The organism is Paraherbaspirillum soli (genome assembly GCF_042654985.1).
GTDB lineage: Bacteria > Pseudomonadota > Gammaproteobacteria > Burkholderiales > Burkholderiaceae_D > Paraherbaspirillum > Paraherbaspirillum soli.
Genome location: NZ_JBHSMT010000021.1, coordinates 1 through 56,309 on the forward strand (window position 1 = coordinate 1; position 56,309 = coordinate 56,309).

57 protein-coding genes and 1 pseudogene (1 of these 58 running past the window's edge) are annotated in these 56,309 nt (G+C 54.3%); 20 read left to right on the forward strand and 38 right to left on the reverse strand.

Features of this window, described 5'->3' with window-relative positions:
* On the forward strand, nt 1–274 hold a 274-nt coding region (locus ACFPM8_RS11665; protein ID WP_378997721.1), incomplete at its 5' end, for a hypothetical protein.
* A gap of 182 nt (nt 275–456) precedes the next feature.
* On the opposite strand, the gene ACFPM8_RS11670 is transcribed toward ACFPM8_RS11665, so the two are convergent.
* Complete coding sequence (locus tag ACFPM8_RS11670) at nt 457–1,161, reverse strand: MgtC/SapB family protein (protein WP_378997722.1); 705 nt, start codon at nt 1,159–1,161, stop codon at nt 457–459.
* 321 nt (nt 1,162–1,482) lie between these two features.
* Nucleotides 1,483–2,322 carry a tRNA cyclic N6-threonylcarbamoyladenosine(37) synthase TcdA gene (gene tcdA / locus ACFPM8_RS11675; protein ID WP_378997723.1) on the reverse strand — a complete coding sequence of 280 codons (840 nt, stop codon included), beginning with the start codon at nt 2,320–2,322 and terminating at the stop codon, nt 1,483–1,485.
* 113 nt (nt 2,323–2,435) lie between these two features.
* Between tcdA and ACFPM8_RS11680 the strand changes: the two genes are divergently transcribed.
* The 3 genes from ACFPM8_RS11680 to ACFPM8_RS11690 all read left to right on the forward strand — a co-directional run bounded on the left by ACFPM8_RS11680 (nt 2,436) and on the right by ACFPM8_RS11690 (nt 5,056).
* Entirely contained in the window at nt 2,436–3,125 is a 690-nt protein-coding gene (locus ACFPM8_RS11680) for a hemerythrin domain-containing protein (RefSeq protein ID WP_378997724.1), read from the forward strand.
* Nucleotides 3,122–3,775 (forward strand): pyridoxamine 5'-phosphate oxidase, encoded by a 654-nt coding sequence (pdxH, locus tag ACFPM8_RS11685; RefSeq protein WP_378997725.1) that lies wholly within the window; start codon nt 3,122–3,124, stop codon nt 3,773–3,775. Before ACFPM8_RS11680 ends, pdxH begins: the two co-directional genes overlap by 4 nt.
* A 69-nt stretch (nt 3,776–3,844) precedes the next feature.
* On the forward strand, nt 3,845–5,056 hold the full coding sequence (locus ACFPM8_RS11690; RefSeq protein ID WP_378997726.1) for a class I SAM-dependent methyltransferase: 1,212 nt from the start codon (nt 3,845–3,847) through the stop codon (nt 5,054–5,056).
* A 68-nt stretch (nt 5,057–5,124) separates the two neighbouring features.
* Here ACFPM8_RS11690 and msrA read toward each other — a convergent pair whose 3' ends face one another.
* The 9 genes from msrA to ACFPM8_RS11735 form a co-directional block, all read right to left on the reverse strand.
* On the reverse strand, nt 5,125–5,655 hold the full coding sequence (gene msrA, locus ACFPM8_RS11695; RefSeq protein WP_378997727.1) for a peptide-methionine (S)-S-oxide reductase MsrA: 531 nt from the start codon (nt 5,653–5,655) through the stop codon (nt 5,125–5,127).
* A 185-nt stretch (nt 5,656–5,840) separates the two neighbouring features.
* A complete protein-coding gene (locus tag ACFPM8_RS11700) occupies nt 5,841–6,569 on the reverse strand; it encodes an OmpW/AlkL family protein (protein ID WP_378997728.1) in 729 nt (242 codons plus the stop codon).
* 272 nt (nt 6,570–6,841) lie between these two features.
* Entirely contained in the window at nt 6,842–7,870 is a 1,029-nt protein-coding gene (locus ACFPM8_RS11705) for an L-threonylcarbamoyladenylate synthase (protein WP_378997729.1), read from the reverse strand.
* Nucleotides 7,870–9,087 carry a 5-(carboxyamino)imidazole ribonucleotide synthase gene (locus ACFPM8_RS11710; protein ID WP_378997730.1) on the reverse strand — a complete coding sequence of 406 codons (1,218 nt, stop codon included), beginning with the start codon at nt 9,085–9,087 and terminating at the stop codon, nt 7,870–7,872. Before ACFPM8_RS11710 ends, ACFPM8_RS11705 begins: the two co-directional genes overlap by 1 nt.
* Nucleotides 9,084–9,593 (reverse strand): 5-(carboxyamino)imidazole ribonucleotide mutase, encoded by a 510-nt coding sequence (purE, locus tag ACFPM8_RS11715; protein ID WP_378997731.1) that lies wholly within the window; start codon nt 9,591–9,593, stop codon nt 9,084–9,086. The genes ACFPM8_RS11710 and purE overlap by 4 nt, the downstream gene beginning before the upstream one ends.
* Nucleotides 9,594–9,595: 2 nt before the next feature.
* A complete protein-coding gene (locus ACFPM8_RS11720) occupies nt 9,596–10,507 on the reverse strand; it encodes a phosphoribosylaminoimidazolesuccinocarboxamide synthase (protein ID WP_378997732.1) in 912 nt (303 codons plus the stop codon).
* A 97-nt stretch (nt 10,508–10,604) separates the two neighbouring features.
* A complete protein-coding gene (fba, locus tag ACFPM8_RS11725) occupies nt 10,605–11,669 on the reverse strand; it encodes a class II fructose-bisphosphate aldolase (RefSeq protein ID WP_378997733.1) in 1,065 nt (354 codons plus the stop codon).
* 95 nt (nt 11,670–11,764) lie between these two features.
* Nucleotides 11,765–13,198 (reverse strand): pyruvate kinase, encoded by a 1,434-nt coding sequence (gene pyk, locus ACFPM8_RS11730; protein WP_378997734.1) that lies wholly within the window; start codon nt 13,196–13,198, stop codon nt 11,765–11,767.
* Between the two features lie 45 nt (nt 13,199–13,243).
* A complete protein-coding gene (locus ACFPM8_RS11735) occupies nt 13,244–14,434 on the reverse strand; it encodes a phosphoglycerate kinase (RefSeq protein WP_378997735.1) in 1,191 nt (396 codons plus the stop codon).
* Between the two features lie 321 nt (nt 14,435–14,755).
* Here ACFPM8_RS11735 and ACFPM8_RS11740 point away from each other — a divergent pair, with 321 nt between their 5' ends.
* From ACFPM8_RS11740 to ACFPM8_RS11765, 6 genes are all read left to right on the forward strand, one after another.
* A complete protein-coding gene (locus ACFPM8_RS11740; RefSeq protein ID WP_378997736.1) occupies nt 14,756–15,676 on the forward strand; it encodes a branched-chain amino acid transaminase in 921 nt (306 codons plus the stop codon).
* A 59-nt stretch (nt 15,677–15,735) separates the two neighbouring features.
* Complete coding sequence (locus ACFPM8_RS11745) at nt 15,736–15,933, forward strand: zinc-finger domain-containing protein (RefSeq protein WP_378997737.1); 198 nt, start codon at nt 15,736–15,738, stop codon at nt 15,931–15,933.
* A gap of 81 nt (nt 15,934–16,014) precedes the next feature.
* On the forward strand, nt 16,015–16,446 hold the full coding sequence (locus ACFPM8_RS11750) for a YybH family protein (RefSeq protein ID WP_378997738.1): 432 nt from the start codon (nt 16,015–16,017) through the stop codon (nt 16,444–16,446).
* 202 nt (nt 16,447–16,648) lie between these two features.
* Entirely contained in the window at nt 16,649–17,149 is a 501-nt protein-coding gene (locus tag ACFPM8_RS11755; RefSeq protein WP_378997739.1) for a cupin domain-containing protein, read from the forward strand.
* A gap of 67 nt (nt 17,150–17,216) precedes the next feature.
* Nucleotides 17,217–18,191: a YheT family hydrolase gene (locus ACFPM8_RS11760; protein WP_378997740.1), complete on the forward strand. Its 975-nt coding sequence runs from the start codon at nt 17,217–17,219 to the stop codon at nt 18,189–18,191.
* A gap of 20 nt (nt 18,192–18,211) precedes the next feature.
* Nucleotides 18,212–18,808 (forward strand): DUF2946 family protein, encoded by a 597-nt coding sequence (locus tag ACFPM8_RS11765; RefSeq protein WP_378997741.1) that lies wholly within the window; start codon nt 18,212–18,214, stop codon nt 18,806–18,808.
* Between the two features lie 121 nt (nt 18,809–18,929).
* On the opposite strand, the gene ACFPM8_RS11770 is transcribed toward ACFPM8_RS11765, so the two are convergent.
* Nucleotides 18,930–20,441 (reverse strand): M48 family metalloprotease, encoded by a 1,512-nt coding sequence (locus ACFPM8_RS11770; protein ID WP_378997742.1) that lies wholly within the window; start codon nt 20,439–20,441, stop codon nt 18,930–18,932.
* Nucleotides 20,442–20,549: 108 nt separating this feature from the next.
* On the opposite strand from ACFPM8_RS11770, the gene moaC reads away from it, so the two are divergent.
* The 3 genes from moaC (at nt 20,550) to ACFPM8_RS11785 (ending at nt 23,300) form a co-directional block, all read left to right on the forward strand.
* Nucleotides 20,550–21,050: a cyclic pyranopterin monophosphate synthase MoaC gene (gene moaC / locus ACFPM8_RS11775; protein WP_378997743.1), complete on the forward strand. Its 501-nt coding sequence runs from the start codon at nt 20,550–20,552 to the stop codon at nt 21,048–21,050.
* 135 nt (nt 21,051–21,185) lie between these two features.
* Nucleotides 21,186–22,169 carry a site-specific integrase gene (locus ACFPM8_RS11780; RefSeq protein ID WP_378997744.1) on the forward strand — a complete coding sequence of 328 codons (984 nt, stop codon included), beginning with the start codon at nt 21,186–21,188 and terminating at the stop codon, nt 22,167–22,169.
* Between the two features lie 90 nt (nt 22,170–22,259).
* The gene (locus ACFPM8_RS11785; RefSeq protein ID WP_378997745.1) at nt 22,260–23,300 is read left to right on the forward strand and encodes a site-specific integrase; all 1,041 of its coding nucleotides are present in this window, start codon (nt 22,260–22,262) and stop codon (nt 23,298–23,300) included.
* Between the two features lie 75 nt (nt 23,301–23,375).
* On the opposite strand, the gene ACFPM8_RS11790 is transcribed toward ACFPM8_RS11785, so the two are convergent.
* From ACFPM8_RS11790 to ACFPM8_RS11820, 7 genes are all read right to left on the reverse strand, one after another.
* Nucleotides 23,376–23,675, reverse strand: a complete 300-nt coding sequence (locus ACFPM8_RS11790) for a hypothetical protein (RefSeq protein WP_378997746.1) — start codon at nt 23,673–23,675, stop codon at nt 23,376–23,378.
* A 102-nt stretch (nt 23,676–23,777) separates the two neighbouring features.
* Nucleotides 23,778–24,524: a BRO family protein gene (locus ACFPM8_RS11795; protein ID WP_378997747.1), complete on the reverse strand. Its 747-nt coding sequence runs from the start codon at nt 24,522–24,524 to the stop codon at nt 23,778–23,780.
* Nucleotides 24,525–24,549: 25 nt separating this feature from the next.
* Nucleotides 24,550–24,795 (reverse strand): hypothetical protein, encoded by a 246-nt coding sequence (locus tag ACFPM8_RS11800; RefSeq protein WP_378997796.1) that lies wholly within the window; start codon nt 24,793–24,795, stop codon nt 24,550–24,552.
* 50 nt (nt 24,796–24,845) lie between these two features.
* Nucleotides 24,846–27,752: a lysozyme family protein gene (locus tag ACFPM8_RS11805; RefSeq protein WP_378997748.1), complete on the reverse strand. Its 2,907-nt coding sequence runs from the start codon at nt 27,750–27,752 to the stop codon at nt 24,846–24,848.
* 2 nt (nt 27,753–27,754) lie between these two features.
* Nucleotides 27,755–27,988 carry a hypothetical protein gene (locus ACFPM8_RS11810; protein ID WP_378997749.1) on the reverse strand — a complete coding sequence of 78 codons (234 nt, stop codon included), beginning with the start codon at nt 27,986–27,988 and terminating at the stop codon, nt 27,755–27,757.
* Between the two features lie 353 nt (nt 27,989–28,341).
* Nucleotides 28,342–29,358 (reverse strand): hypothetical protein, encoded by a 1,017-nt coding sequence (locus tag ACFPM8_RS11815; RefSeq protein WP_378997750.1) that lies wholly within the window; start codon nt 29,356–29,358, stop codon nt 28,342–28,344.
* 304 nt (nt 29,359–29,662) lie between these two features.
* Nucleotides 29,663–30,166 carry a hypothetical protein gene (locus tag ACFPM8_RS11820; RefSeq protein WP_378997751.1) on the reverse strand — a complete coding sequence of 168 codons (504 nt, stop codon included), beginning with the start codon at nt 30,164–30,166 and terminating at the stop codon, nt 29,663–29,665.
* Nucleotides 30,167–31,832: 1,666 nt separating this feature from the next.
* On the opposite strand from ACFPM8_RS11820, the gene ACFPM8_RS11825 reads away from it, so the two are divergent.
* Complete coding sequence (locus ACFPM8_RS11825; protein WP_378997797.1) at nt 31,833–32,579, forward strand: RES domain-containing protein; 747 nt, start codon at nt 31,833–31,835, stop codon at nt 32,577–32,579.
* A gap of 35 nt (nt 32,580–32,614) precedes the next feature.
* Here the strand turns inward: ACFPM8_RS11825 and ACFPM8_RS11830 are convergent, their stop codons facing one another.
* The 3 genes from ACFPM8_RS11830 to ACFPM8_RS11840 form a co-directional block, all read right to left on the reverse strand.
* Nucleotides 32,615–33,193 carry a recombinase family protein gene (locus tag ACFPM8_RS11830; RefSeq protein ID WP_378997752.1) on the reverse strand — a complete coding sequence of 193 codons (579 nt, stop codon included), beginning with the start codon at nt 33,191–33,193 and terminating at the stop codon, nt 32,615–32,617.
* 401 nt (nt 33,194–33,594) lie between these two features.
* Complete coding sequence (locus tag ACFPM8_RS11835) at nt 33,595–34,383, reverse strand: PDZ domain-containing protein (protein WP_378997753.1); 789 nt, start codon at nt 34,381–34,383, stop codon at nt 33,595–33,597.
* A 496-nt stretch (nt 34,384–34,879) separates the two neighbouring features.
* Complete coding sequence (locus ACFPM8_RS11840) at nt 34,880–35,407, reverse strand: hypothetical protein (RefSeq protein WP_378997754.1); 528 nt, start codon at nt 35,405–35,407, stop codon at nt 34,880–34,882.
* A 568-nt stretch (nt 35,408–35,975) separates the two neighbouring features.
* Here ACFPM8_RS11840 and ACFPM8_RS11845 point away from each other — a divergent pair.
* The 5 genes and pseudogenes from ACFPM8_RS11845 to ACFPM8_RS11865 form a co-directional block, all read left to right on the forward strand.
* Entirely contained in the window at nt 35,976–36,509 is a 534-nt protein-coding gene (locus tag ACFPM8_RS11845; RefSeq protein ID WP_378997755.1) for a PAAR domain-containing protein, read from the forward strand.
* Nucleotides 36,509–37,405, forward strand: coding sequence for a glycine zipper family protein (locus ACFPM8_RS11850; protein WP_378997756.1), 897 nt, complete (start codon nt 36,509–36,511; stop codon nt 37,403–37,405). The genes ACFPM8_RS11845 and ACFPM8_RS11850 overlap by 1 nt, the downstream gene beginning before the upstream one ends.
* Before the next feature lie 26 nt (nt 37,406–37,431).
* The gene (locus tag ACFPM8_RS11855; RefSeq protein ID WP_378997757.1) at nt 37,432–37,791 is read left to right on the forward strand and encodes a hypothetical protein; all 360 of its coding nucleotides are present in this window, start codon (nt 37,432–37,434) and stop codon (nt 37,789–37,791) included.
* A gap of 73 nt (nt 37,792–37,864) precedes the next feature.
* Nucleotides 37,865–38,269 carry a hypothetical protein gene (locus tag ACFPM8_RS11860; protein WP_378997758.1) on the forward strand — a complete coding sequence of 135 codons (405 nt, stop codon included), beginning with the start codon at nt 37,865–37,867 and terminating at the stop codon, nt 38,267–38,269.
* A 337-nt stretch (nt 38,270–38,606) separates the two neighbouring features.
* Nucleotides 38,607–38,747, forward strand: a pseudogene (locus ACFPM8_RS11865) (cyclic pyranopterin monophosphate synthase MoaC); the annotation flags it as partial.
* Between the two features lie 153 nt (nt 38,748–38,900).
* On the opposite strand, the gene ACFPM8_RS11870 reads toward ACFPM8_RS11865, so the two are convergent.
* From ACFPM8_RS11870 to bluB, 15 genes are all read right to left on the reverse strand, one after another.
* Nucleotides 38,901–40,403: an O-antigen ligase family protein gene (locus ACFPM8_RS11870; protein ID WP_378997759.1), complete on the reverse strand. Its 1,503-nt coding sequence runs from the start codon at nt 40,401–40,403 to the stop codon at nt 38,901–38,903.
* Nucleotides 40,404–40,434: 31 nt separating this feature from the next.
* Entirely contained in the window at nt 40,435–42,180 is a 1,746-nt protein-coding gene (locus ACFPM8_RS11875) for a PglL family O-oligosaccharyltransferase (RefSeq protein WP_378997760.1), read from the reverse strand.
* Nucleotides 42,181–42,438: 258 nt separating this feature from the next.
* Entirely contained in the window at nt 42,439–42,924 is a 486-nt protein-coding gene (locus tag ACFPM8_RS11880; RefSeq protein WP_378997761.1) for a pilin, read from the reverse strand.
* A gap of 296 nt (nt 42,925–43,220) precedes the next feature.
* Entirely contained in the window at nt 43,221–43,823 is a 603-nt protein-coding gene (locus tag ACFPM8_RS11885; RefSeq protein WP_378997762.1) for an FHA domain-containing protein, read from the reverse strand.
* A 188-nt stretch (nt 43,824–44,011) separates the two neighbouring features.
* Nucleotides 44,012–44,788: a Stp1/IreP family PP2C-type Ser/Thr phosphatase gene (locus ACFPM8_RS11890; protein ID WP_378997763.1), complete on the reverse strand. Its 777-nt coding sequence runs from the start codon at nt 44,786–44,788 to the stop codon at nt 44,012–44,014.
* 211 nt (nt 44,789–44,999) lie between these two features.
* The gene (sucD, locus tag ACFPM8_RS11895) at nt 45,000–45,881 is read right to left on the reverse strand and encodes a succinate--CoA ligase subunit alpha (protein WP_378997764.1); all 882 of its coding nucleotides are present in this window, start codon (nt 45,879–45,881) and stop codon (nt 45,000–45,002) included.
* Between the two features lie 17 nt (nt 45,882–45,898).
* Nucleotides 45,899–47,065 carry an ADP-forming succinate--CoA ligase subunit beta gene (sucC, locus tag ACFPM8_RS11900; RefSeq protein WP_378997765.1) on the reverse strand — a complete coding sequence of 389 codons (1,167 nt, stop codon included), beginning with the start codon at nt 47,063–47,065 and terminating at the stop codon, nt 45,899–45,901.
* A complete protein-coding gene (locus ACFPM8_RS11905; RefSeq protein WP_378997766.1) occupies nt 47,062–47,700 on the reverse strand; it encodes a DUF2889 domain-containing protein in 639 nt (212 codons plus the stop codon). Before ACFPM8_RS11905 ends, sucC begins: the two co-directional genes overlap by 4 nt.
* Before the next feature lie 143 nt (nt 47,701–47,843).
* On the reverse strand, nt 47,844–48,308 hold the full coding sequence (gene recX, locus ACFPM8_RS11910) for a recombination regulator RecX (protein WP_378997767.1): 465 nt from the start codon (nt 48,306–48,308) through the stop codon (nt 47,844–47,846).
* A 259-nt stretch (nt 48,309–48,567) separates the two neighbouring features.
* Entirely contained in the window at nt 48,568–49,695 is a 1,128-nt protein-coding gene (gene recA, locus ACFPM8_RS11915; protein ID WP_378997768.1) for a recombinase RecA, read from the reverse strand.
* Between the two features lie 157 nt (nt 49,696–49,852).
* Nucleotides 49,853–50,737, reverse strand: coding sequence for a cobalamin-binding protein (locus ACFPM8_RS11920; RefSeq protein WP_378997798.1), 885 nt, complete (start codon nt 50,735–50,737; stop codon nt 49,853–49,855).
* A gap of 11 nt (nt 50,738–50,748) precedes the next feature.
* Entirely contained in the window at nt 50,749–51,297 is a 549-nt protein-coding gene (gene cobU, locus ACFPM8_RS11925; RefSeq protein ID WP_378997769.1) for a bifunctional adenosylcobinamide kinase/adenosylcobinamide-phosphate guanylyltransferase, read from the reverse strand.
* A 7-nt stretch (nt 51,298–51,304) separates the two neighbouring features.
* Nucleotides 51,305–52,081: an ABC transporter ATP-binding protein gene (locus tag ACFPM8_RS11930; protein ID WP_378997770.1), complete on the reverse strand. Its 777-nt coding sequence runs from the start codon at nt 52,079–52,081 to the stop codon at nt 51,305–51,307.
* A gap of 1 nt (nt 52,082) precedes the next feature.
* A complete protein-coding gene (locus ACFPM8_RS11935; RefSeq protein ID WP_378997771.1) occupies nt 52,083–53,162 on the reverse strand; it encodes a FecCD family ABC transporter permease in 1,080 nt (359 codons plus the stop codon).
* Between the two features lie 68 nt (nt 53,163–53,230).
* On the reverse strand, nt 53,231–53,896 hold the full coding sequence (gene bluB / locus ACFPM8_RS11940) for a 5,6-dimethylbenzimidazole synthase (protein ID WP_378997772.1): 666 nt from the start codon (nt 53,894–53,896) through the stop codon (nt 53,231–53,233).
* Nucleotides 53,897–54,061: 165 nt separating this feature from the next.
* Between bluB and ACFPM8_RS11945 the strand changes: the two genes are divergently transcribed.
* The gene (locus tag ACFPM8_RS11945; RefSeq protein ID WP_378997773.1) at nt 54,062–55,723 is read left to right on the forward strand and encodes a M4 family metallopeptidase; all 1,662 of its coding nucleotides are present in this window, start codon (nt 54,062–54,064) and stop codon (nt 55,721–55,723) included.
* A gap of 66 nt (nt 55,724–55,789) precedes the next feature.
* Here the strand turns inward: ACFPM8_RS11945 and ACFPM8_RS11950 are convergent, their stop codons facing one another.
* Nucleotides 55,790–56,309 carry the 3' portion of a histidine phosphatase family protein gene (locus ACFPM8_RS11950; RefSeq protein WP_378997774.1) on the reverse strand. Its footprint extends 35 nt past the window's final position, so 520 of the gene's 555 nt are visible here — the last part of the coding sequence; its start codon lies off the right edge, out of view — the gene reads right to left on this strand; it ends in the stop codon at nt 55,790–55,792.

Consider the following 56,309-nt stretch of genomic DNA (forward strand, 5'->3'; position numbering starts at 1 on the left):
CACTTATCGACTGTTAATTGTTAAAGAACCTGGTCCGCTGTCGCGCCGACTTGCGTCGTTCGCGTCACCAACAAAGCGTTTTGTTTGTCAGCAGCAGAGAAATGAGATTATGTGGCGCTTCCAGTTTTTCGTCAACTACTTTTTGTTACTCTTCCGAAAAACTTCTTTACTCAACCACCGTTTCTTCACCTGCTTCCCATCTCGAATTGAGCGCTCAAAACAGCCTTCGCTGCCTCTTTATTTCGCGTCGTTCTCAACGGGAGGCGAACTATAGCAAACCTTTTTCAACACTGGCAAGCAATTTTGAAAAGAATTTTTATTGCCGTCATTTTGACTATGGCGCATGCAGAATTCGCTCGGCCTTTCAATCGACATATCACTACTAAGCTAGAGGGCGATCACCCAGCAAATCTTCAACTCAGTGGTGATCAGGTAGAGATATGCCTCGCTACTCTTCTACACCTCAGCCACATTCAAAACAGCCCAGCGGGCGGCACTCACGCCTTTTTCCAAACTAACTCGGCTGACTATCTGTTCCAGCTGTAGATGATTACTGGGTGAGGTGATCAGATCCGCCCGCACTTCGAGCTGTGTTCCTAATGGCAAATCTTCGCTATGAAGCGATTGCACCACTAGATGCGGCATGCCATTGAGCATATGCAGCATCAACGTGCGAACCTGTACCTCGTCGTCCGGCCGACAGACAATTGATAGTCGATAGACCTGCTCCACTTCAGTAGCTTTATGCAGGTCCTGCTGATTGATCATATGTGAGACGCCGCGCAGCAACACGTTTGCGCCAAGAATCGCCGTCGCACCGATGGCGGCTTCTAGCGCGTGCCCAAGACCGCACAACACACCAACTGCGGCCGAACACCACAGCGTCGCTGCCGTATTGAGTCCCCGCACGTTAATCCCTTCGCGCATGATGACACCAGCCCCAAGGAAACCGATGCCGGACACAACGTAAGACGCAATCCGAGTCGCACCTTGCGGGTCTGATTCGAATGCCGACACCATGACGAACAGCGAAGAGCCAATCGCCACTAAAGCATTAGTGCGCAAGCCCGCCATACGCTGTCGCATTTGTCGTTCAGCTCCGATCAATGAGCCAAGCGTCAGTGCCAGCAATATTCGCAACGTAAAAATTTGCCAATCCATCGTCAACTACCTTTCAAGCGCACGCACACCATTTTCCAATCCTGGATCAATGGCTGGCGGAACAAAAATAAAACGGAAGGGGTGTATGCGGCGGTGACTTGCTATCACCGAGATACTACAGCGCGTCAATGCGCAAACTGTAGCGGAGGAAGGTCTACTAAGTTATGCGCATGGCGGCGAGCTGAATGCCCATCCACGGGTACTGGTACAACTGTCCAAAATCGGTTCTCCAGGAAATAGTGTTACAGGATTCTATTGAGGCGGTCCTGGCATGTCAAACATGCGTCGCCGGCGTCATCGACTCACCTGCAGACGATGCGGCTAGTTCGCAGCCAACTTGCGCAACACGTGGCCCGCCGCAACCAGTCCGAAGGTCGCCGTTACCACTACAGCCGAGCCGTAACCGGCGCAATTCAGCCCGGTGACGCCAGGTGCAGCTTCAGCATCGACGGCGCAGACTTCCTCATTCACAGGCACCCGCAAAGGTTCAGTCGAAAATACCGCATCAATGCCGAAACGACTCTTGTCGCCGCGCGGGAAACGATGTTGCGAACGTAAACACTTACGCACTTTCGCCAACAACGGCTCTTGCTCGGTCCGGGCAAGGTCGCGGATTTCGATGCGGGTTGGATCGACCTGCCCGCCGGCGCCGCCAATAGTGATCAGGCGAACGCCTTTTTCACGACAATATGCAATCAGTGCGGTCTTGGCACGAACATTGTCGATGGCGTCGATTACATAGTCATAACGGTCGTTACCGATCATTTCCTCGATATTATCGGCGTTGATAAAATCCTCCACCTCGGTCACGCGGCAGTAAGGATTGATCTGTGCGATACGCTCCGCCAATGCGGTCACTTTGGCCTGACCGAGGGTATCCGTCAGTGCATGGATTTGACGGTTGACATTGGACTCAGCCAAATTATCGAGATCAATCATCGTCAGATTGCCGATGGCACTACGCGCCAGTGCTTCGACGGCCCACGAGCCAACACCGCCGACACCGATCACGCACACATGCGCTTGCCGAAAACGCGCCAGCGCCGGCGCGCCATATAAGCGCGCGATACCGCCGAAACGACGGTCAAAATCTATATCGTCCAGATTGATATCAAGAGGAACGGAACTCGCAGGTGCGCAGGATACAGCGGATGAAGGCATGTTTTAACGGGAAAGTAAAAATGGCAGAACGATAAGTTCGACAAGAAAACCGTAGGCAGTAGCAGCTCGGTCGAACTCGATTATCGATATTGGCGCTATTTTACCGGCTCCTCATGACGGATTTATTTTGTAGTGCTTTAATAGAGCTTGTGCAACATTCCAGAACATTATCAGATGAGCATCATCGCCAAGCGTGCCTGATATTTGCGACCAGCGGATTACTCGACAAACCCACCGTCACACCTCTAAACATCATGCTCAATTCATTAATCGATACGGCGCCAGATTTCGACCAGCCGATCGCCGTGCTTAAACATTGTCACGAACGGATTCGCAAGCAACTGACGACGCTGCAAAAGTTACTTAACCATTTGCAGCAACACGGTGTTGATGCCGGGGCCCGGCAAGCAGCCGCGAGCATCATGCGATATTTCAACCAGGCCGCACCTCATCATCACGCCGACGAAGAAGTCGATTTATTGCCGATGTTGGTCGCAACCGCACAAGATGACGATGCCCGCCTGCTAGACCAGTTGATGCCGGAAATTCTGAGCGAACATGCGCAGATGGATAAACTCTGGCAAACCCTTAACAAGCAATTGGTGCAGATTGCCGGCGGCGAAATAACTGACAAGACAGCGGCACTATCAGCCCAGGACGTCAACCAGTTTTCCAGCATGTACTCGGCCCATATGGAAAAAGAAGAAGCGTGGATTGCGCCGATGGCAAAACGGATTTTCAGCGAGGAACAAATGAAACAACTAGGAGCGGCGATGCAGCAGCGCCGGGGTATTCAAGTATGAACGAACAAAACAGCAAGTCCTTAGCCGACCGCAGAATCGACTACAGCCAGGCCAGCCTGTCGGAAGCAGACACTGCCGCCGATCCGATGACGCAATTCAAAAGATGGTTTGATGATGCCATCAATGCCGAAGTCCCTGAGGCCAATGCCATGAGCCTGGCGACCGTCAGTAAAGATGGGCGGCCATCGTCGCGGATCGTCTTGATCAAGCACTTCGATCAGAATGGCTTCACCTGGTTCACCAACTATGCGAGCCGCAAAGGACATGAGCTATCGGAGAATCCGTACGGCGCGCTGCTATTTCACTGGATCGAACTGGAACGTCAGGTACGGATCGAAGGCCGCGTCGAACGCGTCTCCGATGCTGAAAGCGATGCTTATTTTCAGAGCCGCCCACTGCGCAGTCGCCTCAGTGCGGTTGCATCGTCGCAAAGCCAGCCGATCACGACCCGCGATGCGCTTGAAGCCCGGTACGCACAAGCAGAGCAGCAGTTTGGCGATCATCCGCCGCGGCCAGAGAATTGGGGCGGCTACAGACTTTTTCCGGATACGGTAGAATTTTGGCAGGGTCGCAGGTCGAGGTTACATGACCGTATTTTGTACACTCTTGATGCAGATGGTCACTGGCTGCGACAACGCCTTCAGCCATAAATCCCACTGCATAGTCCGCGGTCGCTGACGACCGCTCGGTACAAGTATGAATTCGCCGGAGGAGAAATCGTGTTCTGGGAAAAGAAGCTTGAAAACTGGGTCAATAACATTCGCCATCGGGCTGCGCTGCCATTGCGGCTTGAATTATGGAACGGCCAACAATTTGACTTCGGCAGCAATACCGCACCTCAGGTGACTGTCCGCGTGCCGCATGTATCAGCCCTCACTTACCTGCTGACGCCTTCGCTTTCGAATCTCGGCGAAGCCTACGTCGAGGGAAAGATCGAGGTCGAAGGCAAAGTAAAGGAAGTCATCGCTGTCGCCAATGCCTTGGCTGCCAACTCGCTTAAGCCGCATGGGAAATTTTCCCGCATTAGTCGCACTTCCCGGCACAACAAGGCCAAGGACGCGGAAGCAATCCGCTATCACTACGATGTCTCGAATGATTTCTACAAACTTTGGCTGGACCAGAACATGGTCTATTCATGTGCCTATTTTGAAAATGGCGATGAAGATCTCGACACAGCGCAGCTGAAAAAAATCGATCACATCTTAAAAAAAATCCAGGTTCAACCAGGCCACACCCTGCTCGATATAGGCTGTGGCTGGGGTGCGCTGGTATTGCGTGCAGCACAGAAATTCGGTGCCAAATGTGTCGGCGTCACGCTCTCCGAAAATCAATATGCGCTGGCCAAAGAACGCGTCGCCCAAGCCGGCCTCAGCGACCAAATCGAGATTCGCCTGCAAGACTATCGCGATGTTACGGGTACCTTTGATCGCATCACCAGCGTCGGCATGTTCGAGCATGTCGGGCTGAACAATCTGCCCCTGTACTTCTCGCACATCCGCTCCTTGTTAGCCGACGATGGAGTAGCCATGAATCATGGCATCACCTCGACCGATATCGACAACGGCGAATCGCCTTACGGCGGCGGTGAATTTATTGACAAGTATGTATTTCCACACGGTGAATTGCCGCACATCGGCCTGGTGTTAAAAACCATGCAGGAAGGCGGCCTGGAAGTACTGGATTTGGAAAATCTACGCCGCCACTACGCCAGGACTTGCGGTATTTGGGCGGACAACCTGGAAGCACGGGCAGATGAAGTCAGGAAAACTGTCGATGATCGACGCTTCCGCATCTGGCGTCTTTATCTGGCCGGTAGTTCATACGGCTTTGAGCGCGACTGGATTTCGCTGTATCAAGTCATTTGCCGCAAAGCCGGGCGTAGCGCGACGACGTTGCCCTGGTCTCGCCGCTATATATACGATCAAACCTGACTACGATGGCCGCTGATCACTGATTTGAAACTTGTTCGAAAACAGTAATCAGCGGACGTCCGCGATTGTCAGGCTTTGACCTTATCGATAAACATTTTCCGCAATTTCGCCACTTTCGGCGCCACCACAAATGCGCAATAGCCTTGCAGCGGATGCTGGCGGAAGTAGTTCTGGTGATAATCCTCGGCTTTGTAATAAGTTTCGGCCGGCTTCAACTCAGTCACAATTGGCGCGTCCCATACATTGGCCATTTCCGCAATGACGTGAGCAGCGACCTGTTTCTGTTGTGGTGATTGGTAAAAAATCGCTGACCGGTATTGCGTACCGACGTCATTCCCCTGGCGATTCAATGTGGTCGGATCGTGAATCGTGAAAAAAATCTCCAACAGCTCACGAAAACTAATTTGATCGGGATCGAATGTTACAGCCACCACTTCGGCGTGACCGGTAGTTCCTTCGCATACCTGCTCATAAGTGGGATTGACGACCTGCCCACCGGTATAACCGGACTCCACATGCTGCACCCCTTTGATTTCCTGATAGATCGCTTCCAGACACCAGAAGCAACCGCCTCCTAATACTGCAACTTCGTTCGTCATTGTCGTATCCTCCGGTTTATCTTGTCGTTACGATTGAACTGTAACGCAATCCATCAACGCTTGTCGACGCAGTTTCCAATTGCTGCACGCTCAGATAAACCCCCGTCTGCGGCACCAGCAAAGGGCAATAAAAAAGCCCCGATTAATAAATCGGGGCTTTGTAAATCAGGCTCTGCGACAGCGACTTAGAAGCGATAACCGACCGACAGGAAGGTGACAACCGGATTCAAAGTCAGCTTGGTAGTGCTGTGGACCGGACCGACCGGTGTTTGAGTGGTCAGGTCAGCCTTGGTCTTCAAAGGCACATAGGACAATGAGAAATTGGCGGACCAATTTTTGTCGAAGTTATAGACCACACCCACATTCGCTATCGGCGCCCAAGAGCTGCTCAGGTCTGCGCTGGTCTTAAGCCCTCTGGAAGTGCCGCGACTGATAATGCCGCTCAACGACTGTTGGAAGCTGTCATTCAGTTTGATATCGGAGTACCAGACATAGGTAACACCGGCACCCAGATATGGGCGGAACTGACTGGTAGGCTCGCCAAAGTAATACTTCGCGACCACGGCTGGGCTCCATTGCTTAGCCGTACCGATCTGACCGACTCCGCTCAGGGTGCCTTCGCCGTTCAGTTTGAATTTTGGTGGAAGACCCAAATCTGTCGACAGCGCGATATTGTCGGTAAAGAAGTGAGTGAGTTGGACGCCCAACGTATCGGTATCCTTAACGCCGGCACCAGAACCAGGAACCGGATTACCGTTGATGCGCAATGTTTCGCTGGAATCCTGCAGTTTCAGATGGAACCAGCCGACGTTGACCAGGTTATCGCCAGCCTGTTGCGCCATGACAGGGGCTGCAAATGCTGCTAGTACGGACAACGCAGCGAGTTTTGGCAATACGGAAAATTGTTTTTTCATGTGTGTCTTCTCCAAAGATGGACTTCATTTTTAGTGCGGGATCTTGGCCTGCTTGAATACAGTACAAACCCATTTTGCGGCGCCTGATGGATCTGGATGGGCCAGATAACGCTCTCTTATTGCTTTACTTTTGTAGAACTGAAGATATTCGTGATTCCACGAATACCTCCCTCATGTTTGCCGCTTACGAAAAGAACGCGCGTGCTATTCTTTTTTTATACTATGCCAGCTTTAGCATGGTTTGACTATAGTTGTGGCTTTCTTACAGCAAACTATTTTTGAAAACGTGCAAGGATGGCCGCTGAATCGTGGGCTGCACGCCGCAGGCGGTCGTTGATTCCCTGCCAGGCCAGATCAGATGGCGGCGCCTCGACCACGATCAAATCGGCAGCCGCATGATCCATATTGCGCAATGCCGCGTACAGATCGTGTGCATAGGCCTGCGGATCGGCCGCCATCGGGAACTGTGCGCACAACGATGTTGCCGCCAAGGTCGAATAAGCGATCAATGCACAGCGCTGCCCATCCTGCTGCAGTTGCTGCAAGGTCGCCGCCAGTCGGTCCGAAGCCACCAGCAGCACAGGAGTGCGCGGCGCATAGTGCGATTCGAGCGTGCCGGATGCGCGTGGCGCTGCCGCATCTGCCGCCTGCACTGCAACGCCCAGCACAGCGCCGATTTGGGCGGCGCTGATATGACCGGGACGCAATAGCACCGGGCCGTGCGTGGCAAGGCGCGACAAGTCGATAATGGTGGACTCGATGCCGACTTCGCTTTGGCCGCCGTCCAGCACGCAGGCGATCGGACTGTCGGCGTCAGCGCCAAATTCGTCGCGCACATGTTGGGCGGTGGTCGGGCTGACATGGCCAAACTTGTTGGCCGATGGGCCGGCGATGCCGCCCTTGCCGCCTTTGAAGGCACGCAACAAAGCCTGCGCTACCGGATGCGACGGACAACGCAGGCCAATCGAGCTCTGACCGCCTGAAACCGCATCCGATATGTGTGCCGCACGCGGCAAAATCAGCGTCAGCGGTCCCGGCCAGAAGGCATCCATCAGCAGTTGCGCCTGCGGCGGAATCGCTTGTACCCAGTAGCCGATATCCGCTTCCGGCGCGACATGGACAATCACCGGGTGGTTGGACGGGCGTCCTTTGGCGGCATAAATGCTGGCCACCGCAGCTGGATTTTCGGCATCGGCACCCAGGCCGTACACCGTTTCGGTAGGAAACGCGACCAGCTCGCCGGCTTCCAGCTTGCACGCAGCAAACTGGATCGCTTGCAGATCAATAGTCGAGCCGTTCATTACAGCGAAATACCAAGAATATTGCAGGCGGCGGCCAGCTGTTGCTGCGCTTGCGCCAGGGTAGTCGCGACAAAGGTGATGTGTCCCATCTTGCGGCCGCGCCGCGCATGCGCTTTGCCGTACAGATGCAGATAAGCGCCCGGCAGTGCCATGATTTGATCCCAAGCCGGTTCACGCACGTGATCGCCGCTGCCGTCAAACCAGACATCGCCCAGGATATTCAACATCACCGCCGGCGAATGCTGGCGCGTATCGCCCAGCGGCATGCGCGCCATCGCCCGCACTTGCTGCGCGAACTGGCTGGTGACGCAGGCGTCGATCGTGTAATGGCCGCTGTTATGCGGACGCGGCGCCATTTCATTGACCACCAGCGAGCCGTCCTGCAGCACAAAAAATTCAATGCACAACACGCCGACATAACCGAGTTGGCCGATGATCTCCAGCGCAGCCTGTTGCGCACGCCGGGCGCAATCGTCGGAGACGTTCGGCCCCGGGACGGTGGTAGTAAACAGGATGCCGTCGCGATGCACGTTTTCGGCGATCGGATACACCACCGCCGCACCGTCGGTGCCACGAGCCACCAATACCGATACCTCGTACGCCAGCGGCAGCATTTTTTCCAGCACGCAGGCGACGCCATGCATCTCGGCAAATGCAGCGCGCACCTCATCCAGCGTGCGCACCCGCACCTGGCCCTTGCCGTCGTAACCGAGCCGCACCGTTTTTAAAATCCCCGGCAACAATGTCGCTGGAATGCGGTCGATGTCCGCCGCAGACGCAATCACTTGATGCGGCGCCGGATGCACTCCCGAAGCAGCACTGCATTGCGTAAAGAAACGCTTCTCTTCGATCCGATCCTGCGCAATCGAGACACAGGCCGCCGCAGGGGCGACGAAGGTATGTTCAGCCAACCACGCCAGGCTCTGCGCCGCGACGTTTTCAAATTCGGTGGTGACCGCGGCGCACAGCTCAGCCATCTCGGTCAATCCGACTTGATCGGTGTAATCCTCCAGGAAATGGCGGTCGGCGACCTGTCCCGCCGGGCAATCCTGTTCCGGCTCCAGCACCGCAACCTTGTAGCCCATGGCCTGGGCCGCGTGCGTGAACATGCGGCCCAATTGACCGCCGCCCATCACGCCCAGCCAGGTGGCGGGCGCAGTGCTTGGGATTAGCGGGGATGCCGGGACCGGCGTCAATGGTTGTTGCTTACTGCTCATACGGGAGGCAATTTCATATCAAGTGCAAGTTGCGTCTGCTTGGCACGGAAAGCCAGCAATTTGTTGGCGAGTGCGTCGTCGGTCGTGGCCAGCATCGCTATCGCCGACAATGCGGCGTTCGCGGCACCGGCCTCGCCGATCGCATAGGTCGCGACCGGAATGCCTTTCGGCATCTGCACGATGGACAGCAATGAATCTTCACCGCGCAAATATTTTGACGGCACCGGCACGCCCAACACCGGCACGATGGTTTTGGCGGCGATCATGCCCGGCAAATGGGCCGCGCCGCCGGCGCCGGCGATAATCGCGCGCAAGCCGCGTGTGCGCGCGCTTTCCGCATAGGCGAACATCTGATCCGGCATGCGATGCGCGGAAATCACCTGCGCTTCATGCGCAACCCCGAACTCCTGCAGGATCGCGACCGCATGCTGCATCACGTCCCAATCGGAGGACGACCCCATGACGATGCCGACTACTGGTTGATTGACCGCTGCTGCGTTGCTCATCATCAGTCCTTCAAGGTTTCGCCGGTGAGGCTTTGCAGCGCTTCACGATATTTGGCGCCGGTTTTTTCAATCACATCGGCAGGCAGGGCCGGCGCCGGTGCGGTCTTGTTCCAGCTGGTGATCGTTTCCAGGTAATCGCGCACAAATTGTTTGTCGAACGATGGCGGCGAGATGCCGACCCGATAGCTGGATGCAGGCCAGAAACGCGACGAATCGGCGGTCAGCACCTCATCCATCAAATGCAATACGCCGTCTTGATCCAGACCGAATTCAAACTTGGTGTCGGCAATAATGATGCCGCGCGTTGCCGCATAGTCGGCTGCGGTTTTGTACAGCTCGATACTGACGGCTCTGATCTTCTCGGCCAGCTCTTTACCGATGCGGCTTTCCATCTCGGCAAAGCTGATGTTCTCATCGTGTTCGCCCATTTCGGCTTTGGCGGCCGGCGTGAAAATCGGCTCTTCCAGCTTGGCCGCCTGTTGCAAGCCGGCCGGTAAAGTGATGCCGCAAATCGCGCCGGTGGCTTGATAGTCCTTCCAGCCGGAGCCGATGATATAACCGCGCACCACCGCCTCAACCATGATCGGCTGCAAACGTTTGGCCACCACCGCACGACCGCGCACCTGCTCCACCTCATCCGCTGCCACCACCGATTCCGGCGCAATCCCGGTCAAATGATTCGGCACGATGTTCGCCAGTTTGGCAAACCAGAAGTCGGACATCTGATTCAATACCCTGCCCTTGCCCGGGATCGGTTCATTCATGATGACGTCGAAAGCCGACAGGCGGTCGGAGGTGACGATCAGGATCTTGTCGTCGCCGACGGCGTAGTTTTCGCGCACCTTGCCGCGGCCGAGCAGCGGCAGGGAGGTGATGGTGGATTGAAACAGGGAGGATAGATACGGGCTTGTCATGGTGATTCCATAAGTCAGAACCAGGCTGCCGATTTCTGATCAGCAACCTGGCGGGTTAGCGCGCTTGCAGGATGTCGGAAAATTACTGCACGGTCGCTTACTGAACGATTTGTGCGAGTTCGCCCTTTTTGTATTTCTCGGCGATTTTTTCCAGGGACATCGGTTTGATCTTGGCGGCCTGGCCTTCGCAGCCGAACGCCAGGAAGCGTGCTTTGACCACGGCCTTGGCGGCCTCGCGTGCCGGCTTCAGGTAATCGCGCGGATCGAACTTGCTTGGGTTTTCCATCAGATAACGACGAATCGCGCCGGTCATTGCCAGGCGAATATCGGTATCGATATTAATCTTGCGCACGCCGTGGCGAATGCCTTCCTGGATTTCTTCGACCGGCACGCCGTAGGTTTCTTTCATGTCGCCGCCGAATTCGCGGATCTCTGCCAGCAACTCTTGCGGCACCGACGATGAACCGTGCATCACCAGATGGGTGTTCGGAATGCGGGTGTGGATTTCCTTGATGCGCTCGATCGCCAGAATATCGCCGGTCGGCTTGCGCGAGAACTTGTACGCGCCGTGCGAAGTACCGATGGCGATGGCCAGCGCGTCGCATTGGGTCAGCTTGACGAAGTCGGCTGCTTGCGACACATCGGTCAGCAGTTGTTCGCGGGTCATCTTGCCGTCCGCGCCGTGACCGTCTTCCTTGTCGCCCATCATGGTTTCGAGCGAGCCGAGCACACCCAGTTCCGCTTCGACCGTAACACCGATCGCGTGCGAGAACTCGACCACTTTGCGCGACACTTCCACGTTGTATTCGTAGCTGGCGACGGATTTGCCGTCTTCCTGCAACGAACCGTCCATCATCACCGAGGTGAAGCCGGATTTGATCGCTGCCATGCAAACCGCTGGCGACTGGCCGTGATCCTGGTGCATCACCACCGGAATATGCGGGAAGGCTTCAACCGCGGCTTCGATCAAGTGGCGCAAGAATGCTTCGCCGGCATATTTACGGGCACCGGCCGACGCCTGCATGATGACCGGCGCGCCGACTTCATCGGCCGCCTGCATGATGGCGGTGACTTGTTCCAGGTTGTTGACGTTGAAGGCTGGCAGACCGTAGCTGTTTTCAGCAGCGTGGTCCAGCAATTGACGCATGGATACGAGAGGCATGTTGATACTCCAATAAAAAAAATTTCATCATCGCGGGACCGAGTTCAAGAGCCGCCAAGGCTGACCCTGCAGCGAATTACTCTGTCCCCAACTAATCAGTGTTCGCCGATCGTCATGATCTTGAGCGCATTGGTACCGCCGATTTGTCCCATCGGCTCTCCCCATGTAACGACCACCAGATCGCCGGCTTGCACCACGCCTTTGGCCAGCAACAGCGTCTGCGCCGCTTTCAACACCGCTTCGCGGTCGTCGGACTTGGCCAGTTCGAAAGTACGTACATTGCGATACAGGGCTGCCTTGCGTTGCGTGGTCACGCTCGGCGTAATGGCAAAAATCGGGATGTCGATGTTGTGACGGCTCATCCACAATGCGGTCGAACCGGATTCGGTCAGCGCGGCAATCGCCTTGACTCGCAGGTGATGCGCGGTAAACAGCGCGCCGTACGCGATCGACTGATCGACGCGGGTAAACCTGACATTCAGGAAATCGGCATCGAGCTTGCAGTCTTCCGATTTCTCGGCTTCCAGGCAGATCGCCGACATCGCTTCGACCGTTTCCACCGGATATTTGCCGGAGGCGGTTTCAGCCGACGTCATCACCGCATCGGTGCCGTCCAGCACGGCATTGGCGACGTCGGATACTTCGGCCCGGGTCGGCACCGCATTGACGATCATCGACTCCATCATCTGGGTCGCCGTGATCGCCAGTTTGTTGGAGGCGCGCGCCATCTTGATCATGCGCTTTTGCAGCGCCGGCACGGCGGCATTGCCCACTTCCACGGCCAGATCGCCGCGCGCCACCATGATGCCGTCGGACGCGTCGAGGATTTCCTGCAACACCGGGATCGCCTCGGCCCGTTCGATCTTGGCGATCATCATCGGCTTGTGATCGTAGGCTTCACCGGCGACATTGGCCAGTTGCCGCGCCATTTCCATATCGGTCGCGTTCTTCGGGAACGACACCGCGACATAATCCGCCTTGAAACTCATCGCGGTCTTGATGTCGTCCATATCCTTGGCGGTCAGCGCCGGGGCAGACAAGCCGCCGCCCTGACGATTGATGCCCTTGTTGTTGGATAGCTCGCCGCCGCATTTGACGACGGTATGGATTTCGTTGCCGACGATTTTTTCGACCACCAGCACGATCAGGCCGTCGTTCAGCAGCAGCACATCGGCTGGCCTCAGGTCGCGCGGCAAGGCCTTGTAATCGAGGCCGACGCGCTGTTGATCACCCATCGCGCAATCGGCGTCAAGGATGAACTTCTCTCCGTTTTGCAGCTCGATCTTGCCCTGCTCGAATTTACCGACGCGGATCTTGGGGCCTTGCAAATCGGCCATGATCGCCACTTGCTTGCCGCATGCAGCCGCCACTTCGCGCACCAGGTTGGCGCGGTCGATATGATCCTGCGCTTTGCCATGCGAAAAATTCAGGCGTACCACATCGACCCCGGCGGTAAACATCCGCTTGAGGGTGTCGGCGTCGCTTGACGCTGGTCCGATGGTGGCGACGATCTTGGTGGCTCTTTGCATGGATAACCTTTCAGCACAACATGGACAGATAGCGGGAATTGGGAATTAGCTAGCGCGTTGCAACAGAATATCGACCGCCGGCAGGGTCTTGCCTTCTAAAAATTCCAGGAAGGCGCCGCCGCCGGTCGAGATGTAACCGATCTTGTCGGCAATTTTGTATTTGGCGATGGCAGCCAGCGTATCACCGCCGCCGGCAATCGAGAATGCTTTGGAATCGGCGATCGCCAGCGCCAGGGTCTTGGTGCCTTCGCCGAACTGATCGAACTCGAACACGCCGACCGGGCCGTTCCAGACCACTGTGCCGGCTTGCGCGATTTGCGCCGCCAGCATCGCTGCCGTCTTCGGACCGATGTCCAGAATCATGTCGTCGTCGGCCACATCCTTGACGTCCTTGATCATCGCTTGCGCGGTGGCCGAGAATTCCTTGGCGCACACCACGTCGACCGGGATCGGCACCGAAGCGCCGCGCTTGGCCATCATGTCGATGATGGCTTTGGCCTCATCCACCAGATCGGCTTCAGCCAGCGATTTGCCTATCTTCAAACCGGCCGCCAGCAAAAATGTATTGGCGATGCCGCCGCCGACGATCAAGTTATCGACCTTGTCGGCCAGCGCTTTCAAAATGGTCAGTTTGCTCGATACCTTAGAGCCGGCAACGATCGCCACCAGCGGCTGCGCCGGCTGGTTCAGGGCCTTGCCCAAGGCATCCAGTTCAGCCGCTAGCAATGGACCGGCGCAGGCGACCGGAGCGAATTTGGCAATTCCGTGGGTGGTGGCTTCGGCTCGATGGGCGGTGCCGAACGCGTCGTTGACGTAGACATCGCACAGCTTGGCGATCTTTTGCGCCAGCTCGTCGCTATTCTTTTTCTCGCCTTTATTGACCCGGCAATTTTCCAGCAGCACCACCTGCCCCGGCGCCACGGCAACGCCGTCAACCCAGTCCTGACGTAATTCAACCGGTTGCCCCAACAACTCCGACAAGCGTTTTGCAATCGGCGCCAGCGAGTCTTCCGGCTTGAATTCGCCTTCGACCGGACGTCCCAGATGGGAAGTGACCATCACCGCCGCGCCCGCATCCAGCGCCTGACGAATGGCCGGCACCGAGGCCCGGATACGTGTATCTTCGGAAATATTGCCCGTGGCATCTTGCGGCACATTGAGGTCGGCACGGATAAAAACGCGCTTGCCTTGCAGTTGGTGTTGCGCGATCAAGTCGCTTAGTCGATTGAATTTCATGTCGATCAGACAATATGGATGAGGAAAAGGCGCTATTTTACTCCACCAGCACCCATCAAAACACCGTTTTGAACAAGCCCGCCCTGCCATCAGCAAAGCCAGACCGTAAGCGTTGTACAACATCTAAGCGTAGTACGATATTCGGGAATCTGCCAGTCGGCGCCGAAGGCCGGAAAACCGACCGGACAAGCGCAATATTCCGAGGAGTTCGGCCCCGCCGAATCCGTTAAAATGACGCCTTAATCTGCATATCGGCGCAACAGATAAACAACCCCAGCCCCCCCCCCATAAAACACATCAAAACTTACTGGAGATTTCGATATGTCCATGGCTGATCGCGACGGCAAAATCTGGAAAGACGGCGAGCTGATCGACTGGCGCGACGCCAACATCCACGTTTTGACGCACTCGCTGCATTACGGCATGGCCGTATTCGAAGGTCTGCGGGCGTACAAGACGGCACAGGGGACAGCGATTTTCCGCTTGCAGGAACACACCCAGCGCTTGCTGAACTCGGCCAAGATCTTCCAGATGCATGTCCCGTTCGATAAGCAAACCCTGATCGATGCGCAAATCCAGGTAGTCCGTGAAAACAAGCTGGAATCCTGCTACATGCGGCCGCTGATCTGGATCGGCTCGGAAATGCTCGGCATCGCCGCCAAGGGCAATACCATCCACGTCGCCATCGCCGCCTGGCCCTGGGGCGCATATCTGGGTGAAGAAGGCATGGCGAAAGGGATAAGAGTCAAGACCTCGTCATTCAGCCGCCACCATGTCAACGTCTCGCTGGTGCGCGCCAAAGCCAGCGGCTATTACATCAACTCGATCCTGGCCAACCAGGAAGCGCTGGCCGACGGCTACGACGAAGCCTTGCTGCTGGACACCGACGGCTATGTATCGGAAGGCTCCGGCGAAAACGTGTTCATCGTCAAGAACGGCAAGATCTACACCCCCGACCTGGCCTCCTGCCTGGAAGGCATCACCCGCGACGCCGTGCTGAGCATGGCGCGCGACAGCGGCATCGAAGTGATCGAAAAACGCATCACACGCGACGAAGTGTATTGCAGCGACGAAGCTTTCTTTACCGGCACCGCGGCAGAAATCACGCCGATCCGCGAACTCGACAACCGCGTCATCGGCGAAGGCAAGCGCGGACCGATCACAGAAAAAATACAAACCATGTTCTTTGACGTTGTGGCCGGCAAGTCCCCCAAATATCAGCATTGGTTAACTCTGGTTTAAAAATGGAAAGCCGGGCACAATTCGGCTTTCGGAAATTCAGCAGAAATACGGAGAATCAAATGACAGCAGCAAACATCCAGACCCCAGTCGAACTTGACGGCAAAGACTTGCCGCTCCATTGCCCCAACCCGCTGATGCCGATCTGGTCATCGCATCCACGAGTGTTCCTGGACGTCACCAGCACCGGCAGCGCCAAATGCCCATACTGCGGCACGCAATACCGGCTCAAGCCGGGTGCCGTGGTCAAGGGGCATTGAGCGTTGTTTGCATGAATAAAAAAAAAGGGAGCGATGCTCCCTTTTTCGCTTTTTAAGGCCATTTTGGAAAAAGGATTCAACATGCCACGCGCAAAATTGATGCACGGCTCAGCCGAAGAAACCGAAGCAGCCTTTTATGACGCCCTGGGCCGCGCCGACATCGAAGCCATGATGGCGCTGTGGGCCGACGATGAAGACATCGTCTGCGTACATCCGAATTCGCCAAGACTGGTAGGCCATGCCGCGATCCGTGCCGCATTCGAAACCCTGTTCGAGCGCGGCGGCGTGCATATCCGCACCCGCCAGTTGCACGCCACACACAATATGTCGACCAGCATTCACAACCTGATTGAGGAAATACATCAGGCCGGCGATCCGCCGCAGGAAATGCATATCCTGACCACCAATGTTTACCTGAAAACCCCGCGCGGCTGGTGCCTGGTACTGCATCACGCGTCGGTGGCGCCCGGTGCGGCGCCGGATGAGCCGATGTCGACCGCCATGCTGCATTAGGACACCTCTAAAACCTACTGCGCGTCCCAATCTCGGGGCTGCGATGCTCGCCGTACTCTCGTACGACTGCGCTTCTTACCCCGACCTTGGACCGCTCGCTACGGTTTTAGAGGCGTCCGTATCCAATCCCGCTCACGCCATTTTCAACACCCTGTCGGAAATCACGGCACAATAGCCGACCAACCATTTCACGGAGTTCCTGATGGAAAACAATCCCTCGTCTGTCAATGCCGACGGCGTGTTCGAACCGTTCCGGGTTGAAGATGTACCGGTAGAAACGTGGTCAGAAGGCGATCGCTTCGGCAGCCGCTTTCGAAGACTCGGGAAATTCGGCGGCGGCTCCCATGTCGGCGTGGCGATCGAAGAGCTCGATCCGGGCAAACAATCATGTCCTCTGCACTATCACATGCTGGAAGAAGAGCATCTGCTGATACTGGAGGGTGAAGTCACGCTGCTGCTCGGGGACAAGTCATACCTGATGTCGGCTGGCGATTATGCTTGCTTTCCTGCCGGTCAAAAGGCCGGTCACGCGCTGTTAAATCATGGTGAAACGCTGTGCCGCTATTTGGTGTTGGGAGAAAGCAACCCCAATGATGTGATCGTTTATCCGAAATCGGGACGAGTCAGCGTGCGCCTGACCGGCGAAGGATATCGCCAGTCGGCAACAATGGAGTACTGGGATGGAGAAGATACAAAAAAATAAAGATAATCCTTGATCTTCGACCGTAGCCGGCCTATCTATTAATTACACGACAACAAGAAGCATTTGTATGAGTTCCTCCGCATCTCCCGCCCCTTACAGCGCCCCGCTGTGGTTACCTGGCGGCCACTTGCAAACCATTTATCCGGCCACTTGCATCAGCAAACCTGAAGTTGTTTACCGGCGCGAGCGCTGGGATACTCCGGATGACGATTTCATTGATATTGATTTCGTCGACGGCCAGCCGGGGCGGCCGCTGGCCGTCTTGTTTCACGGATTGGAAGGTTCATCCAATAGCCACTACAGCCGGGCATTGATGGCGCAGGTCGCGGCGCTCGGCTGGTCCGGCGCGGTACCTCATTTTCGCGGCTGTTCCGGTGAAATCAATCAGGCGCCGCGCTTCTATCATTCCGGTGATGCGCAAGAGATCGACTGGATACTGCGTCGCCTGGCCGCCGGCCGCGACCACAAACAATTCGGAAAATTCTATGCGACCGGCGTCTCGCTGGGCGGCAACGCGCTATTGCGCTGGCTCGGCGAATCACAGTATCAAGCGAAAATCGTGGATGGCGCTTGCGCGATTTCTGCGCCGCTCGACTTGGCCGGCGGCGGCGCTGCCTTGGCGCACGGCTTCAACCGGATTTACACGCGTGCTTTTTTACGCACGATGAAAACCAAATCGCTGGAAAAACTCAACCAATTCCCCAGCCTGTTCGACCGCGAGCGCATGCTGCAGGCGCGCAACCTGTACGACTTCGACAATATCGTCACGGCGCCGCTGCATGGCTATCGCAACACGGAAGATTACTGGGACCGAGCCAGCGCCAAACACGTATTGCATGACATCACCGTGCCGACGCTGGTGCTCAACGCCAGGAACGATCCGTTCCTGCCGCCGCAACATTTGCCGCGCAGCGCCGCGGCCAGCGTCACGCTGGAATATCCGGAGCAAGGCGGCCATGTCGGCTTCGCCAGCGGCAACCCGCCCGGACGCCTGGACTGGCTGCCGCAACGCATGATCGGGTTTCTGCAATCCGTATCCTGACCAATTAGAAAAATCATTACATGGATCACATCGTCAAACAGGCCATGGCCAAATGGCCCGAGGTGCCGCATTGCTACGGCTGGCTGGCGCTGGATGCGCGCGGCGCCTGGCGCATGCGCGATGAGCAGGCGCAACGACAAAACCTGCCGGGCGACAAAATCGTGCATGCGGCACTGCTCGGCTTTATTCATCGCAATTACGGAGTCGACGCTGAAGGCCGCTGGTATTTCCAGAATGGTCCGCAGCGCGTGTATATCGACTTGGCACTGACGCCGTACATTGCGCACACCGATCCAACACTGGGTTTTGTGCTGCAGACCGGTGAAGCAATGAGCGCGATTGATGCCGCCATGCTGACGGAACAAGGACGGCTGCTACTGATAGGCAACGGTAAAGTCGCGGCGCTGGACGATCGCGACCTCGCACAATGTCTGGCCGGCTTGCGGATGGATGACAATATCGTCGCGGATGAACGCTTGCTCGGATGGCTGACGGATCCGGCGGACGATGGCGTTTTGACTTGGCAATACGCCGGAACGGATTTGCCGGTACAGCGAATTGCACAAGAGAATATCGCTGCGCATTTCGGCTTTGTACTACAGCCGCGGCAGGCTTAAGGGCACCTCCAAAAACCGTAGCGAGCGGCCCAAGGTCTGGGCGAGAAGCACAGCCGTACGGAGGTACGGCGAGCATCGCAGCCCGGAGATTGGGCCGCGCAGTAGGTTTTTAGAGGTGCCCTTAGCGCTCCTTGGATTCCTTCAGCTCTTCTTTCCAGCGCGCCTGCAATTCCCGCTCGCGCGCATCGATGATCGACTGCTCATAAAACCCCGCATCCGGCGCATTGCGCGCGATGCGCAACTGGTCCAGCGCCGCCGGCACGCTGCCGGTCAGCGCATACGATTCAGCCAATGCCATATGCTGCAATGCCTGCTTGCCCTGCGCCGAATAGGCCTGCGCCAGCAGGTTCTGGACATCAGCATCCTGCCGGTACAACTGTGCCTGCTCGCGCAAGTAACGGCCGGCCTCATCCAGCCGCTTACCGGCGATCAGCGCCTTGGCATATTGATGAGCAACACCGCGCGACAACGGAAATTCCTGGCGCGCCCGCTCTACCAGTTGCAAAGCCTCGGCCGGCTGATGCGCCGCCAGCTTGATGTCGATGCCCAGATCGGTCAGCACCACGCTAGGCTTGACCGGTGATGCTGCGGCCACCGCCTGCTGCAATAAAGCTTCCGCCTTGTCATAGGCCTCCCGCTTGAGGGCGATGAAAGCCAAACCGTAGTTGGCGGCGATGATTTGCGGTTTGGGATTTTGGGTCAATTGAACTTCGAAGAATGCTTGCGCCTCGCGCAAACCTTTTTCCGAATCGTCCTGCAACACCCGCGTACGGGCTCGAATCAACTGGAAATCCAGGCTATCGGCACGCTGCCGGTAACGCTGCTCGCGAATCCGCGCCTCGATATCAGCGATCCGTTCACTGGTCAGCGGGTGGGTCAGCAAATAAGGTGGGATCACGTCCGAATAATTACGCGAAGCGCTCTGCAGGCGACCGAAAAACGCCACCATGCCGGAAGTATCAAAGCCGCCATCGCCCAGAATCGACAAGCCGATCCGATCCGCCTCACGTTCCGCATCGCGGCTGAAATTCAACTGCCGCTGCATCGCCAGGCCGGTACCGCCCATCATCACCGCCGAACCGACATCGCCACTACCGCGCATCGCCAGTGCCCCCAACAACATCGACGCCAGCGCGATCATAGAATCCTGTTTTTGCTTGCCCAGCATGCGGGCGATATGGCGCTGCGCGACGTGGCCGATTTCATGCGCCAGCACCGACGCCAGCTCCGATTCGCTCTGCGCCGCCAGCAGCAAGCCGGAATGCACCGCGATGAAACCGCCCGGCAACGCAAACGCATTCAAGACTGGATCGCGCACCGCAAAAAAGAAGAAATCGAACCCAGCCTCGCCCCGCACCTCCGGCCGGGCTGCAACCAGCGACAAGCCGAAATTATTCAGGTATTCGAGCAGCGGCGCATCGTTCAGATAATCGGGATCGCGCCGGATATCGTGCATGACTTCCTCGCCCAGCTTGCGCTCCATCAATGGCGACAACGATTCGCGCGAAGTATCCCCCAGCGTCGGCAGATTTTGCGTTGCGAATGCGGGAGCAAGCGTCGGCGGCAATGTGCAAAAGACACTGAGCAGCGCAACAAATAACAGGCGCCGCCGTGACGGCAATGGTCGATTCATGGAATTGGAAAGAGTGAAAATCACGGTGCTATGATACCCGCAGTCGATTATTGTTCCGAGAAAAGCTCTTTCCCTGTTTCACTACCATAGCCATAGAAAACCGCAGTCATGACCAACAAAACCTCACCCAACCTGACCCACTTCGACCAATCCGGTCAGGCACACATGGTCGATGTCGGCGCCAAAAACGACACTCATAGAATCGCGATTGCCAGCGGCACCATTCGCATGAAAGCTGAAACACTGGCCCTGATCCAGTCCGGCACGACAAAAAAAGGCGACGTGCTAGGCATCGCCCGTATCGCCGCCATCATGGCCACCAAACGCACCAGCGACTTGATTCCGCTATGCCATCCGCTTGCACTGACGCGGGTTGCGGTTGATTTCGCCGTCGATGCTGCGCAGTCGAGTATCAGTTGTACCGCACAGGCGGAAACTGTTGGCAAGACAGGGGTGGAGATGGAAGTGCTAACTGCAGTCCAGGTCGGCTTGCTGACTATCTATGACATGTGCAAGGCGGTGGATCGGGGGATGGTGATTACTGATGTGCGGGTGCTGGAAAAGCATGGGGGGAAATCGGGGGATTGGATGGTGGAATCTTATAAGTAATTGATTCGTATAAATAATATTTCTTCGATCAATCTCTCTTACCCGCGCGCACTAGTCCGATTCTAGGCAGATTTCCGGGAGTATTTTTAGCTAAAAATCAGTTCTTGTCCCACGCTTGTCCCAATTGGAAGGCGTATGGCATCAATCAGACAACGTTCGGGCGTATGGCAGGCCCGAGTACGACGTAAGGGATTTCCCGACGAAGTAAATTCATTTGCCACCAAAGCAGAAGCCCAGATGTGGGCCAGATGTATCGAATCCTTAATTGATAAGGGGACACACTTCTCCCTCAATCAGTCCAAGGATTGGTTGCTCACTGATGTGCTTGAACGCTACATGCAGGAGGTCACCCCGTCAAAGCGGGGAGCCAAGCGGGAGGCTGAAGGCATCCGGTTCATGCAGCGTCAAAAGATGGCAGCTTACAGCATGGAGAGGCTGACGCCATCGGTCATAGCGAACTATAGGGACGAACGCCTTAAATCCGTATCCGCTGGCACAATCATCCGAGAACTCAGCATACTATCCGGCATCATCACGCATGCCCGGAAGGAATGGAGCCTCTCCGTAGCAAATCCTTGTGCGCTGGTTCGCAAGCCGCCCACACCGCAGGGAAGATGCCGCCTGTTAAATACTAATGAAGAGTCAAGACTTCTGGCCGAGCTTCGGCCCATAGGAAGGCGCAACCGATGGATGACCCCGCTGGTGATACTGGCTCTCGAAACGGCAATGCGCCGTGGGGAACTACTGGCCTTGCGCTGGGAAAATGTCCACCTTCAGCACCAGACCGCGTTTCTGCCTATGACCAAGAACGGTACAGGCAGAACAGTGCCGCTATCCAAGAAAGCAGTAGCAGTCTTGGCCGAACTACCCCGCGCTTCCGATGCCCGTGTATTTCCGCTTACAGACATGGCAATGCATGCCGCATTCCGGAAAGCCTGCGCTCGCGCCCACATTGTCGATTTGCATTTTCACGATCTGCGGCACACTGCCACCAGCCGCCTTGCTGAGAAGCTACCGAATGTGATTGAGTTAGCGGCGGTCACCGGACACCAAACCATCCAAATGCTGAAGCGCTACTACCATCCCAAGGCCGAAGTTCTCGCACAAAAATTGGGATAACACACGCTCGTCATCCTGTCGGATAGAGAACGCTTCGCCGTATTTCACGATGAGGCGTCAATCGTCTATCTAGAATCAGGAGATTTTGACATGGCGCAAATTAGAAAAGGCGGCCCCCGCCAATATCAAGCTCGGGGCCGCATCAAGGGTTACCCCGAAGTGGTCCGCACATTCAGTTCAAGATCAGAGGCAGTCCAGTGGGCAGCGCAACGGGAACGGCTAATGCTTCAGGGGCTAGGCGACACATTGCAGGAGGCAGACAAATTAACGTTGGGCAACGCACTTATCCGCTATTCCCAAGAAATTACACCTTTCAAGAAAAGTGCATCTAGTGAACGCAACCGCATCAACGTTTGGTTGCACAATTCTTTAGCATCCCTTCCCCTATCCGCCATCCGTGGCAAGCATCTAGCGGAATACAGGGACAGCCGCATCTTAGCCTCAATTGGCGGCAACACCATACGACTGGAACTTGCCGTCATCTCGCACCTGTACGAAGTGGCCCGTAAAGATTGGGGTTTAGAACACTTAGTAAATCCTACGAAGAACATACGCAAACCAAAGCTCCCCAGGGGGCGCACAAGACGCCTATATGGCGGCGAAGAAACCGCCCTTTTACGATGGTGCGTACAGAACGGGAACCTGCGCCTACGGAGTATCATTATTATTGCCATTGAGACTGCGATGCGTCGAGGTGAGCTGGTGGGTCTTAAATGGGGTGACGTGAATCTACCAAGCCGAATGGTCTATTTAGATGACACTAAGAACGGAGAGTCTCGCACCGTTCCCTTATCGTCCCGCGCTGTGGATGCATTAGAATCCATAACCAGCATCAACGACATCCTAACCATTGCCTCCACTTCGGGCACGTTCAAACCGGCAAGAAATAAGGAAGAGTCTGTGTTTTCTATGCATGCTGATACCATTTCAGCGAACTTCTCTAAAGCTCGCAAAGGATGCGGCATTGAGGGGTTGACGTTCCATGACCTCCGCCACGAAGCCACTTCCAGGCTCTTCGAGAAGGGCTTCAACATGATAGAAGTAGCGACCATAACGGGCCATAAATCCATGCAGATGTTGAAGCGCTACACCCACCTTCGGCCTTCTGACCTACTGGAAAGACTTGGGTAGCGTAATTATTGGGGCACGGTTAATTGGCTTAATTTGCTCACTACCGTCCATTGGTGGCGAGCAAATCGACCTCCGTTAAGATTTCGCATCCAGTTTAATACCTCCACCCAATACCAACGCACCAACAGCTATTGCGTATATCGGGTTGGCACCTTGCAGGGAACCCGGAAAGAAAAGACCGACGATACCAATAAAGATTACCCCGATGCCGCCCAAAGCTATCCAGTTCTGGGTAGCGAGGGCACGTAGCACGAGCAGCAAAAAGAAATGAGCAAAACCAACGACTGCTGCCACACCTTGGCTAACACCCAGAAGCTGAGACAGAACGCACCAAGCTACGAGCGACCAGCACATCCACGGCAGATACTTGTTCATATAATTTTTCACGGCGTTCCTTGTTGGGCAACTTCTTATGAATAGACGGAAATCAATTTAGCATAGCGAATTACTTACTGGCAACAATTAGTTGCCATCTACTTAATGCCGGCGTCCCATGTACCCATAGCATTCTGAAAGCCATACGTAGCCTGCCGGAGTAACTCGCGTTTGAGGCTTGGAGAATCCTGAGTTGCTGATATCCTGCTTGATTTCGAAGTATCCGCGCTTTGCATGCACAGATTTAGGCAGTAACGGTGTGCGCTTGCTGCGTCTGTACAAAACGCCATCGCTCTGAAGAAAATCAAAGAACATCTTCGAAGGAATGCCCAGCGCCTTAGCGACTTCCGTGAGCGTTTGCGTTCCGGCTGAATTTATATAGCTTTCATGGAATTCCACGGCAGGTTGTGCCGCTTTCAGTTCTTGCATCAGGCGCTCCGCTTTTGCCTTGAGAGCAGTGAATCCCTTAAAGATCAATTCATCTTCGGACATCTCACCCGTTGCAACTTTCTCCTCGCCCATCACGTATGCACCGTCCTTGCGGATTGCAGGGAGGACTATGGATGTGACCCACGTTCTGAACTCCTGAGCTATGGGTTTACGACTACGGAGAACTAAGGCGTAAAGTCCGGCTTCGCTGACCATCGCCAGTCTGCGTTTCCCGCCACTTGTCTCAGTTAAACTGAGACAGCGCTGTTCATCAGTAAGCCGCGTTAATGCCTCTGACGGGTTCTTTATGCCAAGCACGGCAGCAATGTCTGTAGCCGCGAACCACGGATTGTTATCGGTTCCGGTAGCCACGCGTAATGTCAATCCAGGGACGAAAGTGAAAGTTGCTTGGGTGCTCATGCTCTTGATTCCTTGTCGGTGTGAGTTACTTAATTTTTTGTGTCTCCTTCAGCCACGCGTCCGGGATGCTCTTGTCCGCATACTGGAACCCGTACTTCAAACACCAGTCGCCATAAGTGGTATTGCTGGTCTTGGAGATGGTGGTTTTGGAGCGGGAGAATACGAACCGAATATCCAGGTCTGGATGCTGTTGCTTGATGAGTAGATGCTTCTGCCGGTCAGCCGTGAGGAAGCGGCTAAAATGCCTCGATAGATTTACTGAGGATGCTATTGGTTAGGTCTGCTGCTTCCTGCTGGATGTCAGCCATGTATTTCCTTGTGTTAGTTATTCATAGTCACCGCGTTGAACTTGGCCGTCCCTGCCAGCATGTTTGCCCGTAGGTTGTTTCTGCGGGTGTCTTCTTTCTGGATACCGTTGCGGTCTGTGTAGACAACCTTGAACGCCTTGTTGATGCGCTCTTGGTCGCCTGAGAACACTGCGTCAATGGACGGGCCGAACTTGTTGAAGTCGCGGACCTGATAGGCCACGTCTGTGATGACTGCTTGCTGTTGCGGGGTGAGGCGGTTCCACATGCCTGGATACTTGGCTTCAACGGTCGTCTTCGCCTTGTCAACGTAGCGTGGGAGTGTGGCTATCAGCAGCCGTTCTGCTTGCTCCTGGGTGATGCTCTTGCGTCCCGCTATGATTTCGTCGGTAGCCTCAGGTGGAATGCCTGCTTTCCTGAAGTCCTCTTTGATGGTCCCGGCGTTGGCCTTGAGGTTGTACCCCATGCCGATGTTGTTGCCCGCCCCACCTGCCGGGTCGGGGGATGCTTTCAATACGACACCTTCGCCCTGAGTGGTCAGTGCTGCCGTGAGGTCGAGAGTGCCTGTCCTGCCGCTGACGTTCTGCATGAAGCGGAACGTACTGGATTTCTGCGCCTGTGCATCGTTGGCAGACTGCGGCGTAGGTGCAAGGACGCTTGAAGCAGCCCCCAGAGTTAGTTTAGGAATATTAGCAACCGCAGCGCGGAACGCTTTATCTTGAACATCGTTGATCGCTTTCGTAGGGATGAGATTGTCTTGGCCGATCGTGCGCAACTTGGTCATCAGCGGAGCCATCCGGTTGATGTCATCGGTGGACAGGTTGCCGCCCTTGGCCTTGCCGTTGAGTTCCGCTAGTGCCCTGCGGTCGTCATCGGTGATAGTTGTGGCTGAACGGAAGGAGTTGTTGAGCTGGTCGAACGTAGTCTTGCCGAGGACCTCTAAATACTTCTCTGATCGAATATCGTACTGACCATTACCCATATGAACCAACGTTGGCTGCTTGTCCTTCCCGTATTGCTTAATAAGCTCCGCCTGCTGCCATGCAATCATCTTGTCGGTAGCTTGACCTCCCGCACCGGGTGGGATGCCAATGAGAAGATTGGCCTCGGTGTCATGGACAAAGTTAGTAGTCGTCCATTTCTCTAAATGAGCCTTGAGCACGTCTTCGCTGGCATTCGGATGTGTACGCATGAATCGCTGTGCTTCCAGCGTCCCACCGTGTGTGACCACACCCAGATTAACCGGCAAATTGTCGCGCCCAGGTATGAAGTCCTTAGTTACCTGCCAATGCATCTCATCCACTGCCTTAGTGATGAGCTTGTTTGTTTTTGCTCGCCACTCTGGATTACTTGACCGTTCCTTCTCTTGCGCCTTGGCCTCAGGAGAAATAGATCGGTATGCAGTTTGATAGGCCGACTCAGGTGTAACACCGCTGTCCGTTTCAGCTACAAACCCATCCATCAATCCGGCTGTGTCTTCATCGAAATACAAGTTACGGATATTGTCAGGGAAGCTCTTGTAGAGTGCGGCAGCCACAAGGAAACGTTGAGAAGGCTTGCCGCTGGCATCTGGCGGAACAGCAGACAGCCCATTGATTAAGCGCTTCAATCCTTCATTTGGTATCGTCGCTTGACCTGTCGCGTGGATTCTAGCCAGTTGATTGGCCGCGTCCTTCAGGTTGGCTAGCTGCGCAGGGTCATTCATCGCACCAGCAATACTTTTAACAATGCCGTCCGTCTTCTGCTCAGATACCCATTTCTGCAAATCAGGAGCCAATGCCCATCCCTCGCCGTTGTCCCATCTTCGCAGAGCTTCGGCTCGGTCCATCATGCCTGCTACTTTCTCCCGCTGCTGTCTATCGAACGCAGCAGCCGCCTCATGCGAGGAGAACTGCTTACCTACCCCGATGCTGTTAGCCAGGACTTCCACCGGGATGAGATTGCCAGCCTCTACGGAAACATCCCAATCCACACGCTGCTTTGTAAGAAATGGTTGTGAATCGCGTTCGATACGCTTTTCCTGTTCGGCTTCGGCGTGCTTTCTGGCCTGCGCAATGTGGACGCCAAGTTCTGCGTTGGTATCCGCAATGGTCATCCCAGTTTTTGGGTCTTTGATCTTGTCCAACGCATCGAACAACGCAGGCGAACCCTTGTCATTGATGGACTGCGCTGCAACCTTGGTGACTAACTGCTGGACCAACTCGGGCCGCGTCAGATACTGCTGCCACGCCTTGTTGTCACTGGATAGCCCTTGGTAGAACTCGAAGAGTTTATGCGGGTCGTTACCGGCCTGCTCGATTCCGTTGCCCATTACGGCATTTACACTTTGCAAGGTGGAGTCTTTAAGCTGTCCTAGCTTGATCTTGTTGTCCTGCTCGCGGATGCCTCGGGACATCTGAATAGCCTGCTTCGCCACTTCATCTCGCACGGTCGGGTCAGAGATGCCAGCGGTGTGCTGCTGCAACTGCTCGGACAGGAAGCCGTCAACGTTGAAACCGTCTGTCATCTTCTGCTTGTCGTACTCGGCAGAGATGGCAGCGGTGGCCTCGATGCCCAGGCGCTGGCCGGTGATCTTCCGATAGGAGGAATCGAAGTGTTCTCGAAATGCCGGGTTGACACCTTCCGGCATCGACTCGGGAACACGGCTGGCGTTGACCGGATCGAGAGAAGCGGTCAGTGCCTGGGATTCGCCGGTAAGTGCGGCTTCCTTCGCATTGAACTCGTTCTCTTGTTTGACGTATGTCTGAAGGTGCGGGTTGAATGAAGCAAGGCCGCTTATCAGACCATCGAGTTCCGAGTTGCTACTGGAGCCGTGGACTGTGGTGTCCACCGGACGTGCCACAATCTGGGTAACTTCGCGTTGACGCTGCGGGGTTGCGTCTTGCGGGCGCGCAGTGATTTGCTGCTGTGCTTGTCGTGGCATGGTTAGACCTTTGCTGCGTGTTTGATCTTGGCTTTATTCGAATACTCTTTGCGACCACCATTGGCAGCCACAGATGCGACCCACTCTTGGGATGCTGAATAGGTGGCGGCTTCCGTAATAATTCGGTAAATACTGTCTCTGGCTTTTGAATCCGCGCTATTCACGAATTGGGAAAATGCATCTAGTGCTACGGGCGAATTCGCCACTGCGCACATGTCATGCTTAGTAAAGTTCATCTGTATTACTCCTATGTATAAATTGATGAATGTCCGCTGATGGGCAAACACCTACGAGTTAAGAAACGCAAAGGCGCAGGAGTAGACCTCCCGTTGAACAGGAAAGGCTAGGCGTGGGTCTCTGGGTGATGCGTGGGATTTGCTACGGGTTTTGGCGTGATGCGGACGACTGTGGAAGTTCTTACGGCCCCCTCTATAGGTGAGCAGGCTGTGTATCTATAGTGTATGGAGATTGTCTGGCTGTGTTACCTAAGTTGGTATGACCTACTCTCCCGCACAAGAGATAACACCGTAGTGACTACACAGGCTTCCAGTGACGAAACCTGAAGTAGTACCGGCAATGCTCGCACTGACTACCTGTGGCGACACCTGCTTATTTGCCTTGGTCCTGGGGCGCAGTGGTCATACCGCTGTGGACATTCTTCGGTGATGCTTCCATCCACTCCGGTCTGTGCATGGAACACTGCCAGCATCACAGTCTTGACCTCTTCCTTCCTGTCCTCTGCGACGATCAAGGCATCATGCACTGGCAGGGCCACAATCCCCGCTGCCTTCAGGGTCAGCAACATCTCCACCATGATTTCACTTTCACGATACATCGCGGCAAGGCCAGCGCCTGAGTAGAACAAACCTGAGATTGCCTCATGGTGGGTCTGTATTGCCTCGGTGACGTGCCGCACCTTGGTGCCTCTGTAGAATAAGCTGGCGGTACCATCAGGGAATCGTCTGAGCGGTGCTGCAGCGTAGGTCATTGCAGCAAAGAGCTTCTTAATTCCAGGTCTGCGGTCCTCAAATCCAGGCACTGCGTATGCTTCACAATCAAAGGAAACGCCAGCCATGCCATACAAAATCCTCGGTCCCATCTGTGCAAAGTCCAGAGTTACAGTAGGGACGCCATCAATGAGGATGTCTAGCCGGTCCTGCTTATTCATATCTTGCCACCAGCCGCCGAACAGTCTGCCGCCTAGTTCGAAGCTACCATTATTAAACACCCGGCGCAATCTCCGCTCCCCTAGTCTTGCCATGCTGCGTCCATCTATGAGGTCGATATCTGCGGCATCTATCCAGTCGTTGATGATCTTGAGGTCATTCCTGTAGGTGTTGGTCTGCGGTGTATCGTTGTACTGCAAATATGCCCCTCTTTCGAATACATCCGGTCGCTTATCCCTCAACTCAACCACCTCCTTATCTTGGTGGACGCCGAAGTCAGCCGGGGTCAGCCATAGCGAGGCCAGCCTCAACAGTAGCGCCGGACTTGCCCTGAACGTGGTTTGTTTACTCTGGGACTTATCGACGGGATTGCTATGTCCAAGGTGGACATCTAGCAGATGCATCTGTTGAGGCCCCAGGAGTTTGAGCAGGTTGGGCATCGTATCCGACAGTACACGGGAACGGTAACGGTCTCGCCTACTCAACTTGCGGTGTGAAAAAGTGATACTGACATACCCCCCAGGCCATTCAAGGTGACGTAAGGCGGCATCGCAGATTAATGCCTCCACCTGCATCTCAAATACGGCTAGGTCTGCGGCCCTCCGCTTCCGGCTACGCAATCCGCTTTCAGCTTCATAGGTCAGAATTTCATTGACCACTTCACTAACAAGCAATTTCAGTTGTGAATTCCTCGCAGTTCTGAATCCATTAAACCAGCCATCCCGTTCCGGGTCTGCATCGCGCCTACGCAAGCGCACTCAATGCCTCCTGTAGCGCTTGCTGGTCGTCTCGAAGCCTGTTAACCTCCTGCTGTTCCAGTCTCGCTACGACCAACCCCGCAGCACCGAAAGTCTCCTTGAGAAGTCCTGCAAGTATCACTGCGGTGCGTGGCCGCGTATCACGATAGACCCGCTTGGTTTTCCCGCTATGCTGGTCGTAATACTCACCTGCATAGTGTGGAGCCAACGCACGAAACCGACGCACAAGTTGCCTCTCGAATGCTGCCTCTGACTTGAAGCGATGAGAGGAATCGTCACGCATTAGGTACATAGCAAGCACGACAGTGATGACCTGGGAGGAATCAGCACTATTGCTGATTTTCTCGATGTTGCTCCACGCTTCCAGTACGTTACGGTTAAATGCCGCGCCGCTCTGACATTCGACAGTCACAGCCTTCGCAGACGCAATTAGAGAGTACCAGCGGTCACGCAGAATGGACCAAGTAGGATTACTTGAGTTCTTCTCCATTCGCGCCGCTACGCGTTCCATATACGGCCTGAGCGTATACAGCGTGACGCTCTTTTGTTGGGGATGACCGTGCCTTCGATTACATCTTTTATGTGTCCCACAATAGGTGCTGTATCCGTTGGTAACGAGATTGCACCCCGGGACTCTGCATATGCCCATAGGCTTCCTTTAAAGTCGAGAAATAGTGGTCTCCTGGTGTGCTCAGACACAGGAAGACGAGCGATAGCAACCGGCAGGCGTCGCCGAGAAAAGTAAGAATCTGTTGCGTCGTTAGTCCGGGTTTGGAAGCACCTTCGATTCTTACTTCGTAAGTGTGGGTTTAGACACGACGTCAAATCTTGCTTCATTAGTCGGAGCATAGAAGCGCGCCAGCCATGAGCCGGTCACAGACCATCAAGCTAAGAATCTGTTGCCGCTATAGCCGGGGTTTAGAGGCACTATTGCGGGAAGCCACACCCGCATTTCCTCTTCGGCCTGTGACTTCTTTCCAGAGATGAGCATCACAAAACAAAAAGAGGTGCTATCAGGGCCTCGCTTGCACATGCTAGCAATCCTGATGCACCTCTTGTTTTCTACTGCTGAAAAATCAGACTAATACGGGTAATCCTGCTCGCATAGCTGTTCCTCTTTGTATGAAAGGATTATCTGCCAGCGCCTAAGGAGAAGTATGTCGTAATGACCGACGTCTTCGCCCTTGGTCACTTCGAGAATCCTGTTGGTTTCGTAATGCCGAATGAATCTGTCACGGCAAGCGAATATTTCGTACTTTCCAAAAGATATCAGCATGTCTCGATACTCCAGAACATGCGCTTACCAAATACGAAGTAATGAGCGGAGTTGTAGCTGCCATTTCCCGTATGGCCTTGAGGTGCACGCCATACTTCCAGGATGCGATTTAGACCTTTCCCTGCCGGCCTATGGGATGTTGACTCCATGCAGACTTCCAGACGGCCGAGCCGGATGTACAGGAGGTCAATGGATTGTTCGATGATGAATTGGGTATTACGGATTTGAAGTGTTGCCACGATGTTGTACCTTCTATGCTAGCGGTTAAATCCCACTCCTCATCGCCAAACGAGGGTGGTGGGCGCAAGGTGGGGTTGGCGAACCGGCAGCATAGAACCGGCAGGGCCGAAGCCCTCCCCACCAAAGCCCACCATAGAAGGTTGCATAATGGTGTGTGCGTGCAACAAGAGCTGTAAAAGCATCTTCGCACATTCGCTGCTCAGGTCGCCAAACCCGATCACTGTTTTTCAGTGAAGCGCAAAGTATACAAGCGTGGCTTACCGTTTACAAGAGCTGAGCAAATAATCAAACCAGTACTAGCTCTCAGGTCGATAAGAATCTGGGTCTGTTGAATTCAAAAACGAACCTCTTATCTCAATTCCAGAGAGCGTGCCTTGGACTCCGCAATTGAAGAGCTTCATTTGTGAATGGCATTTTGCGCCACCAATTAGACCAGACATTGGAACCCTGTATCCTATAAATATCAATCAACCGCATCCTTGTCGTACCCCGTCAGATGACGCTTAAAACCTTTACGCAACAACACCCGCCCATACCGCTAGAAGAAATAGTGCCGATGCTTAGGCGATTTCCTTCTGAGCCCCTCGCGGTGCAACATCAAATGATCGCTTACTTGGTTTCTCGTCACGGGTTCCTCAGCATGGATTGGGGCCAAGATTGGATATACAAGCGCGCAAGACGTCTAAATGCGGGTGACGAAATAACGTCGTATCTTGATCTTATTTGGCCCACAACCTCCCCTGCTGGGCCAGGACGGGCTAACGCCTCCGGCTCCCCCCTTCTGTATCTCGCAGACCGAACCGAAACCGCTCATAGTGAAACCGGTGTGGAGAACGATGACGTTCTGCTAGCTCTATTTCAGGTAAGGCCAGGGAGAAGCTATCGAGTTCTTCCCATTGGCGAATTCGCTTATATTCAACGCTCTGGCCGGGGACGACTGGTACCAAGTAATCAATCGGCGATGTTAGACAATATGCTCAATGCTTGCGACCGAAACGAAGCTATGGCTTATCTAATCGTTGATTCGTTCCTTCACGATTGTTTGGTAGAGGATGAAAAACCCTATTCTCTTTCGTCGTACATCTGCGACTTGGCATTCAAAAAATACCCCAGAGTCTCGGCAATATCCTACCCAAGTGTTCAACGATCTGGGTCAATTAATTTTGCCGTTAAGACTGAAAATTTCTGGGAGACTTGGGGCATTCTATCGGCAAGTAAATACCGAGCGGAGCACCTCGCCCAAGGATTTTTCAGCACGTCCGAGCGGACAAATGTTACTGGTATACGAAATGATGGTGATCTGATTTGGGACTCTGAAATCGTCGCCCCCGATCTAACACATAGGCTAGCCCCTCTATGGATTCCTAGCAATTTCAGAAGCAATTAGCACCCCAGTGTGTTCGGTGGACGGCTAGTTAGTGGTCACGCCGCCTTGCTACGCACCCGCATGATTGTCTGCCGAGTCGTCTGATACTCACGAGCCAGCAGAGCTACGGCATCGCCTTTAGACAATCTTTGTAGCACTTCCGCTTGCTGAGTCTCAGATAGTGCTGACGGCCTGCCGAACGTTTTCCCTTCGGCCCTTGCTCGACTGATGCCAGCATTTGTTCGTTCAATCAGTAAGTCTCGCTCGAACTCTGCCACGGCATTGATAACCTGCATCGTCATTTTACCGGCAGGACTGGTCAGGTCTACGCCGCCCAGAGCCAGACAATGGACACGTACACCGAGTGCCGCCAACTGCTCGACCGTAGCCCGTACATCCATAGCATTGCGACCCAACCGGTCCAGCTTCGTCACAATCAACACGTCGCCACTTTCCAGCCGGTCCATCAAGCGCGAGAACTCTGGCCGCTCGGTTGCGGCAACAGAACCGCTAATCGTCTCTCTGACTACCCTTCTAGCATCTATGGCAAATCCTGCTGCTTTGATTTCGGCAAGCTGGTTATCGGTGGTCTGGTCTGTGGTGGATACGCGGCAGTAGGCAAAGACTCTGGACATGGTGACTTCCTTATGTACGAATTGGGTGTACGAATTTGGTGTACGAATAATAAGGCATGTCCGAATCGTTTACAAGCTTACTTTCGTACACACTGATTCACCCCTGTACTTATCCGTTCCATTTCGTACAGTGTTACTGCTGATCGTTGAATAACGCTTACTATCAGAACCACATTAGCGCCGTACGTAGTTGCGTGAATGCTGACTGCCGAGCTAGTGCCAGCCATTAGCAGCCGCTGGCATCATTGAATCGTGGCGCGTGTGGGACCAGAGGGGGGATGAGGTGGTCCTGAGCTTATCAGAGGGCGCACGAATTTTTCTGGCTAATTATTTGGGACACCTGTGCTGAGCCTTGATACGTCCGCAGGCGTGCCCCCCCCCTTGCCAAGCTTATCAAAGAGTTAGCCAGGTATGAGATGCAATTCGATGGATTTTTCTGTTCCATTGCGAATAACCTTGAGGACGCACTTGCCCCCCTTTGAAGGTGCGGATTGCATTAGATCGGTGGCATGTTTTGCGTTAATGATCAACGTGTCGTTGAATTCAACGAGAATGTCGCCGGGCAGTACATTGGCTAGAAATGCTGGGGACTCCTCTATAACGACGTTGATTATAGCTCCCGTGTTGCGTTCATATTTCGATCTAAGTTCAAGCGGTAGGTCGCTGACAAGCAGTCCAAACCTCGGCTTTTTTGTTGACTTCACAAAGTACACTGCCGTTTGATCGTAGCGTTGCTGCTGTCTAGTGATTGGAACGACAGTCGTGCCGTATGTTGTGCTGCTGCCGGAGTAATTCGCGCTGCCATATGCTCCATACACAGAGCCGGAACTGTAGGTGGTCTGGTTGTTAGGAAGAAAGAGCGGAGTGGTAATTGTCCTAGACTCAGTGAACTTTGAGCTTACCAAGACAAGAACTGCCCCGACTGCCGTTGCTTGTTTGATCACCGCTTGTTCGGATTCCATCTGTCCATTGAAGGACGAGGCCCCTATTGGGCGATACCCTTTAGACGCCGCAATCTTGACATCGCGTTGCAGATCGGTAGATGACATTATCTGCGGCTTTTCCCCTGCCCCTAGTAAGTGAACATCTGTCAGCGTTCTTGCATCAACGTACGGCTTGTAAAATTGTTGATAGCCGCTCGCGCAGCCGGTCAACACGATACACATAATGGCTGTGAGGACTAGGCGCATGACGGAGCCTCCGCTTATCAAGGGATGCTGTCTAGTTAGGGTGTGCAGGTATTTACTCCGGCTGTGTAATCTTAGGTAAACCACAGCGCTGCCACAAGGCAACTACTAGCATAACCACTAGCTACACTATAGGTGTAACCACTGGCCTCCCTGCTATAGTCGGGGTTTAGAGGCTAGTAAACGGGCTAGAGCTATGCGGCATGCGGTCTCTAGCCCGATTTTCTGTCTCAAAATAATTGCATGAATTCAAATGAGATAGAACCATTCTTGACCATCACAGATCGGGTCGAAGCGGCTCGATCCCCAGTTCCCAGCCCTACCTTCTTTGCCCTGATTTCCCAGGTTTTCAAAATTTATCTGGGCCACGGTTTAGTAGGTTCCACATGCTCAGGCGCATGCCCAGGTACAGGCTGCGGCACAGGAAAGTACCCAGGACTAGGCGTGGGCTGTGGTTGCGGCTCTGGCCGCGGTTGTGGCTGATTTGGATTTTGTGTAGTCATGGCTGTACTCGCGGAACAAAAAAGAAATTTGGTGGAAGTTCTTTGTTAACATCTGAGGTGTACTTTTCGATCAGCGCCTTATTTTGTCTATTTTCAGGCGATGAACCGACAAGAAGTTTTTTCCGCTTTTGCGCCACATCAAACATCTTTTGGGCAGGCTTGGTATATCCCCTGTCAAATTTTATTTGATCGACAATATCTCCCAAGTCGCTTTCAAGTGCACGATAGCCCGACAAGGAATGCTCAATATTTTTTATTCTCGTTGGTAAGCCTAGGAATGGTTTTATTACTGCTGCAATGGTAGCTATCGCCGATAAGCTTACCCACAATATCTTGCCTATATCAGTCTTGAAAAACCAAATGCCCGCGACTGCTGATGTTGGTGCTGTGATTGCGATAAGAATCTCAAGGCAAAGGTTTTCTCTCTCTACTCTAGCAAGACGAGAGGAGTAATATTTCACATTGAGTCGTGCGGTCTTATATAGGTCGTAAACGACCCAAACTGGGTCTTCGTTATTGGACATAGGAGGTTTCGCGTGTATAAAATTTGAGTATATTTCCTTCCGGAAAAAATGCTAGGCGCTCTAGCAGGCCGTCGAGATATCTAACAAGCTAGTTGAGTTTTGGCCAATCTGGGCGTCTGAAGCATTCAGCACAAGTCAGAACCGCCGCAAATTAATGCCCCGTACTTGACCAGCTAGGTCCCGTCCTAGCCCTACCAAAGACATCATCCAGGAACGCCTCCAGGTCAGCATCGCGCATCGTCTCGTGATGTTCCTGAAGCGTCTTCTGCACGTCCTTGTCCATCTGCTCAGTCCAATACGCAACCGCCATCGCCAGCACGTCAATCCGGTCATCCTTACTCAATGCTCCACGCTCACGTGTAATGCGAGTCATCTGATAGAACAGCTGGCAACGATGCGGCTTTGAGAGGATTGAGTGATGCTTCCACAGCGAGCGCTATGGGGGTCTTACTGAGACTGCTTATAGGTGAGACTCCAGGAGTAACAAAAGATGGCGTGATTGCCGCTGAGGTTTGGTTCTAGTTCGTGATTCGTGCTAACTTCCGGGTTTCATTGCATACGAGCAAATATGAGTCGCCCAACTTTCGGAAATACACCAAAGGCAGTTGTCATCATCGGGGATAAAACCAGTCATGGGGGAGTGGTCCTTAGCGGGGACAAAACCTCCGTTTGGCACGACATTGGCATGGCACGTGTGGGCGATACCGTGTACTGCCCTAAATGCTCACCACGCATTCAGACGATTACCGAAGGTTCATCAAATTGCCCCACCAAAAGCGGGCAATTCATTGCCTTACACGGGGATATGACCAGTTGCGGGGCAACCCTTATTGCCGCAGGCGCAGGCACTCCAAATATTAATAAGGCCATCACCTTTTTGACCCGGTTTGAGAAATCCAAAACACAACGATACGATGAGCAAGTTCGAATTAAGGATCAAGAAGGCAATCCTATTCTCAATACGCCTTATCACATCACCGATGAATCAGGAAATGAATACAAAGGGGTTACGGATGAAAATGGGTGCTGTGACCGTGTCTACACTGATGAATCAGAAAATTTGACTATCTTAATCGGCGTACCTGCCTTGGAGAAATGGTAATGTGCGCCTCTAAATTCATAGCGAAAACGAATACAACTGCCGACTCACTCCATGACATTACTGGTTTTGGGATGCCAGCTGTGGCATTCAATTATGTGGTTATCGAACAGCCGGGGAAAGATGGTTTTTTGGTACGAAAAGGTTTTCTTGCCACTCCAGAAAATTATTTGAAACTTCAAAAACTTGGCTTGACTGAAGCTCAAATTCACAGTGAGTTTTATCCTGAGAAATTTGGATTAATACCTAAGGGATGGGGGAAATCCGTTACTCCAATAGAGCACGTTATGGGGAATAACGTATCTCCGTTTATTTCAACGAGTTCATTATTTCCAAATGGGGCGGGAGACTTTCTAGGGAAGAAAATATATTTTGACATAGAGAAATTAAATAAAGCAGGTATCAAAATTATATCTACTGAAGAAATAGCAAAATCTTTAACAGAGTATAAAGTTGCGCACCCTCACACTGCACCGAGAATTGATAAACTTATCAAAGCAATTACGGAGCATGAAGGTGAAGTTCTACTTCATGGTGAGAAGATTCCTGCAGCAGCTATATTTACGCCAAGATCATTAGCGGCTACTACAGTTAGTGTACGGGTAGTTAAGGTGGTTGGTGTTATAGGCATAGTCTTTACTGCTTATGAATTAGAGCAGGCCACTGAGAAATCCATCAAGGTGAAAAGTGTTAAGCCAATTTCCGCCGAAGTAATCAGGCAAGCCGGAGGATGGGCGGGAGCGAGGGCCGGTTTCGCAATTGGTGGCGAAATAGGTGCATTAGCCGGAATAGAAACAGGCCCCGGTGCTGTCGTTACCGGATTGGTTGGTGGAATTATATTTGGCGTTGGCGGCTATTACGGTGCAAGTTGGGCTGCCGACCATATTGACAAAAAGTGAATTTCAAATTCGGAGAGGTAACTGTAATGTTTCATCGAAAAAAGGCCTCTGAAAGTTCACACGAAAAAACAGATTTCGGTCGAGTTTTTGGCTGGTGGCTTTGCTTGAATGGTGAACGTATTGCCGAACTAAACTATTGGCGTTTTGATGTGGATAGTCAGTTTTGGCACGAGTATAGATTGTTTACATTTAATCCGGAATTTAACGCCATTGGAATAGATCCTGATAGGTGGTGCTGCGAGGATATTTCTTTAGAAAGTCGCTATGTTGAAGGCTATTATGTGAAAGATTTTATTATGAGTCCTCGTGATGGAAATCTGATTGCTATTCGTAATGCGTACATTCCAGAAGATATATTCCTTCGGGCATCGGATATTGATATTTAGCCGCGACCATCAATTAATGAAATCCTTCCTGCTTACTGCTAGAAAATGGCAACCTCCAATCAAATGAACAAGAATGGAAAATATGTTGGCACAGTCACGATTGAATAACAGTGTCAAATTGCTGCTTGTTTCTATCGCGCTTTTTTCGATTCCGTGTTTTTCTCAATCCGCCTATCAGGGTATTGACGATGACCACACTACAGCTACTAAGCATGGCCTCTATGAAATCAGAGAAGAGGCCAGGAAGTTTGTCGCGCAGGAAAATACAAAGAATCACACCAATTGGGAAACCCTGGACCCTAATCTAAAAATTGTGGTCCCTAAATGCGTAGTTCCTCTCAAGACAAAATGGGTGCCAGAAGATCGGGGGTTGTCTAATAAAAGTGTTTGGGTACTGTGCGCTCAAACTCTGAATAAGAATTATAAGAAATGGGATGTATATGTGCCTGTTGCTGCCCCTCGTGTGAAGGGCAAATAGAGAGGGATTTAGCCCCTAGTGAAATCCTTCCTGCTCACTACCGGCAAACGGTAGTGAATCAGTGAGGTTAGCCAGCGGCGACTCGGAACTCACCTGAGTCTAAAGCGGCCCGGCTACGACACTCCTCCATTTGCTAAACACGGGTCTATCTATCCCCGCAGTTCGCCGGTTGAACACATGAGCAATTCCCCTTACACTTGCCGCAGGACAGGGCAACAATCCTGTCCCATTTTTGTCCCACTCCGTGAGGCAGAATTGATTAATTTAGCGAGATTTCACCGGCAACATCAGTATGCTTGATTCCGTGTAAACCTAAGCGTGGCAATGGTTTCAAGGCGAAGCGCTAACTGCAGTCCAGGTCGGCTTGCTGACTATCTATGACATGTGCAAGGCGGTGGATCGGGGGATGGTGATTACTGATGTGCGGGTGCTTGAAAAGCATGGGGGGAAATCGGGGGATTGGGTGGCGGAATCGTAAAAATCCGCCTTACCGCATAGGTCGGAAAAGCGAAGCGCCTTCCGACATCAATGCTTAAAGAAAGAACCATGTCAAATCCCGTACCTGAACGGCATGTTGCAAATAGTGCGTTCCCCTTACGGTTTCAAAACGAATCAGCGTATATAAATTGGATTAAAAATACCCGGCCCGCCAAATCCGCGGATGCAACATGGGCTCGCCGTACGAAGTCTTCTGTAGCGCCTGTTCTTCATGCAAAGGCAAATTTTGTATTTCAGGCCACAAGCCATTACCCAGAAAATAGAGCAGTGTCAGCATCCCAAGCACTCCGCCCACCCGCCCGGGAATCGACAACTGTACTTCAGCCACGGACTGTGCCGGAGCAAGCGAACAGACCCAGCCCCAGGCACAGCCGATATACAACGCAATCCACAACTGGCTAGTCGGCATAACGATCAATCCCGAAACCAGACCATCCACCAGAATCGCCACTCCGGTCGTCAGCCATGCCGCCAGAGTCAGGCGGTTCTTGATGTCGGCGGTCGCCAAATATTGACGTACTGCCAGCAGCTTTTTGAAGCCAAGCACGATGGCAGCTACAAGGCAAAGCAAGGCTGGAATACCCCACTCACAAGCAATCTGCAATACCCAGTTATGCGGGTGCGCACCATTTTGTACAGTGCGTCCAAAATGAGCGAAGTGTAAGGGCCCTGCTCCCAACCACGGATGCGCAACCAGGATTTCCCATGCGCGTATCCACAATGGCAAACGACTGGAATCCGGATTTGTCGCGGTTCGACTGACCACCGACAATAGCAACCCGAACGGCTGCAAACCCAGCAACACCGGGATCAACACGTAAAACAAAAGATAAGCACCAAAGCCGGCAAGCGCCGACAACAACATTATCCGGCACCACGGCAAGGCATCTTTCCGCAGACAAATCCACGCCATGCACAAACCAGCCAATATGCCGATAAAAGTGCCGCGCCCGGCCGAGACAAAAAGCAGCGTCCACCATAAGGATGTAACGATCCAGGCGAATATTTTTTTCTTTCGGTCACTGCTGCGGATAGTGAACAGACCCAGCAATGGCAAGGTAATCGTCTGAACGTGATTCAGAAACCGGTAATTGTCGAAACCAAAAATAAATATTAAATCCGATGGTTGGCCGGCTACATTGATCACTGCAACATAGATGATGATCTCGATCAAAATATAGATGGCACATCCCAGCCCGCATAACAACAATATCTTGTCCAGCAAGGAATCACCCTTGGCACTGATTTCCGATGCAAGCAGCAAAGACGTGATGATCAACAGAAGAAAATTAGCGCACTCAAACAAAGCATGTCGCGGCGAATAAGCTACGACACTGGACACTAGGCCGAGTAAAAAGAATAACGCCAAAAAATTCGCTGAGCGACGATCATGCAAAAGCCGGATTTTGTCCCGCCGGACCAAGACGAACGTGCTGAACAAGGTAACCAAAACTACACAAAAAATTTCCAGAATCCGCTGCTTGTCATGATAACTAGCGTCACCTACCAGTTCAAATAACCTCAACGGTCCAATTACCGCTGCAATCACAACCAATACTGAAATAGATATCCTGGACGAGGCAACCGGATCTGCGCTAACCGCAGGCATAGTTAATGTCCGTTGAGCGCTGAACATATCGCATCCTTAGAAAAGCCAACAAATTCACTTACTTTTGCGCGACAACCTCAGTGGCCCATTTTGAAAATACGGTCAAATTTTCATTGCCTGTGAACTTGGCAGTATGTTGAACCATATCTAGCATTTCAGACGCCCGGTCTGGGAATATTTTTTTCATTCTCAAAAAGGTCGTCTTCGCCTCTGCATCGCGTCCCGCCATCGCTAGGTAAATACTTTGGCGGACAATCACATTATTGTCGATCATGGTATTCAATAAGCGCTGATTGATAGCCATGTCTTCCGGCAAATTTTCGCTATTCAAGATGCGTCCGGTGCTATCGATGTAATCGATATAAGGCTTGAGGAAAAATTGGCTCGGCATTTGCGCCAGTTCCTTCAATTCCGCGACACGCAAAGTACGCGAATAGAAATTAATAGACCTTCTGCCATACATGTCAGTCACGTATATGGCCTCGAAAAATGAATAGAACAATACGCCTATGGCAACGAAGCTGCTTCCCTTGATAATTACGCTGGTTAACATAGCCGGAAATTTCAAGCGAATTACACTCGACTCGAACATACCGGCAAGAACGCCAAGCGGCAAAAGAAAATAAGCATACCAAAGTGGATATTCGACTAGGCTATGCAAGCTCAGGACGATAATCGCCCCAATCACAAATTGCTTTTCCGGCGATGATGGAAATTTGACCAGTCGCAACAGCCACAAGAACACAATGGACAGGACGGCCACAGTGCAAAAAATACCGGTTTCCGTGAGCAACTGCACGACAATGTTATGGACGTGGTTGGCAGGCATGGTCGGCAATACATCCGCCCTCAAAAACTCATACGAAGCTAAGCGTCCCCAACCAATGCCAAACCACGGCGCCTCGGTAAATAGCGACCAGCCTATCTGTAATAACTTGAAACGTTCGTCCCAACCACTATTCAAACGTTGCGATGCAGTGAAAAACTCCGCTCCCAAATAATGAAATACGACTTGCAGCAGATAATTCAGCAGCAGATAAATTAACGGCATGCCGCAAACCCACACAAATCGGCGGGGCGATGCGCTCTCAGCGTTGGCAGTCATCGGAAAACGCCAGAACAACGCGCTCAGGCAAACTACATATATAAAGCCGCTTCGTTGTCCGGTCAGGATAAGTCCGGCAAACAAAAAGAATGAGAATGGCAAATAGGATCTTAGGCGAACCGTGCCGCGAGATAACAGATACTGGGCAGAGGCCCAACCGATCGCCAGATAAGTAGCGACATGATTGGTCTGTCCAATATTGCCATATGGGTTAAGGCCTCCCAGTCTCGGAATCATAAACGGCATGGCGGAAAAATCAGGCCACAGCAATTGCACAAACTGCACCGCCACGGTATATGCGGCGCCAAAAACAAAAAAACTTGCAAGCAATAACAAACTGCGTTCAATCAGGCCATGTTGGCGCAACCAAAATCCTAGTTGGATCGCACCACACAAACTGACGAAATAACACATCGGCAAGAGCACTTGCTGCACGTATTCAGGTGGGCGAATAACAAATTGAATTGCCGTGAACGTAAGCAACAAAAGTCCAACGAGGGAAATCTTTGGGATTGCCGACTGGCGTATGCCTTTGCCATGAAAGCAAGCAATAAGCAGGGCTATCCACAGTACTAGGAATGCCTGCCATTCTGCGAATAGTGAGGAAATCGGCGCACTATGAAACGGTTGAACAAACGGCATCAGACACAGCAGTCCAAGTAAAATCAATATCCAATTGCTGGTGTCAATCTGTTTCAATTTTTCAGCTCCGTGCTCTCTTACAATCAGCTTCCGTATTCATGGAAGTGATTCATGTGTCATTTCTGGAATCCGACCTATTCCCGGCATCAAGCAATGTAGTTCGCGTGGCGGCTACAAAGAATAGCGGAGAATATCCATATCTCCGGTGCATTGGAGGTTAAAACTGTAGTAAAAAAAAGCCCCTCTCGAGGAGGGGCTTCATCATGAAGGGCGCAGCAAATAGCACACCAATCATATACAAGCTGACAGCACTTATTAGGTACCGCTCAGTTTGGTTGTGATGTAGTTCATAGCAGCTGGGTTAGTGATACCCGTGCCCACAGACGCTTTCCAGATGATGACAGTATCGCCAACGACCGGAGCTGCATCGAATTTAATCGTACCGCCCGAGTTGACATTGGTACCGAGGGAAGTGTTCAAAGTAGCGGTAATTTGACCGGTAGGGTTGTTAGCAGCGCTAGTGATCGTATAAGTGGCTTCCTTGGTAGGCTTGATATTAATTCCAGCGCTAGTCAGTGCAGTTGCATCTGGGAACGAACCATTTGTCTGGAAGAACTCACCCATAGCCAGTTCGATAGGTCCAACGCCAGCTGCCACGTTCGACAGTTTAGCGCGCATTGTGTAGTCCTGGTACTGAGGAATCGCCACAGCAGCCAAAATACCGATAATCGCAACAACGATCATCAATTCGATCAGGGTAAAACCGCGTTGTGCGCGTTGGATCATTTTCATCGATTTCATTTAAATCTCCAGTTAAGAAAAAAGGGGGGTCACTACACATGAGATAGAGCAATGTCTGTGCCAGCAGGAAATATGTTGCAATTCACGAAAAGCCGGGGGAACTAGTGAGGAAAATTGGCAGTATTTTTGTACTGGACTGACAGATCTCGTCACTTGGCAACTATTTACCGGTAGCACTATTGACCAAACATGTGCCAGATGCGGCTTTTGCTTGTGTGAACGGCCTTCACACCTAAGAGGAACAGCTAATTTTTCAGGGTGAAAAAGATCGTTATCGATACGGCCTCAACCAACTATTACGCAGCTTTCCAAGAAAACCGCATCAAAGTCCCGGCGATATCAATCACATCGTCATCCTTCAACTGCCGCGCGCCGGTGCTCACCGGTATGTCGTTGACCCGAGTGTGGGTTTTTCCCTCGACATGGGTCAGTTCATAGCCTTGCGGACGGCGGGTGACGATAGCGACCTGGATGCCGGGGCGGCCGATGGTGGTCAGGACTTTGGTCAGCATCATTTCCTTGCCGGCGCTGGGACCGTCGAGCATGGTGATGATGGCGTCGGGGCGCGGCGCCGGGAATATCTTGGGCCGGCTGTCCTTGATCTCTTGATCCGACTCCACGACATACAGCAACTTGTAGCGCGCCATCTGGATCACGTCGTTGTGCTGCAAAAAATGCTTGGTCACCGGGTGGCCGTTGATCTGGGTGCCGTTGGTGCTGTTCAGGTCTTCCAAGAACGAGTCGTTGTAGATGGTGATGATGACAGCGTGCTCGCCGCTGATGGCGAGGTTGTCGATCACCAGGTCGTTATGGGCACGACGACCAATGGTAGTGCGCTCTTTGGTGAGCGTCATTTCTTGTAAAACTGTACCGCCTTTGGTCAGGATGATCTTCGCCATGCCATTCTCTCTCGGGAAACGCTTTTTATCTTTAAAAATAAGCTAAAACAATCTAGGCACACCTGATGACACGGAACGGTCCGGCATTTTAATTTCTTCCGTGCGCTTTTGATTGTTGAAACAAGCTGTAGTGTAGTGCTGTCTTGCAACAATCGAGGCTGAAAAATCCTCGATCGGCAACCCGGCAATTACTCTGTTTTCTCCGGTATTTTTATCAAAATCACCGACACATTATCCTGCCCGCCACAGGCATTGGCGGCCTGGACCAGCATATTGCATGCTTTCTTGATGTCGCCTTGCGCATCGCTGATGAGGCGAGCGATATCGCTTGCCGGCATCCGGTCCGACAAGCCGTCGGAGCAAAGCAAATAAAGGTCGCCGGGCTGTATCGAATGCTGATTGACATCCACCACCAGCTGGAAATCGACGCCGACTGCGCGCGTGACGACGTTGCGGTTGTAAGCAAACTGGGCATCTTCAGCCCGGATCAACCCGGCTTCGATCTGCTCTTGCAGCAAGGAATGGTCTCGCGTCAATTGTTCGAGTTGACCGTCGCGGAAGCGATATGCGCGAGAATCGCCGACGTGCGCGATGTCAACGCAATCGTCTCGGAACAAGGCCACCACCACAGTGGTCCCCATGCCGCGATATTCCGGCTCACGGCGGGCGGCATTGATGATGGCGTTATTGGCTTGGCGGACTGACTCCATCAGCCATTGGCGGATCGGCGGTTCGCCTTCGGGCTGGTCTTGCCGATGATATTCCTGAAGCTGGCTTTCCAGTTCTTCCTGGATCGCGACGGTAGCGATGCTGCTGGCAATTTCGCCGGCGTTATAACCACCCATGCCGTCGGCCAACACGGCCAAATGCAGCGACTCATTGACCAATACGGCGTCTTCGTTCTGCGTCCGTACCATGCCAATATCCGTTTTCGCGGCAAATTCTGGCGAGTTATGTTGAAACATGAAAGTTAAGCGGTGAAAAGATTTCTAAGCGGTCAAGTTGCCGGATCTCACTATTTTCGTTGGTTCTTTCGATGACAGCAAGATAAAACTGATGGCTGGCATCGTCAATCCGACAGGAAGCATAGCAAGCACGTTTAATCGGGATATTGTATTGACCCGCCAACAAAAAAAGGGAGCCGAAGCTCCCTTTTTAACTAAACAAAACTACCGATTACAACATCGCCTTCAGCAAGCGCGCCATTTCGGATGGATTCTTGGTGACGGTGATGCCACAGGCTTCCATGATCTCGAGCTTGGCTTGCGCAGTGTCGGCACCGCCGGAAATCAACGCACCGGCGTGGCCCATGCGCTTGCCCGGAGGCGCGGTAACGCCGGCGATGAAGCTGACCACCGGCTTCTTCATGTTGTCCTTGATCCAGTACGCAGCGTTGGCTTCGTCCGGACCGCCGATTTCGCCGATCATGATGACGGCGTCAGTATCAGGATCATCGTTGAACATTTTCATGATGTCGATGTGCTTGAGGCCGTTGATCGGATCGCCGCCGATGCCGACTGCCGACGATTGACCCAGACCCAGCGCGGTCAATTGACCCACTGCTTCGTAGGTCAAAGTGCCGGAGCGCGAGACCACGCCGATGCGGCCCTTCTTGTGGATATGGCCTGGCATGATGCCGATCTTGATTTCGTCTGGTGTGATCAGACCTGGGCAGTTCGGTCCGAGCAGCAAAGTCTTGCTGCCGGCTTTTGCCATGCGGTCTTTCAATGCCAGCATGTCGCGCACAGGGATGCCTTCGGTGATGCAGATGGCCAGATCGAGTTCGGCTTCGACCGCTTCCCAGATTGCGGCTGCTGCGCCTGCCGGCGGTACGTAGATGACGGAAACATTGGCGCCGGTAGCGGCCTTGGCTTCGGTTACGTTGGCAAAAATCGGGATGCCTTCGAAGTCTTCACCTGCTTTTTTCGGATTGACGCCGGCGACAAAAGCATTCTTGCCGTTAGCGTAATCGCGGCAACCGCGGGTGTGAAACTGGCCGGTCTTGCCGGTGATGCCTTGGGTGATGACTTTGGTGTCTTTGTTGATCAGGATCGACATGTCTGTTCCTTGTCCTATTATTTACCGTTAGCCGCAGCAACAACCTTCTGCGCGGCTTCTTCCATGCTGTCGGCCGAGATGATCGGCAGGCCGGAGTCGGCCAGCATTTTTTTACCGATTTCTTCGTTGGTGCCCTTCATGCGGACCACCAGCGGCACTGTCAGCGAAACGGCCTTGGAAGCTTCGATCACGCCTTCGGCGATCACGTCGCAACGCATGATGCCGCCGAAAATGTTGACCAGGATGGCTTTCAGGCCTGGATTCTTCAACATGATCTTGAACGCTTCGGTCACTTTTTCAGTGGTCGCGCCGCCGCCGACGTCGAGGAAGTTGGCCGGCTCGCCGCCGAACAATTTGATGGTGTCCATGGTGGCCATGGCCAGACCGGCGCCGTTCACCAGGCAGCCGATGTTGCCGTCCAGCGAAATGTAGGCGAGGTCGAACTTGGAAGCTTCGATTTCAGCCGGATCTTCTTCATCCAGGTCGCGGTAAGCGACGATTTCAGGATGACGGAACAAGGCGTTGGCATCGAAGTTGAACTTGGCGTCGAGCGCGATGACCTTGCCGGAACCGGTCAGGATCAGCGGGTTGATTTCAGCCAGCGAAGCGTCGGTTTCCCAGTAAGCCTTGTACAGACCTTGCAATTGGGCGCGGGCATCGGCGATCGAAGCAGCAGGCACGCCGATCTTGGCGGAGATGCTGTCGGCGTCGGCGTCGGTCAGGCCGGTGGCCGGATCGATCACTACTTGATGAATCTTTTCCGGATGGCTGGCTGCGACTTCTTCGATGTCCATGCCGCCTTCGCTGGATGCCATCAGCACCACGCGTTGGGTAACACGGTCGGTCACCATGCTGACGTACAGTTCATTCTTGATGTCGGCGCCTTCTTCGATCAGCAATCGGCGGACTTTTTGGCCTTCCGGTCCGGTTTGATGCGTGATCAGCTGCATGCCGAGAATCTGGTTGGCGTATTCGCGCACTTGTTCCAGCGATTTGGCAACTTTGACGCCGCCGCCCTTGCCGCGACCGCCGGCGTGGATCTGGGCCTTGACCACCCATACCGAACCGCCGAGGGTTTCGGCTGCCTTGACCGCGTCATCGACGCTCAGGCACGGGATGCCACGCGGTGTTGTCACTCCGAAGTTACGGAGAATTTCTTTGCCCTGATACTCATGGATTTTCATGCGAGCTTCCCTTCTGACACTGATTTAAATGAACTTGCTTGGTTGAATAATTGGGACTGACTGGGAGTTACTTCTACTGGAGGGCTGATTGCCCACTTCGGATAATATTTGGCGACGACTGCGCCTTCACTACGTAAAGCATGACAATGATCGAGTTGCGGCGGCTTGGTGGCTTCGACTTTTGCCCCCGACACGTCGCCGTTACCGAACTCGCTGGAAAAAGCCTGAATCGCGACGGTCGGCAATATCTGCGCCAATTCGGTCAAATGCGTACAGCCCTGGACACCGCCAATGCGCTCCTTGAGCGCATGACGAAAACCTTTGACCAGGCTGAGGCCGATCAGGATGTTGTATGCGGGGCCGATGGTGTCGCAATAGCCGCGATATGGTACCGCGTCCGAATTAACGTCGACCGCAACGATTGTGTACTGACGGTCTAGTGTCAACCGCAACCACAAGTCGTGCAAAGGCTCGCCTGCCGGCAAATTGCCAGTAAGTAAAGGAAGATCGGAAGCTTTGGTATCGGTAATGCGCGCGTCCAACTCCCATAGGCCATCGTCACGTACGAACGCTTCGATGTGAATCGCGCGGGTGTGCTTCAAGGCGCGGCGGGAAGATGAAGTTGTCAGAGACATATTGGTGAGGTGATTTGCGTGTCGTTACCACAGTTTCTATGGTAACTGCCGCTCCTGCGGGTTTGCAAAAACCCCAAAATTCTAGCACAGCTTGTGATGGCCCAGCGATTTTGATGAGAATCGCAGGATAACCGTGCCATACATTAACAATCATTTTCGTCTTCATCACCACCACCCCGCACCGCAGCCTGAATCGCCCGATGAGAAAACCCACGCTGCAGCAAGAAACGCATCTGCTTCGCGCGTTCCGCGGCGTCGGCCGGCGGGCGGTCGAATTTCTTGCGCCAGACTTCGCGGGCGCGGGCTACTTCTCCACTGGCTAAATCGGCTTTGATATCGACCAAAGCGTCAGCGTCAATACCATGACTTTGGAGTTCGGAGAGGATGCGGCTGTTACCGAAACGGTGGGCGCGCCGGTGTATCAGGGATTCGGAAAAACGCGATTGCGACAATAACTTGGCGGCTTCCAGTGTATCCAGCAGGGCCTCGATGTCGTCGCCTTCCTGCGCATAGCGTGACAATTTGCGCGTCAGTTCCAGGCGACTATGTTCGCGTGCGGACAGGTAGCGTAGCGCTCTGGCTTTGAGACTTATTTGCAGTTTGGCCATTGCGGGGAACTTTGATTGAGGTCGGGCGACTTGCCTGTCTGAATCACTCATTCATTGTGTAAGAATAAATGCAGCCATTCAGCTTATTCACTATTTCAGTGATAACCGGTTGCCGGCACGATGTCGGTAACCGGACACCTCGAAAAATCTACTGCGCGATCCAATCTCGAAGCTGCGATGCTCGCCGTACCTCCGTACGGTTGCGCTTCTCGCCCCGACCTTGAACCGCTCGCTACGGTTTTTCAAGGTGCCCTACAAATTACAGATCTTGATTGGCAGGTACCGCGGCAGCTGCCTTAGCTGCGGCTTTGTCCGCCGCCTTATCCGCTTTGCTTGCCTTATCGTTTGCCCCGGGGGCTGGAATCGCTTCCAGTTCCGGCACGCCCAGCGATACGCGCACCTTGTTCTCGATTTCGCGGGCCAGATCCGGCCGTTCTTTCAGGTAGTTGCGGGCGTTGTCCTTGCCTTGACCGATGCGTTCGCCGTTGTAGCTGTACCAGGCGCCGGACTTGTCGACGATTTTTGCATCGGAGCCGAGGTCCAGGATTTCGCCTTCGCGCGAAGTGCCTTCTCCATAAAGAATGTCGAAGTGCGCTTCCTTGAATGGCGGGGCGATCTTGTTCTTGACGACTTTGATCTTGGTTTCGTTGCCGATCACTTCGTCGCCGGCCTTGATCGAGCCGGTACGGCGGATATCCAGCCGCACCGATGCGTAAAACTTGAGTGCGTTGCCGCCGGTGGTGGTTTCCGGATTGCCGAACATGACGCCGATCTTCATCCGGATCTGGTTGATGAAGATCACCAGCGTGTTGGTGCGGTTGATGCTGCCGGTCAATTTGCGCAGTGCTTGCGACATCAGGCGGGCTTGCAGGCCGGGCAACGAATCGCCCATGTCGCCTTCGATTTCAGCGCGTGGCGTCAACGCGGCCACCGAGTCGATCACGATCAGGTCGACGCCGCCGGAACGCACCAGCGCATCGGTGATTTCGAGCGCTTGCTCGCCGGTATCCGGTTGCGAGATCAGTAGTTCGGACAGGTTGATGCCGAGTTTTTGCGCATAGCCGACGTCGAGCGCGTGCTCGGCATCGATAAAGGCGCAGGTGCCGCCCAGTTTTTGCATTTCAGCAATAGTTTGCAGCGTCAGCGTGGTTTTACCGGACGATTCCGGGCCGTAAATCTCGACCACCCGGCCGCGCGGCAAACCGCCGACGCCCAGGGCGATATCCAGCCCGAGCGAGCCGGTCGAGACCACTTGCACCTCTTCGACCACGGCGCCGTCTTCCATGCGCATGACCGAGCCTTTGCCGAATTGTTTTTCAATTTGCGCCAAGGCTGCGGCAAGAGCCTTGCTCTTATCCGGATTGGCTGCGGATTTTTTATCGTCCATGGTGGTTCTTTCGACAAAATTAGTGAAGGATCTGGGACAGCAAGCAGCACTGTATAAAAAAACAGTGATTTATGCAAGCTCTATGGATTTTTTTCTCAAGCCGCATTGTATGCCTATACAAGTCGAGGGGAATTTTATCGGAGTCGAAGGTGGAAATTCATCGCTGACCAACGCGACGGCTGCGCGCCTGTTCCAGGCTTTGGCACAACGCCGCCGCGCCATCTATCATGCGCGGGCCGGCACGGCTCAGCAGGTCGGCGTCGAGCACAAACAGGTTCCCGCGCCGCACCGCCAATAACGCCGGATACTGCTTCCAGATTTCCAGTCCGCTGCTGGCCTGCTGATGCGTGGCGCCGGTGATCACCGCTTCCGGGTTTTCCAGCAGCACCGACTCGACACTGACGCTGGGCGCCATGGCCGGCAATTTGGCAAAAATATTCTCGCCGCCGCACAGCCGGATCGCATCGCTGACAATATGCTGGCCATTGAGCGTGTACAGCGGGCGATCCCACACTTGGTAGAACACCCGCACCGGCGAGCGAGCGCGATATTGGTTCGCCAGGTTGCTTAATTTTTGATTGAGTTCGGCGGCGGTTTTGCGGGCGATTTTTTCGCTGCCCAATAACTGCCCCAGGCGCAAGACGCTATCGGGAATCTCCGCCAGCTTGCGCGGCTCGCTGTAAAAAATCGGGATGCCCAATGCGCGCAACTGTTCGAGCTGGTGCGTCGAGTTGTCATACAGCCAAAGCACCAGCAAGTCCGGCTTGAGCGCGATCAAGCGTTCGATATCAAGCTGGCGGCTATCGCCGATGCGCGGAATGCTGCGCGCCGCAGGCGGGTAATCGCTGTAGTCCACCGCGCCCACAATCCGCTCGCCGCCGCCGGCTGCAAACACCAGCTCAGTGGCATGCGGCGCCAGCGTCACGATGCGCTGCGCCGGGCGCTGCAACACCACGGTATTGCCGGCATCGTCATGCACGCTGATAGCGGCCGACGCGGCCAGCGGGAGCAGCCCGAACAACACAAAAAACAGATAACGCATCATCGCCTTCTTCAACCTTTCAGCTTCAACGGCAAACCGGCAACAACCAGCACCGCCCGTTCGCACCCGGCTGCCACCGCTTGATTCAAACGGCCGGCTTCGTCGACAAACCAGCGCGAAATTGCACCCTGCGGTATCACGCCCAGCCCGACTTCATTGGAGACCAGGATCACATCGCCGGCGGCTTGCGCCAACGCTTGCAGCAAATGCGCACGCTCTTGTTCAAAACATGCGGGCGGAATGATTTCGCCCACTTCAGGAAAATTCTTCTGTTCGGCGAACAGCAAATTGGACAGCCACAAAGTCAGGCAATCGACCAGGACCAAGCGCTGCGGCGCACTCCAGCGAGCGATGGCAGCACCCAGCGCCAGCGGCTCTTCGACCGTGATCCAGGCGGCATTGCGTTGCTGCCGATGGTGGCGGATGCGCGCCGCCATTTCGGCATCGCCCGCCTGCCCGGTGGCGATATAGATCACCTCCTTGCCGGTAGCCGTCGCGAGTTGCTCGGCGTGCGCGCTTTTGCCGGAGCGTGCGCCGCCCAATATCAGCGTACGGGTCATGATTTGTTCATCGTGTGTTTTCCTCGACCGCCAGAAAAATAAGCCGATCGCCATGTTGCACCGCTTCAATCGGATGTCCCAGACAACGGCTCAGCAGCGGTGCCGTCATCACCTCGGTCACCGGCCCGGCTTGCCACTGGCCGTCGCCCATCAGCAGCAAGGCGTGGCTGGCTGCGCGCTGCGCCAGATTCAGATCGTGACTGACCATCACCACCGCTTTGCCGGCGTCGCGGCACAAGCCGGCCAGCAAGCGCATGACGCTGACTTGATGCGCCAGATCGAGCGCGCTGGTCGGCTCGTCCAGCAACAGCCAGCGCGTGTCCTGCGCCAGCACCGCCGCAATCGCCACCCGCTGCCGTTCGCCACCGGACAAGCTGCGCACGTCGCGCTGCGCCAGATCGCCGACATCCAGCGCCTGCAATGCAGTGGCGGCCGCCTGATAGTCGGCGTCCGAATCCCAGTAGGCCGAATCGCGATAAGGATGACGTGCCGTCAGCACCGTCTCAATCACCCGATAGCCGAATGCATCGTTGCGGCCCTGCGGCAAAAAGGCACGCTGGCGGGCGATCTCCGCCAGCGGCCAATCCTGCAACGCCCGCCCCTGCAATTGCAAGCTGCCGGCAGCCGGGCCATGCAAACCGGCCAGCGCCCGCAACAACGTGCTTTTGCCGGCGCCGTTGCGGCCGATCACGCACCAGCATTGGCCGGCCTCAATCTGCCAGTCGAGCCCGGCGACCAACAGCCGTTCGCCCATCCGCAACGATAAGTTCAGCGTCTGCATCATGTTATTTTTTGTGGATATGGTGCAACTGCAACAGGAACAGCGGCACCCCGATCAAGGCCGTGATCACCCCGACCGGGAACTGCTGCGGCGCCGCCAGACTGCGCGCCAGCGTATCCGCCAGCACCAGGAAAGAGCCGCCGACCAGCGTCGCCGCCGGCAACAGCAAGCGGTGATCCGGCCCCAGCGCAAAGCGGCAGGCATGCGGCACGATCAAGCCGACAAAGCCGATGCTGCCGGCGCTGCTGACGGCGCTCGCGGTCAGCAACGCAGCACAGAAAAACAATCCGCGCCGCAGTGCGCCGACCCGTATCCCCAGAGTCAGCGCGGTCTCGGCATGCAGCGCCATCACATTGATCGCGCGCGCCACCCGCATCGCAAAAATCAACGCCCCACTCAAGATCAACCAAGGCAGCCAGCGCGCTTGCGCGCCGGACAGATCTCCTATCATCCAGAACACCATCCCGCGCAAGCGGCTGTCCGGCGCCAGCGACAGGATCAAGCTCACCAGCGCACTGCAACCGGAAGCGACGATCACGCCGGTCAGCAACAACAACGAGGGATTGCCGTCCGCCATGCCGCCGCGCACATCACGCAGATCGCGATGCGCCAGCACAAACAACAACAAGGCCACCGCGATGGCGCCGCCAAAAGCGGCGATGTCCAGCACCCAGGTCGCGCTGAACAACAGCATCGCCGTCAACGCGCCGACCGCCGCCCCGCCCGACACGCCCAGCACATAAGGATCGGCTAGCGGATTGCGTAGCAGCGCCTGCATCATCACCCCCGCCAACGCCAAGGTGCCGCCGGTCACGAACGCCGTCAACGCCCGTCCCAGACGCAATTCCAGCAGGGTGGCGGCCAGTGAGGGGGAGCCGGCATGCGCATCGTTTGCGACAGCATGCTGCATGGCTTCAGCCAGCGCGGAGAATTGTTCTGAAAACGGCAAGGCGACCGAACCGACCACGCATGCGAACAGGATGCAGGCCAGTGCCGCCAAAGTCAGCCCGGCCAGCACCGTGCATGCCCGGCGGCGCTCCCTGGTCGGCGCGATAGCGAGCGCACTACGCACGGTGCCGGTCATCGCGCAGCACGCCGCATCGAGGCGCAGCGCCTGTCATTTTGTTTAACGTTCTTTGTAAGGATTTGCATTCAGGTCGCTTCCGGATTGCGATTGTCATCGTGACGCCAACTATTCTCAAACACCAGGTCTTGCAGGTTGTGCCGGGTGGCCCAGCCTTCCAGTTCCAGCATCGGCTTCGGATAAAACGCTTCGACATGACCCAAGCACAGGATCGCCATCGGCTTGGCGCCGGCCGGCATATCCAGTAGCAAGCGCAGCTGCTCGGGATCGAACAGCGATACCCAGCCCATTCCGATGCCTTCGGCCCGCGCCGCCAGCCAGATGTTCTGGATCGCGCACGAGACCGAGGCCAGATCCATTTCCGGCAGCGTGCGACGGCCGAAGATATATTCCTCGCGCCTATCCATCAATGCCACCACCAGCAGCTCGCCGCACTCGCGCACGCCTTCCACTTTCAAGCGCATGAATTCGTCTTCGCGCTCATGCAACGCATGCGCGGTATTGATGCGTTCCTGTTCGACCAGCTGGTGGATGGCGGCGCGCAAGGCGGGATCGGTAATGCGGATAAAGCGCCACGGTTGCATGAAGCCGACGCTGGGGGCCAGGTGTGCCGCGTGCAGCAGGCGCGTCATCAATTCCGGTTCGATAGGGTCGGGCAAAAAATGCCGCATATCGCGCCGTTCGGCAATCACCTTGTAGACCGCAGCGATCTCTTCGTTACTGAATTTGTTCATGGCATACCTGGCAGAAGCGGCTGGGGCCCCGTTCAACTGCCGGGAGAGTATAGGTGCCGAAGAAAGAACTGACAAGCTGCACCCACCCGGCTCTTCGGCGCTACGCGACAGAAAAGCGTAGCGCCATCCGCCGTTCATTGTGCTCCACATTCGGCGCATAACGCTATGTTCCATGATCAGATTCACCTCATACAGGAATCAGAGCCATCTGATAACAATGAGTCAACAAAATTACTAGACTTAATGAGCCGACGAGGCATCTGTTTGCCAATCTCTCAAGGAGAATCTATGTCTACGATCAAACACAGCTTTGCATCTCGTTCATTCGCCGTTCTCGGCGCCTCCTGTCTGCTGCCGACTTTGGCATCTGCCGCCACCCCTATCGATGTCGCCGCAATGCCGCAGGCGCGCGCCGCCTATGGCGGCAGTGACAATGGCGGTCTTAAAAATTTACCGGGCGTTAACGTAAGCGACCTGAAACCGCTACGCAGTACCACGCTGCCCAATGGCACGACGGTAACCCGCTACCAGCAGTACTACCAGGGCGTACCGGTGTGGGGGGAAGCGCTGGTTGAACAAAAACCGGCGGCAACGGTGAGATCTGCCGCCGCCGGCGCTCCCCGGTTGAGGGGGCGCTTCATTGCCGACATCGCGAACGATCTGCCGTCAAGCAAGCCGGCGCTGACCTCCGAGCAAGTGCTGGCGCAGGCTAAAAGCCTGAGGGCGTCTGCTTACGCTACTGAAAACGACATGGTCGAATTGGTTATCAAGCTTGATAAAAACAACGTGGCGCAATTGGTGTATCGCGTGTCGTTTTTCATGCCTGGCGCCAGACCGGAGCGTCCTCATTTCGTCATCGATGCCAATACGGGCACAGTACTCAGACAATGGGAAGGCCTCCCTCGTGCCAACGGTTATGGCCCAGGCGGCAATCAGAAAACGGGGTGGTACTGGTATGGTCCAGGCACGAAATATGGGCCGCTCAGAGTCACGAACGACTGTCGGATGGACAGTGGCGATGTCGTGACAATCGATATGAAAAATGACCCGGAACAGGGGAAGACACGCACTCCGTATCAATTTGCGTGCCCCAGCAATAATTACAAACCGGTCAACGGCGCCTATTCGCCATTGAACGATGCGCATTATTTCGGCACGGTGGCATTCAATATGTATCTGGACTGGCTACAAATGCGACCGCTGACGAAACGCAAATTTTACATACGGGTACATCCCTATCTGGACGACCAAGACAATGCATTTTGGGATGGCTCCACCGCTACTTTCGGCGATGGCGCTACTCGTTTTTATCCGCTGGCATCGGCGCTTGAAGTTGTGGCTCACGAACTCAGCCATGGCTTTACCGAACAGTATTCGGGGCTGATTTACGACGGTCAGTCCGGCGGCATGAACGAGGCGTTTTCCGATATTGCCGGCGCCGCGTCCAAGTATTACCTGACGGGGCGCGACGATTGGGAAAGCGGCCGCGAAATCAAGAAAGGAGCGGGAGCTCTTCGCTATATGAACAACCCGCCGAAAGACGGTAAATCGATCGATCACGCGTCGAAATACCGCGAAGGTATGGAGGTCCATTACAGCAGCGGCGTCTACAACAAAGCGTTCTATCTGCTGGCCAAGACAAGCGGCTGGAACACGCGCAAGGCGTTTGAAGTATTTGCCGATGCGAACCTGTACTACTGGATGCCGGATAGCACTTTCCAGCAAGGTGTTTGCGGCGTATTGAATGCGACGCAAGGTCGGGGGTACAAGTCGGAGGATGCGGCGGCGGCGTTCAAAAAAGTCGGGGTGCAGTGCCAAACGCGATGACATGGAGACACCTCTAAAAACCTGCTCCAATATTGGCAAGCTCGGCAATATTGGAGATTAGGGGCTTTAAGCATCGACCACCAGCAACTCCCCATAGCCGATGCTGTGCGGCGTACGCGCCGCATGCAGCGCCGCATCGGCCAAACACAAGCCCAACTGACAAGCCAGCAGCAAACGTATCGTGCCCGCATGGCAAACCACGATGGCACGCTTGTGCCGCGACTGCCTTAAGTCATCATAAAAGGCGCAAACCCGTTGCGCCATCTGCAACAGATTCTCACCACCGCCGGGCCGGTAGCCAGCCATATCGTCGGCCCAGGCGTCGATTTCACTGCGGGCAATAGCGTCCCATGCGCACATTTCCCATTTGCCGAAATGCATCTCGGCCAGCCGCGCATCGTACCTAACCGGCGCGCAGGCCAACGTCTCGGCCAAGTCCTGCGCCAATCCCGCACACCGTTGCAGAGGACTGGAGAACAGCGGGCATTTTCTTGGCAGCAGCGCACTCAAGGATTGCAAGGCGCGCGCCTGTTCTTCGGCGGCAACGGCCAGATCGGTACTGCCGTAGCAGGTATTCGCGGCGACC

What these genes read in the sequence shown, in the direction of transcription:
- ACFPM8_RS11680 (WP_378997724.1), top strand. Translation starts at nt 2,436, where the DNA reads ATGACGGATTTATTTTGTAGTGCTTTAATAGAGCTTGTGCAACATTCC.
- ACFPM8_RS11700 (WP_378997728.1), bottom strand. Translation starts at nt 6,569, where the DNA reads ATGAAAAAACAATTTTCCGTATTGCCAAAACTCGCTGCGTTGTCCGTA.
- ACFPM8_RS11850 (WP_378997756.1), top strand. Translation starts at nt 36,509, where the DNA reads ATGTGCGCCTCTAAATTCATAGCGAAAACGAATACAACTGCCGACTCA.
- msrA (WP_378997727.1), bottom strand. Translation starts at nt 5,655, where the DNA reads ATGACGAACGAAGTTGCAGTATTAGGAGGCGGTTGCTTCTGGTGTCTG.
- ACFPM8_RS11825 (WP_378997797.1), top strand. Translation starts at nt 31,833, where the DNA reads ATGGATTGGGGCCAAGATTGGATATACAAGCGCGCAAGACGTCTAAAT.
- ACFPM8_RS11830 (WP_378997752.1), bottom strand. Translation starts at nt 33,193, where the DNA reads ATGTCCAGAGTCTTTGCCTACTGCCGCGTATCCACCACAGACCAGACC.
- ACFPM8_RS11945 (WP_378997773.1), top strand. Translation starts at nt 54,062, where the DNA reads ATGTTCCATGATCAGATTCACCTCATACAGGAATCAGAGCCATCTGAT.
- ACFPM8_RS11810 (WP_378997749.1), bottom strand. Translation starts at nt 27,988, where the DNA reads ATGAACTTTACTAAGCATGACATGTGCGCAGTGGCGAATTCGCCCGTA.
- ACFPM8_RS11710 (WP_378997730.1), bottom strand. Translation starts at nt 9,087, where the DNA reads ATGAGCAGTAAGCAACAACCATTGACGCCGGTCCCGGCATCCCCGCTA.
- pdxH (WP_378997725.1), top strand. Translation starts at nt 3,122, where the DNA reads ATGAACGAACAAAACAGCAAGTCCTTAGCCGACCGCAGAATCGACTAC.
- ACFPM8_RS11815 (WP_378997750.1), bottom strand. Translation starts at nt 29,358, where the DNA reads ATGCCCAACCTGCTCAAACTCCTGGGGCCTCAACAGATGCATCTGCTA.
- ACFPM8_RS11755 (WP_378997739.1), top strand. Translation starts at nt 16,649, where the DNA reads ATGGAAAACAATCCCTCGTCTGTCAATGCCGACGGCGTGTTCGAACCG.
- ACFPM8_RS11790 (WP_378997746.1), bottom strand. Translation starts at nt 23,675, where the DNA reads ATGAACAAGTATCTGCCGTGGATGTGCTGGTCGCTCGTAGCTTGGTGC.
- moaC (WP_378997743.1), top strand. Translation starts at nt 20,550, where the DNA reads ATGACCAACAAAACCTCACCCAACCTGACCCACTTCGACCAATCCGGT.
- ACFPM8_RS11740 (WP_378997736.1), top strand. Translation starts at nt 14,756, where the DNA reads ATGTCCATGGCTGATCGCGACGGCAAAATCTGGAAAGACGGCGAGCTG.
- sucD (WP_378997764.1), bottom strand. Translation starts at nt 45,881, where the DNA reads ATGTCGATCCTGATCAACAAAGACACCAAAGTCATCACCCAAGGCATC.
- ACFPM8_RS11770 (WP_378997742.1), bottom strand. Translation starts at nt 20,441, where the DNA reads ATGAATCGACCATTGCCGTCACGGCGGCGCCTGTTATTTGTTGCGCTG.
- ACFPM8_RS11805 (WP_378997748.1), bottom strand. Translation starts at nt 27,752, where the DNA reads ATGCCACGACAAGCACAGCAGCAAATCACTGCGCGCCCGCAAGACGCA.
- recX (WP_378997767.1), bottom strand. Translation starts at nt 48,308, where the DNA reads ATGGCCAAACTGCAAATAAGTCTCAAAGCCAGAGCGCTACGCTACCTG.
- ACFPM8_RS11835 (WP_378997753.1), bottom strand. Translation starts at nt 34,383, where the DNA reads ATGCGCCTAGTCCTCACAGCCATTATGTGTATCGTGTTGACCGGCTGC.
- ACFPM8_RS11785 (WP_378997745.1), top strand. Translation starts at nt 22,260, where the DNA reads ATGGCGCAAATTAGAAAAGGCGGCCCCCGCCAATATCAAGCTCGGGGC.
- ACFPM8_RS11905 (WP_378997766.1), bottom strand. Translation starts at nt 47,700, where the DNA reads ATGTCTCTGACAACTTCATCTTCCCGCCGCGCCTTGAAGCACACCCGC.
- ACFPM8_RS11780 (WP_378997744.1), top strand. Translation starts at nt 21,186, where the DNA reads ATGGCATCAATCAGACAACGTTCGGGCGTATGGCAGGCCCGAGTACGA.
- ACFPM8_RS11855 (WP_378997757.1), top strand. Translation starts at nt 37,432, where the DNA reads ATGTTTCATCGAAAAAAGGCCTCTGAAAGTTCACACGAAAAAACAGAT.
- pyk (WP_378997734.1), bottom strand. Translation starts at nt 13,198, where the DNA reads ATGCAAAGAGCCACCAAGATCGTCGCCACCATCGGACCAGCGTCAAGC.
- fba (WP_378997733.1), bottom strand. Translation starts at nt 11,669, where the DNA reads ATGCCTCTCGTATCCATGCGTCAATTGCTGGACCACGCTGCTGAAAAC.
- purE (WP_378997731.1), bottom strand. Translation starts at nt 9,593, where the DNA reads ATGAGCAACGCAGCAGCGGTCAATCAACCAGTAGTCGGCATCGTCATG.
- ACFPM8_RS11760 (WP_378997740.1), top strand. Translation starts at nt 17,217, where the DNA reads ATGAGTTCCTCCGCATCTCCCGCCCCTTACAGCGCCCCGCTGTGGTTA.
- ACFPM8_RS11840 (WP_378997754.1), bottom strand. Translation starts at nt 35,407, where the DNA reads ATGTCCAATAACGAAGACCCAGTTTGGGTCGTTTACGACCTATATAAG.
- ACFPM8_RS11880 (WP_378997761.1), bottom strand. Translation starts at nt 42,924, where the DNA reads ATGAAATCGATGAAAATGATCCAACGCGCACAACGCGGTTTTACCCTG.
- recA (WP_378997768.1), bottom strand. Translation starts at nt 49,695, where the DNA reads ATGGACGATAAAAAATCCGCAGCCAATCCGGATAAGAGCAAGGCTCTT.
- sucC (WP_378997765.1), bottom strand. Translation starts at nt 47,065, where the DNA reads ATGAAAATCCATGAGTATCAGGGCAAAGAAATTCTCCGTAACTTCGGA.
- ACFPM8_RS11860 (WP_378997758.1), top strand. Translation starts at nt 37,865, where the DNA reads ATGGAAAATATGTTGGCACAGTCACGATTGAATAACAGTGTCAAATTG.
- ACFPM8_RS11765 (WP_378997741.1), top strand. Translation starts at nt 18,212, where the DNA reads ATGGATCACATCGTCAAACAGGCCATGGCCAAATGGCCCGAGGTGCCG.
- ACFPM8_RS11750 (WP_378997738.1), top strand. Translation starts at nt 16,015, where the DNA reads ATGCCACGCGCAAAATTGATGCACGGCTCAGCCGAAGAAACCGAAGCA.
- ACFPM8_RS11705 (WP_378997729.1), bottom strand. Translation starts at nt 7,870, where the DNA reads ATGAACGGCTCGACTATTGATCTGCAAGCGATCCAGTTTGCTGCGTGC.
- cobU (WP_378997769.1), bottom strand. Translation starts at nt 51,297, where the DNA reads ATGACCCGTACGCTGATATTGGGCGGCGCACGCTCCGGCAAAAGCGCG.
- ACFPM8_RS11920 (WP_378997798.1), bottom strand. Translation starts at nt 50,737, where the DNA reads ATGCGTTATCTGTTTTTTGTGTTGTTCGGGCTGCTCCCGCTGGCCGCG.
- ACFPM8_RS11720 (WP_378997732.1), bottom strand. Translation starts at nt 10,507, where the DNA reads ATGACAAGCCCGTATCTATCCTCCCTGTTTCAATCCACCATCACCTCC.
- ACFPM8_RS11890 (WP_378997763.1), bottom strand. Translation starts at nt 44,788, where the DNA reads ATGTTTCAACATAACTCGCCAGAATTTGCCGCGAAAACGGATATTGGC.
- ACFPM8_RS11885 (WP_378997762.1), bottom strand. Translation starts at nt 43,823, where the DNA reads ATGGCGAAGATCATCCTGACCAAAGGCGGTACAGTTTTACAAGAAATG.
- tcdA (WP_378997723.1), bottom strand. Translation starts at nt 2,322, where the DNA reads ATGCCTTCATCCGCTGTATCCTGCGCACCTGCGAGTTCCGTTCCTCTT.
- ACFPM8_RS11735 (WP_378997735.1), bottom strand. Translation starts at nt 14,434, where the DNA reads ATGAAATTCAATCGACTAAGCGACTTGATCGCGCAACACCAACTGCAA.
- ACFPM8_RS11795 (WP_378997747.1), bottom strand. Translation starts at nt 24,524, where the DNA reads ATGAGCACCCAAGCAACTTTCACTTTCGTCCCTGGATTGACATTACGC.
- ACFPM8_RS11670 (WP_378997722.1), bottom strand. Translation starts at nt 1,161, where the DNA reads ATGGATTGGCAAATTTTTACGTTGCGAATATTGCTGGCACTGACGCTT.
- ACFPM8_RS11870 (WP_378997759.1), bottom strand. Translation starts at nt 40,403, where the DNA reads ATGTTCAGCGCTCAACGGACATTAACTATGCCTGCGGTTAGCGCAGAT.
- ACFPM8_RS11930 (WP_378997770.1), bottom strand. Translation starts at nt 52,081, where the DNA reads ATGATGCAGACGCTGAACTTATCGTTGCGGATGGGCGAACGGCTGTTG.
- bluB (WP_378997772.1), bottom strand. Translation starts at nt 53,896, where the DNA reads ATGAACAAATTCAGTAACGAAGAGATCGCTGCGGTCTACAAGGTGATT.
- ACFPM8_RS11820 (WP_378997751.1), bottom strand. Translation starts at nt 30,166, where the DNA reads ATGGAGAAGAACTCAAGTAATCCTACTTGGTCCATTCTGCGTGACCGC.
- ACFPM8_RS11745 (WP_378997737.1), top strand. Translation starts at nt 15,736, where the DNA reads ATGACAGCAGCAAACATCCAGACCCCAGTCGAACTTGACGGCAAAGAC.
- ACFPM8_RS11845 (WP_378997755.1), top strand. Translation starts at nt 35,976, where the DNA reads ATGAGTCGCCCAACTTTCGGAAATACACCAAAGGCAGTTGTCATCATC.
- ACFPM8_RS11935 (WP_378997771.1), bottom strand. Translation starts at nt 53,162, where the DNA reads ATGACCGGCACCGTGCGTAGTGCGCTCGCTATCGCGCCGACCAGGGAG.